The sequence below is a fragment of the Niallia circulans genome, from assembly GCF_007273535.1.
GTDB lineage: Bacteria > Bacillota > Bacilli > Bacillales > Cytobacillaceae > Niallia > Niallia circulans_B.
In genome coordinates, this window is sequence record NZ_RIBP01000004.1 from 1,318,357 (window position 1) to 1,374,204 (window position 55,848).

General features: G+C 39.0%; 62 protein-coding genes (1 of these 62 only partly in view). 51 read left to right on the top strand and 11 right to left on the bottom strand.

The window, feature by feature from the left end:
* Nucleotides 1-35 precede the first annotated feature (35 nt).
* Complete coding sequence (locus CEQ21_RS14505; protein WP_185765133.1) at nucleotides 36-1,451, top strand: SpoVR family protein; 1,416 nt, start codon at nucleotides 36-38, stop codon at nucleotides 1,449-1,451.
* 138 nt (nucleotides 1,452-1,589) lie between these two features.
* The gene (locus CEQ21_RS14510) at nucleotides 1,590-2,618 is read left to right on the top strand and encodes a homoserine dehydrogenase (RefSeq protein WP_185765134.1); all 1,029 of its coding nucleotides are present in this window, start codon (nucleotides 1,590-1,592) and stop codon (nucleotides 2,616-2,618) included.
* Between the two features lie 169 nt (nucleotides 2,619-2,787).
* Here CEQ21_RS14510 and CEQ21_RS14515 read toward each other — a convergent pair whose 3' ends face one another.
* The gene (locus tag CEQ21_RS14515; RefSeq protein ID WP_185765135.1) at nucleotides 2,788-2,979 is read right to left on the bottom strand and encodes an aspartyl-phosphate phosphatase Spo0E family protein; all 192 of its coding nucleotides are present in this window, start codon (nucleotides 2,977-2,979) and stop codon (nucleotides 2,788-2,790) included.
* A 356-nt stretch (nucleotides 2,980-3,335) separates the two neighbouring features.
* Between CEQ21_RS14515 and CEQ21_RS14520 the strand changes: the two genes are divergently transcribed.
* The 4 genes from CEQ21_RS14520 (at nucleotide 3,336) to CEQ21_RS14535 (ending at nucleotide 6,752) form a co-directional block, all read left to right on the top strand.
* Nucleotides 3,336-3,641 carry a PTS sugar transporter subunit IIB gene (locus CEQ21_RS14520; protein ID WP_185765136.1) on the top strand — a complete coding sequence of 102 codons (306 nt, stop codon included), beginning with the start codon at nucleotides 3,336-3,338 and terminating at the stop codon, nucleotides 3,639-3,641.
* 20 nt (nucleotides 3,642-3,661) lie between these two features.
* The gene (gene celB / locus CEQ21_RS14525; protein WP_185765137.1) at nucleotides 3,662-4,990 is read left to right on the top strand and encodes a PTS cellobiose transporter subunit IIC; all 1,329 of its coding nucleotides are present in this window, start codon (nucleotides 3,662-3,664) and stop codon (nucleotides 4,988-4,990) included.
* Nucleotides 4,991-5,097: 107 nt separating this feature from the next.
* A complete protein-coding gene (locus tag CEQ21_RS14530; RefSeq protein ID WP_127739042.1) occupies nucleotides 5,098-5,427 on the top strand; it encodes a PTS lactose/cellobiose transporter subunit IIA in 330 nt (109 codons plus the stop codon).
* Entirely contained in the window at nucleotides 5,424-6,752 is a 1,329-nt protein-coding gene (locus tag CEQ21_RS14535; RefSeq protein ID WP_144454190.1) for a 6-phospho-beta-glucosidase, read from the top strand. Before CEQ21_RS14530 ends, CEQ21_RS14535 begins: the two co-directional genes overlap by 4 nt.
* A 778-nt stretch (nucleotides 6,753-7,530) precedes the next feature.
* On the opposite strand, the gene CEQ21_RS14540 is transcribed toward CEQ21_RS14535, so the two are convergent.
* A complete protein-coding gene (locus tag CEQ21_RS14540; RefSeq protein ID WP_185765138.1) occupies nucleotides 7,531-8,478 on the bottom strand; it encodes an exonuclease domain-containing protein in 948 nt (315 codons plus the stop codon).
* Between the two features lie 407 nt (nucleotides 8,479-8,885).
* On the opposite strand from CEQ21_RS14540, the gene CEQ21_RS14545 reads away from it, so the two are divergent.
* The 8 genes from CEQ21_RS14545 to CEQ21_RS14580 all read left to right on the top strand — a co-directional run bounded on the left by CEQ21_RS14545 (nucleotide 8,886) and on the right by CEQ21_RS14580 (nucleotide 14,813).
* The gene (locus CEQ21_RS14545) at nucleotides 8,886-9,731 is read left to right on the top strand and encodes a tyrosine-protein phosphatase (protein WP_185765139.1); all 846 of its coding nucleotides are present in this window, start codon (nucleotides 8,886-8,888) and stop codon (nucleotides 9,729-9,731) included.
* Nucleotides 9,709-10,590 (top strand): GNAT family N-acetyltransferase, encoded by an 882-nt coding sequence (locus CEQ21_RS14550; protein ID WP_185765140.1) that lies wholly within the window; start codon nucleotides 9,709-9,711, stop codon nucleotides 10,588-10,590. The genes CEQ21_RS14545 and CEQ21_RS14550 overlap by 23 nt, the downstream gene beginning before the upstream one ends.
* A gap of 29 nt (nucleotides 10,591-10,619) precedes the next feature.
* Nucleotides 10,620-11,348 (top strand): class I SAM-dependent methyltransferase, encoded by a 729-nt coding sequence (locus CEQ21_RS14555; protein ID WP_185765141.1) that lies wholly within the window; start codon nucleotides 10,620-10,622, stop codon nucleotides 11,346-11,348.
* A 41-nt stretch (nucleotides 11,349-11,389) separates the two neighbouring features.
* Nucleotides 11,390-11,854, top strand: a complete 465-nt coding sequence (locus CEQ21_RS14560; protein ID WP_235907257.1) for a GNAT family N-acetyltransferase — start codon at nucleotides 11,390-11,392, stop codon at nucleotides 11,852-11,854.
* A gap of 132 nt (nucleotides 11,855-11,986) precedes the next feature.
* On the top strand, nucleotides 11,987-12,739 hold the full coding sequence (locus tag CEQ21_RS14565; RefSeq protein ID WP_185765142.1) for a hypothetical protein: 753 nt from the start codon (nucleotides 11,987-11,989) through the stop codon (nucleotides 12,737-12,739).
* Nucleotides 12,739-13,572 carry a metallophosphoesterase gene (locus tag CEQ21_RS14570; RefSeq protein WP_185765143.1) on the top strand — a complete coding sequence of 278 codons (834 nt, stop codon included), beginning with the start codon at nucleotides 12,739-12,741 and terminating at the stop codon, nucleotides 13,570-13,572. Before CEQ21_RS14565 ends, CEQ21_RS14570 begins: the two co-directional genes overlap by 1 nt.
* A gap of 129 nt (nucleotides 13,573-13,701) precedes the next feature.
* A complete protein-coding gene (locus tag CEQ21_RS14575; RefSeq protein WP_185765144.1) occupies nucleotides 13,702-14,454 on the top strand; it encodes a DUF2087 domain-containing protein in 753 nt (250 codons plus the stop codon).
* Between the two features lie 17 nt (nucleotides 14,455-14,471).
* Nucleotides 14,472-14,813, top strand: a complete 342-nt coding sequence (locus CEQ21_RS14580; protein ID WP_185765145.1) for a GIY-YIG nuclease family protein — start codon at nucleotides 14,472-14,474, stop codon at nucleotides 14,811-14,813.
* Nucleotides 14,814-14,840: 27 nt separating this feature from the next.
* Here CEQ21_RS14580 and CEQ21_RS14585 read toward each other — a convergent pair whose 3' ends face one another.
* Nucleotides 14,841-15,266, bottom strand: coding sequence for an NUDIX hydrolase (locus CEQ21_RS14585; RefSeq protein WP_185765146.1), 426 nt, complete (start codon nucleotides 15,264-15,266; stop codon nucleotides 14,841-14,843).
* 146 nt (nucleotides 15,267-15,412) lie between these two features.
* On the opposite strand from CEQ21_RS14585, the gene CEQ21_RS14590 reads away from it, so the two are divergent.
* The 3 genes from CEQ21_RS14590 (at nucleotide 15,413) to CEQ21_RS14600 (ending at nucleotide 17,364) form a co-directional block, all read left to right on the top strand.
* Nucleotides 15,413-15,655: a hypothetical protein gene (locus CEQ21_RS14590; RefSeq protein WP_185765147.1), complete on the top strand. Its 243-nt coding sequence runs from the start codon at nucleotides 15,413-15,415 to the stop codon at nucleotides 15,653-15,655.
* Between the two features lie 71 nt (nucleotides 15,656-15,726).
* Nucleotides 15,727-16,242: a DinB family protein gene (locus CEQ21_RS14595; protein ID WP_185765148.1), complete on the top strand. Its 516-nt coding sequence runs from the start codon at nucleotides 15,727-15,729 to the stop codon at nucleotides 16,240-16,242.
* A 156-nt stretch (nucleotides 16,243-16,398) separates the two neighbouring features.
* Complete coding sequence (locus CEQ21_RS14600) at nucleotides 16,399-17,364, top strand: quinone oxidoreductase family protein (RefSeq protein ID WP_185765149.1); 966 nt, start codon at nucleotides 16,399-16,401, stop codon at nucleotides 17,362-17,364.
* A gap of 24 nt (nucleotides 17,365-17,388) precedes the next feature.
* Here the strand turns inward: CEQ21_RS14600 and CEQ21_RS14605 are convergent, their stop codons facing one another.
* Entirely contained in the window at nucleotides 17,389-17,766 is a 378-nt protein-coding gene (locus CEQ21_RS14605) for a GNAT family N-acetyltransferase (protein ID WP_328593501.1), read from the bottom strand.
* Between the two features lie 156 nt (nucleotides 17,767-17,922).
* Between CEQ21_RS14605 and CEQ21_RS14610 the strand changes: the two genes are divergently transcribed.
* Genes CEQ21_RS14610 through CEQ21_RS14625 form a run of 4 tightly spaced genes read left to right on the top strand, consistent with a single transcriptional unit; the run spans nucleotide 17,923 to nucleotide 20,433 of the window.
* Nucleotides 17,923-18,306: an aminotransferase yhxA gene (locus tag CEQ21_RS14610; protein ID WP_235907258.1), complete on the top strand. Its 384-nt coding sequence runs from the start codon at nucleotides 17,923-17,925 to the stop codon at nucleotides 18,304-18,306.
* Between the two features lie 25 nt (nucleotides 18,307-18,331).
* Nucleotides 18,332-18,730 carry a DUF350 domain-containing protein gene (locus tag CEQ21_RS14615; protein ID WP_127739056.1) on the top strand — a complete coding sequence of 133 codons (399 nt, stop codon included), beginning with the start codon at nucleotides 18,332-18,334 and terminating at the stop codon, nucleotides 18,728-18,730.
* A gap of 15 nt (nucleotides 18,731-18,745) precedes the next feature.
* Complete coding sequence (locus CEQ21_RS14620; RefSeq protein WP_185765151.1) at nucleotides 18,746-19,201, top strand: RNA helicase; 456 nt, start codon at nucleotides 18,746-18,748, stop codon at nucleotides 19,199-19,201.
* A 2-nt stretch (nucleotides 19,202-19,203) separates the two neighbouring features.
* Nucleotides 19,204-20,433, top strand: coding sequence for a glutathionylspermidine synthase family protein (locus CEQ21_RS14625; protein ID WP_185765152.1), 1,230 nt, complete (start codon nucleotides 19,204-19,206; stop codon nucleotides 20,431-20,433).
* 344 nt (nucleotides 20,434-20,777) lie between these two features.
* Here the strand turns inward: CEQ21_RS14625 and CEQ21_RS14630 are convergent, their stop codons facing one another.
* Nucleotides 20,778-21,683: a gluzincin family metallopeptidase gene (locus CEQ21_RS14630; RefSeq protein ID WP_185765153.1), complete on the bottom strand. Its 906-nt coding sequence runs from the start codon at nucleotides 21,681-21,683 to the stop codon at nucleotides 20,778-20,780.
* An 8-nt stretch (nucleotides 21,684-21,691) separates the two neighbouring features.
* Nucleotides 21,692-21,886: a hypothetical protein gene (locus tag CEQ21_RS14635; protein WP_127739061.1), complete on the bottom strand. Its 195-nt coding sequence runs from the start codon at nucleotides 21,884-21,886 to the stop codon at nucleotides 21,692-21,694.
* A gap of 687 nt (nucleotides 21,887-22,573) precedes the next feature.
* Here CEQ21_RS14635 and CEQ21_RS14640 point away from each other — a divergent pair.
* The 14 genes from CEQ21_RS14640 (at nucleotide 22,574) to CEQ21_RS14705 (ending at nucleotide 35,798) form a co-directional block, all read left to right on the top strand.
* Nucleotides 22,574-23,443 (top strand): hypothetical protein, encoded by an 870-nt coding sequence (locus CEQ21_RS14640; protein WP_185765154.1) that lies wholly within the window; start codon nucleotides 22,574-22,576, stop codon nucleotides 23,441-23,443.
* An 870-nt stretch (nucleotides 23,444-24,313) separates the two neighbouring features.
* Complete coding sequence (locus CEQ21_RS14645; RefSeq protein ID WP_185765155.1) at nucleotides 24,314-25,147, top strand: transketolase; 834 nt, start codon at nucleotides 24,314-24,316, stop codon at nucleotides 25,145-25,147.
* The gene (locus tag CEQ21_RS14650) at nucleotides 25,147-26,091 is read left to right on the top strand and encodes a transketolase family protein (protein ID WP_144454172.1); all 945 of its coding nucleotides are present in this window, start codon (nucleotides 25,147-25,149) and stop codon (nucleotides 26,089-26,091) included. Before CEQ21_RS14645 ends, CEQ21_RS14650 begins: the two co-directional genes overlap by 1 nt.
* A gap of 29 nt (nucleotides 26,092-26,120) precedes the next feature.
* Nucleotides 26,121-26,879, top strand: coding sequence for an SDR family NAD(P)-dependent oxidoreductase (locus CEQ21_RS14655; RefSeq protein ID WP_185765156.1), 759 nt, complete (start codon nucleotides 26,121-26,123; stop codon nucleotides 26,877-26,879).
* 183 nt (nucleotides 26,880-27,062) lie between these two features.
* Nucleotides 27,063-27,725 carry a FadR/GntR family transcriptional regulator gene (locus tag CEQ21_RS14660; protein WP_144454170.1) on the top strand — a complete coding sequence of 221 codons (663 nt, stop codon included), beginning with the start codon at nucleotides 27,063-27,065 and terminating at the stop codon, nucleotides 27,723-27,725.
* Between the two features lie 231 nt (nucleotides 27,726-27,956).
* Entirely contained in the window at nucleotides 27,957-29,306 is a 1,350-nt protein-coding gene (locus CEQ21_RS14665; protein ID WP_144454169.1) for a gluconate:H+ symporter, read from the top strand.
* A gap of 21 nt (nucleotides 29,307-29,327) precedes the next feature.
* The gene (gene rpiB / locus CEQ21_RS14670) at nucleotides 29,328-29,777 is read left to right on the top strand and encodes a ribose 5-phosphate isomerase B (RefSeq protein WP_144454168.1); all 450 of its coding nucleotides are present in this window, start codon (nucleotides 29,328-29,330) and stop codon (nucleotides 29,775-29,777) included.
* Between the two features lie 21 nt (nucleotides 29,778-29,798).
* Entirely contained in the window at nucleotides 29,799-30,725 is a 927-nt protein-coding gene (locus CEQ21_RS14675; protein ID WP_185765157.1) for an ATP-dependent 6-phosphofructokinase, read from the top strand.
* A gap of 173 nt (nucleotides 30,726-30,898) precedes the next feature.
* Nucleotides 30,899-31,816, top strand: a complete 918-nt coding sequence (locus CEQ21_RS14680) for an ATP-binding cassette domain-containing protein (RefSeq protein WP_185765158.1) — start codon at nucleotides 30,899-30,901, stop codon at nucleotides 31,814-31,816.
* Entirely contained in the window at nucleotides 31,809-32,588 is a 780-nt protein-coding gene (locus tag CEQ21_RS14685) for an ABC transporter permease (protein WP_185765159.1), read from the top strand. Before CEQ21_RS14680 ends, CEQ21_RS14685 begins: the two co-directional genes overlap by 8 nt.
* A gap of 10 nt (nucleotides 32,589-32,598) precedes the next feature.
* Nucleotides 32,599-33,270, top strand: coding sequence for a response regulator transcription factor (locus tag CEQ21_RS14690; RefSeq protein WP_185765160.1), 672 nt, complete (start codon nucleotides 32,599-32,601; stop codon nucleotides 33,268-33,270).
* Nucleotides 33,271-33,290: 20 nt separating this feature from the next.
* Nucleotides 33,291-34,196: a sensor histidine kinase gene (locus CEQ21_RS14695; protein ID WP_185765161.1), complete on the top strand. Its 906-nt coding sequence runs from the start codon at nucleotides 33,291-33,293 to the stop codon at nucleotides 34,194-34,196.
* Nucleotides 34,197-34,623: 427 nt separating this feature from the next.
* Nucleotides 34,624-34,956 (top strand): PadR family transcriptional regulator, encoded by a 333-nt coding sequence (locus tag CEQ21_RS14700; protein ID WP_185765162.1) that lies wholly within the window; start codon nucleotides 34,624-34,626, stop codon nucleotides 34,954-34,956.
* Nucleotides 34,957-34,958: 2 nt separating this feature from the next.
* The gene (locus CEQ21_RS14705) at nucleotides 34,959-35,798 is read left to right on the top strand and encodes a permease prefix domain 1-containing protein (RefSeq protein WP_185765163.1); all 840 of its coding nucleotides are present in this window, start codon (nucleotides 34,959-34,961) and stop codon (nucleotides 35,796-35,798) included.
* Nucleotides 35,799-35,836: 38 nt separating this feature from the next.
* On the opposite strand, the gene CEQ21_RS14710 is transcribed toward CEQ21_RS14705, so the two are convergent.
* Entirely contained in the window at nucleotides 35,837-35,998 is a 162-nt protein-coding gene (locus tag CEQ21_RS14710; protein ID WP_185765164.1) for a hypothetical protein, read from the bottom strand.
* Between the two features lie 356 nt (nucleotides 35,999-36,354).
* The gene (locus CEQ21_RS14715; RefSeq protein ID WP_185765165.1) at nucleotides 36,355-36,624 is read right to left on the bottom strand and encodes a DUF3949 domain-containing protein; all 270 of its coding nucleotides are present in this window, start codon (nucleotides 36,622-36,624) and stop codon (nucleotides 36,355-36,357) included.
* A 183-nt stretch (nucleotides 36,625-36,807) separates the two neighbouring features.
* On the opposite strand from CEQ21_RS14715, the gene CEQ21_RS14720 reads away from it, so the two are divergent.
* The 5 genes from CEQ21_RS14720 to CEQ21_RS14740 all read left to right on the top strand — a co-directional run bounded on the left by CEQ21_RS14720 (nucleotide 36,808) and on the right by CEQ21_RS14740 (nucleotide 43,044).
* Entirely contained in the window at nucleotides 36,808-38,835 is a 2,028-nt protein-coding gene (locus CEQ21_RS14720; RefSeq protein WP_185765166.1) for a Na+/H+ antiporter, read from the top strand.
* Nucleotides 38,836-38,947: 112 nt separating this feature from the next.
* Nucleotides 38,948-40,879: a BglG family transcription antiterminator gene (locus CEQ21_RS14725; RefSeq protein WP_235907259.1), complete on the top strand. Its 1,932-nt coding sequence runs from the start codon at nucleotides 38,948-38,950 to the stop codon at nucleotides 40,877-40,879.
* Nucleotides 40,880-41,018: 139 nt separating this feature from the next.
* On the top strand, nucleotides 41,019-41,333 hold the full coding sequence (locus CEQ21_RS14730) for a PTS sugar transporter subunit IIB (RefSeq protein ID WP_328593481.1): 315 nt from the start codon (nucleotides 41,019-41,021) through the stop codon (nucleotides 41,331-41,333).
* Nucleotides 41,334-41,364: 31 nt separating this feature from the next.
* The gene (locus tag CEQ21_RS14735) at nucleotides 41,365-42,684 is read left to right on the top strand and encodes a PTS sugar transporter subunit IIC (RefSeq protein ID WP_185765167.1); all 1,320 of its coding nucleotides are present in this window, start codon (nucleotides 41,365-41,367) and stop codon (nucleotides 42,682-42,684) included.
* 18 nt (nucleotides 42,685-42,702) lie between these two features.
* Nucleotides 42,703-43,044 carry a PTS sugar transporter subunit IIA gene (locus CEQ21_RS14740; RefSeq protein WP_185765168.1) on the top strand — a complete coding sequence of 114 codons (342 nt, stop codon included), beginning with the start codon at nucleotides 42,703-42,705 and terminating at the stop codon, nucleotides 43,042-43,044.
* Between the two features lie 17 nt (nucleotides 43,045-43,061).
* Here CEQ21_RS14740 and CEQ21_RS14745 read toward each other — a convergent pair whose 3' ends face one another.
* Nucleotides 43,062-44,501 carry a MocR-like pyridoxine biosynthesis transcription factor PdxR gene (locus tag CEQ21_RS14745; RefSeq protein WP_185765169.1) on the bottom strand — a complete coding sequence of 480 codons (1,440 nt, stop codon included), beginning with the start codon at nucleotides 44,499-44,501 and terminating at the stop codon, nucleotides 43,062-43,064.
* A 126-nt stretch (nucleotides 44,502-44,627) separates the two neighbouring features.
* On the opposite strand from CEQ21_RS14745, the gene CEQ21_RS14750 reads away from it, so the two are divergent.
* The 5 genes from CEQ21_RS14750 (at nucleotide 44,628) to CEQ21_RS14770 (ending at nucleotide 50,458) form a co-directional block, all read left to right on the top strand.
* Nucleotides 44,628-45,230, top strand: a complete 603-nt coding sequence (locus tag CEQ21_RS14750; protein WP_185765170.1) for a LysE/ArgO family amino acid transporter — start codon at nucleotides 44,628-44,630, stop codon at nucleotides 45,228-45,230.
* Between the two features lie 72 nt (nucleotides 45,231-45,302).
* A complete protein-coding gene (locus tag CEQ21_RS14755) occupies nucleotides 45,303-45,845 on the top strand; it encodes a YdhK family protein (protein ID WP_185765171.1) in 543 nt (180 codons plus the stop codon).
* Between the two features lie 465 nt (nucleotides 45,846-46,310).
* Entirely contained in the window at nucleotides 46,311-47,708 is a 1,398-nt protein-coding gene (locus CEQ21_RS14760) for an NCS1 family transporter (protein WP_185765172.1), read from the top strand.
* A 38-nt stretch (nucleotides 47,709-47,746) separates the two neighbouring features.
* Complete coding sequence (locus tag CEQ21_RS14765; RefSeq protein WP_185765173.1) at nucleotides 47,747-49,117, top strand: allantoinase; 1,371 nt, start codon at nucleotides 47,747-47,749, stop codon at nucleotides 49,115-49,117.
* An 81-nt stretch (nucleotides 49,118-49,198) separates the two neighbouring features.
* A complete protein-coding gene (locus CEQ21_RS14770) occupies nucleotides 49,199-50,458 on the top strand; it encodes a hypothetical protein (RefSeq protein WP_185765174.1) in 1,260 nt (419 codons plus the stop codon).
* Between the two features lie 38 nt (nucleotides 50,459-50,496).
* Here the strand turns inward: CEQ21_RS14770 and CEQ21_RS14775 are convergent, their stop codons facing one another.
* Nucleotides 50,497-51,123 carry an FMN-dependent NADH-azoreductase gene (locus CEQ21_RS14775; RefSeq protein WP_185765175.1) on the bottom strand — a complete coding sequence of 209 codons (627 nt, stop codon included), beginning with the start codon at nucleotides 51,121-51,123 and terminating at the stop codon, nucleotides 50,497-50,499.
* Between the two features lie 208 nt (nucleotides 51,124-51,331).
* On the opposite strand from CEQ21_RS14775, the gene CEQ21_RS14780 reads away from it, so the two are divergent.
* The gene (locus CEQ21_RS14780) at nucleotides 51,332-51,910 is read left to right on the top strand and encodes a TetR/AcrR family transcriptional regulator (protein WP_185765176.1); all 579 of its coding nucleotides are present in this window, start codon (nucleotides 51,332-51,334) and stop codon (nucleotides 51,908-51,910) included.
* A 105-nt stretch (nucleotides 51,911-52,015) separates the two neighbouring features.
* Here CEQ21_RS14780 and CEQ21_RS14785 read toward each other — a convergent pair whose 3' ends face one another.
* Complete coding sequence (locus CEQ21_RS14785; protein ID WP_185765177.1) at nucleotides 52,016-52,909, bottom strand: helix-turn-helix domain-containing protein; 894 nt, start codon at nucleotides 52,907-52,909, stop codon at nucleotides 52,016-52,018.
* Between the two features lie 114 nt (nucleotides 52,910-53,023).
* Here CEQ21_RS14785 and CEQ21_RS14790 point away from each other — a divergent pair, with 114 nt between their 5' ends.
* From CEQ21_RS14790 to CEQ21_RS14810, 5 genes are all read left to right on the top strand, one after another.
* Nucleotides 53,024-53,185: a hypothetical protein gene (locus tag CEQ21_RS14790; protein WP_185765178.1), complete on the top strand. Its 162-nt coding sequence runs from the start codon at nucleotides 53,024-53,026 to the stop codon at nucleotides 53,183-53,185.
* A gap of 57 nt (nucleotides 53,186-53,242) precedes the next feature.
* Complete coding sequence (locus CEQ21_RS14795; RefSeq protein ID WP_164849674.1) at nucleotides 53,243-53,401, top strand: hypothetical protein; 159 nt, start codon at nucleotides 53,243-53,245, stop codon at nucleotides 53,399-53,401.
* Between the two features lie 177 nt (nucleotides 53,402-53,578).
* Nucleotides 53,579-53,842, top strand: coding sequence for a hypothetical protein (locus CEQ21_RS14800; RefSeq protein ID WP_185765179.1), 264 nt, complete (start codon nucleotides 53,579-53,581; stop codon nucleotides 53,840-53,842).
* Between the two features lie 649 nt (nucleotides 53,843-54,491).
* Nucleotides 54,492-54,923, top strand: a complete 432-nt coding sequence (locus tag CEQ21_RS14805; RefSeq protein WP_185765180.1) for a hypothetical protein — start codon at nucleotides 54,492-54,494, stop codon at nucleotides 54,921-54,923.
* A 742-nt stretch (nucleotides 54,924-55,665) separates the two neighbouring features.
* Nucleotides 55,666-55,848, top strand: the 5' portion of a protein-coding gene (locus CEQ21_RS14810) for a hypothetical protein (RefSeq protein ID WP_185765181.1). Its footprint extends 135 nt past the window's final position; 183 of the gene's 318 nt are visible here — the first part of the coding sequence; the start codon lies at nucleotides 55,666-55,668; its stop codon lies off the right edge, out of view.

The window sequence follows — 55,848 nt, forward strand, 5'->3', positions numbered from 1 at the left end:
TACATTAATTTAAGACGGTGAAGGGAGAGAACGGAATGAATGAAGTAGAGCAGAAAGAACTTCAATACGCCATCGAAGAAATCACAGAAATCGCTACTGGCTTTGGATTGGACTTCTACCCGATGAGGTATGAAATTTGTCCTGCAGATATCATTTACACATTCGGCGCCTACGGCATGCCTACACGTTATTCCCATTGGAGCTTTGGCAAGCAATTTCATAAGATGAAGCTGCATTATGATTTAGGCTTGTCTAAAATATATGAGCTTGTCATCAATTCAAATCCTTGCTATGCTTTTTTGCTCGACAGCAATTCACTTATCAACAATAAGCTGATTGTTGCCCATGTATTGGCCCATTGTGATTTTTTCAAAAATAACGTCCGCTTCCAAAATACAAAAAGAGAAATGGTAGAAAGTATGGCGGCCACTGCCGACCGTATCCGTCAATATGAGATTTTATATGGCAAGCATGAAGTGGAAACATTTCTAGATGCGGTTCTTGCCATTGACGAGCACATTGACCCGAGCTTAATGAGACCAAAGCTTGCTTGGACGATGGATGATGTGGAATATGAGGAAGTGGAAGAAACCATCGGAACACCGTATGATGATTTATGGGGCTTAGATTCCCGCAATAAACCGAAGCAGGAAAAAAAGAAAGTCATAAAAAAATTCCCGCCGCAGCCGGAAAAGGACCTGTTGCTGTTTATTGAGAGCTTCAGCAGAGAGCTGAAAGAATGGCAGCGTGATATCTTAACAATGATGAGAGAAGAAATGCTGTACTTCTGGCCGCAGCTTGAAACAAAAATCATGAACGAGGGCTGGGCATCCTATTGGCATCAGCGAATAGTCAGGGAGCTTGATTTGACGAGTTCTGAGGCAATTGAATTTGCCAAGCTGAACGCAGGTGTTGTACAGCCATCCAAAACAGGCATCAACCCTTATTATCTTGGTCTGAAGATATTTGAAGACATCGAGGACCGTTATAATAATCCGACAGATGAGATGAAAAAACGCGGCATTAAGCCAAACTCTGGCAGAGAGAAAATGTTTGAGGTCAGAGAAATCGAATCAGATATCTCCTTTTTAAGGAACTATTTGACGAAGGATTTAGTAACAAGAGAAGATATGTACTTATTCCAAAAGCAAGGCAGAGAATATAAAGTTGTCGATAAAGGCTGGGAGCAGGTAAGGGATCAGCTTGTCAGCATGAGGGTTAACGGAGGCTTCCCATATATTACTGTTAACGACGGCGACTATTTAAAAAACGGCGAGCTGTACTTAAAGCATGGCTTTGAAGGCATTGAACTTGATTTGAAGTATTTAGAGAAAGTACTTCCGTATGTTCACCAGCTTTGGGGCAGAAATGTTCATATGGAAACAGTAGTTGAAGATAAGAACATCCTGTATACGTATGACGGCAAAGCATTGCATCGTAAATATTTGTGAAAAAAAGTAAGAGGTGAGGTTCGCAAGCGCGAGCTTCTTTTTTTATGTGAAAATCATCTACAGACAAAAGGAAGGAAAAATGCTGTTTCATCAAGAATTAAGTAACAAATGCATGTATGGAGTGAGGGAGATTTGCAAATGGGTGAGACATATACAAAACGGAAAATTATGATTACAGGCTACGGAACTGTAGCAAAAGAGTTTGTGAAAATGATAATGGAACAGCAGGAGCAATATCTGGAGTCATACAGTTTTTATGGACAGATAGTTGGGATAATAGGCTCAAAGGGCATGATTTATGAAGAAAATGGCATAGATTTAGTAACATTGCTTTCCTTCGGCAAAGGGTCACTGGCTCTGCAGCAATATGCACAGCAAAAGCAAATCTCCATTCAAGCACCAGAGTTAAAGGGAGATGTGCTAATCGAATGCTCTCCAACCAACTTAGAAACAGGTGAACCGGCATTGTCCTATATGAAAGCTGCCATCACAGAGAACATGGATATTATTTCTGTCAGTAAAGGAGCGCTTGTACAGGCACTGCCAGAGCTTAAGAAGCTGGCTGATAGCAACGGCTGCCGCATTAAATACAGCGGAGCGACGGCAGCAGCACTTCCAACACTTGATATTGGTGAATATAGTTTGGCAGGCAGCCGTATAACTGGAATTGAAGGCATATTGAACGGAACCTCCAACTTCATTTTGACAAGTATGTCGGAGGATAATCTCTCCTTTGATGAAGCACTTAAGCTTGCCCAAGAACGAGGAATTGCAGAAGCCAACCCAGCACTGGATGTACAAGGATATGATAGTGCCTGCAAAATCCTGTTACTGGCAAACGGCCTGTTCCATAAAACATGGACCTTGAACGATATAAGTATTGAAGGCATTGAAAAGGTCTCGAAGGCAGATATGCAATTTGCAAAAATTAACGGGAATGACATTAAGCTTGTGGCAAGTGCAAGATCTATTAACGGCACAGTGACACTTCAAGTAAAACCTGAAATTATTACAGCAGATAATCCACTGATTAATGTGAAAGGAACAAACAAAGGAATTTTGTTTCATACAGAGGAAATGGGGACAATTTGCTGTATAGGCGGGGCATCTCACCCAAGAGGAGCTGCAGCTGCAGCGATTAAGGATATGCTGAATTTGTACCGTTAATAAGTTTACATCAAAACCGGCCCCCAAATAGGAGGCCGGTTTTATTATCGAGATAACGTAAAAGCTACAAGGAGGCATATGATTACTTTCCGCTAACATTGCAGGCGAATGCATGCCGGAAAAGTTTCAATCAGATACGTGATGCTTATATATTTTCGGCATTGCAAACTTACAGGGCGGATTTTTGGGCAGCCAATCTCTGATATCTGACAATGTAAGTATCAAGCTGTTCACTGATTTGAAGTGTACCAGGATCATTAAGACCTCTATCGCTTCCTGCTTTAATCAGTTCTAGCTTTAAAGATTCAATATCTTGCAGCAGCTCGCTCATACTCTCCTTATTATCTTTTTTCGCTATCATAATGATTACTCCTAGGTATCAATCTTTGTACTTATTCTAACAAAATAATTTGGAAAAATTAAGTGTTTTTATAAGGAAATTTACATAAATTGAAAACAATTATTAAAGATGGGAGGAAAACATGCTTTAATTTTAAGGAGGCACAATCATTTCCGTTGGGCAAAGGAAAAACATTATGTGTTCATGTAAGCGCTTTTACATTAAGATAAGGACATAAGGTAATACAGCAACAAACGGAATGCAAAAGCATATACGACAAGAAATACAAAACATAAATGACTTAATATAGTGTATGCGCTAAGCATTCTAAAAACTTTTTTCATCATACAATTTTAATTTCTAGGAGGAATTATATTATGAATATCTTATTATGCTGTGCTGCAGGAATGTCTACGAGTCTATTAGTAACAAAAATGGAAACTGCTGCAAAGGAACAAGGAATTGAATGCAAAATCTGGGCTGAAAGTGCAGATGCAGTAAAAAGCCACATCGATAACGCAGATGTATTATTGCTTGGACCACAAGTTCGCTATTTGCTTCCACAAATGAAAAAACTTGGTGCAGAAAAAGGAATTCCAGTAGATTCTATCAACATGATGCATTATGGAACTTGCAACGGTGCAGAAGTATTGAAATCAGCTATTAACCTAGTTAACAACTAAAATAGGATAAGGTGATAAATATGAATAAGTTCTTAGCCTTCTTAGAAGAAAAATTTATGCCTTTTGCAGCCAAATTGGCTGCTCAAAGGCACTTAGGCGCATTAAAAGACGGTATCATCTTGGCAATGCCGATGATCATCATCGGTTCAGTATTCTTAATTCTAGGTTATCTGCCAATTCCGGGCTATGCAGACTTTATGGCAAGAGTATTCGGAGATGCTTGGCTAACAAAAATCTCTTATCCAGTTGACGCTACATTCAATATGATGGGTCTGATTGCAGCATTCGGTATTGCTTACAGACTAGCTGAAAGATATTCACTAGACGCTATAACAGCAGGGGTTATCTCACTATGTGCTTTCCTTTTAGCAACACCATTTAATGTTCCCTTCTTAGCAGAAGGTGCAACAGAATCAGTAGCAGTAACAGGCGCTATCCCAGTAGCAATGATGGGAAGTAAAGGATTGTTCGTAGCAATCTTAATCGCATTGTTCTCAACAGAGGTTTACCGCTTTATCATCAACAAAAACATGGTAATTAAAATGCCTGACGGAGTTCCGCCAGCAGTAAGTAAATCATTTGTCGCTTTAATTCCGGGCTTTATTGTAATCGCTATCATTTGGGTAATTCGTTTAGTTGTAGAATATTTCGGTATCAACAGTATACATGATATTGTAACACTATTACTTGGCAAACCGCTTGGCTTATTAGGTGGATCACTTATCGGTTCTATCATCGCATATGGATTGGTAATGCTGTTATGGTCTGCAGGTCTTCACGGTACAAACATCGTTGGTGGGGTTATGAACCCAATCTGGCTGTCAAACACAGATGCTAACAAAGCTGCTTTCCAAGCAGGAAAAGAGCTTCCAGAGATTTTCACAGCACAATTCTTTGAAGTATTCATCAATATCGGTGGATCTGGAGCAACATTCGCATTCGTTCTTATGATGGTACTGTTTGCACGAAGCAGACAAATGAAGGATTTGGGTCGATTATCAATCGGACCGGGAGCATTTATGATTAACGAACCAGTTATTTTCGGTACACCAGTCGTAATGAACCCATTATTGATCATCCCGTTCTTCTTAACACCAATTATAACAATCACAGTGACATATTATGCAATGAAACTTGGCTTTGTGGCAAAACCAGCAGGAATCGCAATCCCTTGGACAACGCCGCCGCTAATCGGTGGATACTTGGCAACAGGCGGAAAGCTATCCGGTGCAATTATGCAGCTTGTTAACATCGGAATTGCGTTTGTACTTTACTTCCCATTCTTCAGAACTTGGGATAAGCAAAAACTAGCAGAAGAAAAAGGTACAGAATTCACAAAAGTAAGCTAATAATTAGTTGCGAATTAATGTGCGAGTATTTTTGGAAACGCTTCAAAAATACTCGCACACCATACTTAATAATTTTTACATTCTAAAATAGAAGGGTTGATTATACAATGGCTAATATGGAAGAAACAGTATTCCAGATTATCCTCCACGGGGGAAACGGAAAAAGCTGCGCAATGGAAGCAATTGCTGCTGCTAAAGAAGGAAACTTCGAGCTTGCTAAACAAAAGATGGAAGAAGCTGCAGAAGCACTTAATGATGCCCATCATATCCAAACATCCCTTATTCAAAATGAAGTAAGAGGAAACAAAATTGAGGTATCCCTGTTAATGGTGCATGCACAGGATCACTTAATGAACGCAATAACGCTTAAAGATTTAGCACAAGAAATTATTGATTTATATGAACTTGTTAAAACTCCTGGAGGTGTCCAAAAATGACAAACGGAATTAAAATTGCCACTATTGGCGGAGGATCAAGCTATACACCAGAACTAGTAGAAGGTTTCATTAAACGTTACGAGGAATTACCTATCAGAGAACTATGGCTTGTTGATATTGAAGCAGGTAAGGAAAAGCTTGAAATCGTTGGTAACCTGGCAAAACGTATGATTGAAAAAGCAGGCTTGCCAATTGAGGTGCATTTGACACTTGACCGCAGAGAAGCACTTAAGGATGCAGACTTTGTTACAACACAATTCCGTGTCGGCCTACTTGATGCTCGTGCGAAAGATGAAAGAATTCCGTTAAAATATGGCGTGCTTGGCCAAGAAACAAACGGACCTGGCGGATTGTTCAAAGGCTTGCGAACAATTCCTGTTATTTTAGATATTTGTAAGGATATCGAGGAGCTATGCCCGAACGCTTGGCTGATTAACTTCACAAACCCAGCTGGTATGGTAACAGAAGCAGTTCTGCGCTATTCAAACATCAAAAAAGTAGTCGGTCTGTGCAATGTTCCAATCGGTATGGAAATGGGTATCGCGAAGCTTCTAGATGTTGATCATTCAAGAGTCCGCATTGACTTCGCTGGATTAAACCATATGGTATACGGCTTAGATGTGTATGTCGATGGAGAAAGCGTGAAGGATAAAGTAATCAACCTTCTAACAGATCCAAATAACAGTTCATTTGTTAAAAATATCGAAGGTCTTGGCTGGGAGCCAGAATTCATTAAAGCATTAAATGTGCTTACATGTCCTTACCATATGTACTACTATAAAACGAGTGAAATGATTGCTAAAGATCAAAAGAACTCGAAAAGTGAAGGAACTCGTGCAGAAGTCGTGCAAGCACTTGAAAAAGAATTGTTTGAGCTTTACAAAGATCCAAACCTTGCTATTAAGCCACCACAATTGGAAAAACGCGGAGGAGCATACTATTCTGATGCGGCAGTACGTTTGATCAATTCTATATACAATGACAAACGCGATATTCAGCCTGTTAATACAATCAATAACGGAGCTATCGCTGGCATTCCGAATGACTCTGCAGTTGAAGTTTCCAGCATCATTACAAAGGATGGTCCAAAACCAATCGTAATGGGTGAGCTTCCAGTAGCGGTAAGAGGACTTGTACAACAAATTAAATCCTTTGAAAGAGTTGCAGCAGAAGCAGCAGTAACAGGTGACTATGACAAAGCAATCCTGGCTCTTACAATCAACCCGCTATCTCCATCAGATACGGTTGCGAAGGAAATTGTTGACGAAATGCTTGAAGCACATAAAGAGCATTTACCACAGTTCTTCAACAAGGTTGAAGCATAATATTACGAAAAGGACGGGAAACCGTCCTTTTTTTGTTGTCCTAGATTGAGATAGTAATAGAACTTGTTAGCCAGGCTAAGGCAACAAAGAAGGCAAAGGAAATTTCCTTCCCTTGCCTTTGCGATAAAAAATATATAATAGCAATTAAACAGCGGCTTCCTCTGTATTGTCTTTTTGTGTAAATAAATAAGCTAAGTAGGAGTGAAGCTCAAACTTTTCATTAATGATAAAATCCTTTACATCTAATTTCGTCATCTTATTCATCGTCAATTCCTCCTTTGTAATACCATTCTTTCCAAACTAGCAAACTGTTATACATATAAATAGAAAAAAGTTTACTAGATGATAAAAATAGAAAGGTCGAGTATGCTTCGCTCCATTTCACTAAGTTTTTAATTATTGCCTTTAGATCAATAACATAAAAAAGTGGCTGGGATAAAACAAAAGATAACCTTTCAATACGCGAATAATAAAATTATAACTAAATTTAAAAAATGAAGGTTGTGTCTAAATAGAATAGGGAGTTAAAATTAGTTCGTTTCATTGCACGCGCGTCCTCGCCTGCGGGGTCTTATCCTTTCCTCTATTTCCCTTAGTAGTCGAGTGGCCTCCGCTCCATTCCACTAAGATTTCTAATTATTGTATTAAAACTAAAAATAAAAAGACCGAACTACTTAATCTGATTAAGTAGTTCGGTCTTTGCGCTGATTCACATACTTATGTCCCAGCCTCTTGAATTAGAGTTACATATTTGTGTTGACCTCGTAAGCATCAGTTGTTATTGTAGCAAACGCAGAAACTGTTCTTCGTTAACAACCTCAATATCCTGGCCCTTTTCTTTTAGCTCGTAAGCTTTCTTTTCCTTTGTGCTGATGCCTGTGGCACCGACAAGCTGTTTGTCTTGAACACCAACGACAAGATAGTTCGTTTTCCCGCTAACACCGCTTTTGACAAGACCGCCTGCATCCACTACCTTTTGCATCGCTTCTTTTCTGTCCAATGTTGCTAAATCTCCTGTGAAAACAACATTTTTGCCAAACAATGCATGTGACTCATCAAAGGTTTCGGTAGTTGCGGCAATTTCAGAAATTGACACAGAATTGAACTTTTTCGTTGGTTTTGGTGCTGGTCTTTTTTTGCTGAAGGAAATCTGCGGCTTTAATTCTGTAAATGGCTTAACAGCAATGCGCTTATTTGTCTTAAAATAATCCGCAAGACAAGCTTCGTCCATCGCCTTAATACTTGCGATAACTAATTCAGCACAAGCTATCGCATCTGCTCCAGCATGGTGGTGATCCTCCAATTTAACACCAAATCTAGCAGTGCGAGCCTTTAAGGATTGTCGTATCCCTTCCCCTCTACAGGCTGCCGTGCTTATTGAAATGCTGTCAGCATAACGAAGCGTTGGTATTGGAAGACCGTATTTCATCAAACAGCTATGCAAGACACTCATATCAAATTGTGCATTATGTGCAATCAGGAGCTGATTTTCCAACTTGTCCTTCAGCTTTTCCCAAACTTGATCAAAGGTTGGTTCCTCCTGTACATCAGCTGCTGTTATCCCGTGAACAGCGACAAATCTTTCGTTAAATCTTAACACAGGCGGCTTAATAAGATAATAATCTGTCTTTACCACCTGATTGTTTTCAACATAAGCAAGTCCGATCGAGCAGGCACTGTCCATTTCTTCATTCGCAATCTCAAAATCTATTGCAATAAAATCCATCGTATCACTCCTCACAAAAACTTCTCTTTATAATAATATACCACGTATGTTTGATAGATTGATATTCCTGAACTGGTGCAAATAATTCCAACATGCAATATATCTTCATAAAAGAGAACTACTTATATGAATTTCCAATTTGCAATCATATATTATTATTCTTGAATAATAATATATGATTGCATGGTGGCGCTTCCAGGTGGAGTTATTACTTTTTCTGTACATTCAGTCATATAATGGATATGCTTTGTACAACCCCTTAATTTAAAGGGTGAAATTTACCTCTAAAAGGAGAATCAAGGATGACAATTTTAATAAATAGGAAAAGGTTATTTCAACTGGATTTTACTGTTACCTAGTGATGGATGCAGCGGTGGTATATGGATTATTTGGAGGAGAGAGGCAGGATGAAGCATTTACAGAATAATGGTTTGGAGCTAAAGTTCGACTGGCTTGCCAACTTTCGGGATGTTGGCGGGCGAAGCGGTTATGACGGTGAAAGGATGGGGTTTGGTCTCGTTTTTCGGTCTGAGGAATTATCTAAGCTGTCGAAGGAAGATATAAACAAAATAAAGCGTTTAGGAATAAAAACCATCTGTGACTTCAGAACGGATGCAGAGCGGAAGTCGAAGGTAAGCAGGCTTAATGAAAAGCATGGAATAAAAGTGATCGCACTTTCCATGAACGACAAAAGCAGGGAGTTTACCCGCAAAGAGTTTTTTAGATTTCTCGTTATGGGAACAAAGGAAATTAACTTTGAGGATATTATGCATGACATGTATAAATATATGGCCTTTCAATGTAATCAGGAGCTCAAGCAAATGATTGAGCTGTTAGCACATCGTGAAAACTATCCGATATTAATTCATTGCACTGGCGGAAAGGACCGTACTGGCTTTATGTCAGCAATACTGCAGCTGGCAATTGGCATAAATTATGAAGAGGTAATGGCTGATTATCTCCATTCCAATAACCTGATTGGTCCAAAGATGAAAAAACTGGAGAATGTATTACGGTGGATCAGCCTTTTTAGAGTGTCATCTGCACGCCTCAGACCAGTTCTTGAGGTGCGGCGTGAATATTTACAGCCTGTATATGAAGCAATTATTCAAGAATATGGGACAATAGAAAATTATCTGCAGACAGCATGCGGCATCTCCACACAAACGCTTAAAAGCATGAGAGCGCTGCTGTTAGTGAGTGATGATAAGATAATTAAGGAGGAGCCTTATGCAAGAATTGTTCTTCGTTAAAGATTATAAACAGAATGACAGTTTGCGGAAAAGCTTTTCAGAACTTGCGGTTAATATTTTTGGAATAAGCTTTGAAGACTGGTATGTAAAAGGCTTTTGGAATGAACGTTATATTCCCTATTCCTTTTGCGATAATGGAAAGGTCGTTGCGAATGTATCAGTTAATCTCGTTGATTTAATTGTGGCAGGACAGCTAAAAAAGGCTGTGCAAATCGGTACGGTCATGACACATCCAGACTATAGAGACAGAGGGCTTTCACGCTTTCTTTTGGAAAAGGTACTTGCTGAATTCGAGAACGAAGTAGACCTGTTTTATCTTTTTGCCAATCATGAGGTGTTGGAGTTTTATCCTAAGTTTGGATTCAATAGAGTAGAGGAGGCAGAGTACTTTATTGAAATTGATAATGCATGCGCGTTGCCTGTCGAGATGCGAAAGCTGGATGGCAAAGGCTTGGAAGATCTACAATTTATTCGGGATTTTGCAATAAAGCGTAAATCCTTGTCACAAGTCTTTTCAACAGAGCAAACGAGTGGGATTTTGCTTTTTTATTGTTTAAATGTATTTCATGACCAGATATACCTTTTAGAAGAGGAGAAAGTGATTATCATCTGTGAGAAGGATGGAAACAAGCTTCATCTGTATGATGTAATTGCAAGCTATGCTGTGGATATGGAAGAGCTCCTTGTGAAAATAACTGCTTTGGGAACGACAGAGGTTATCCTTCATTTTACTCCAGAGAATTTAAGTGGCTTATTAAGCAGGAAGGCTGTTGAAACGGAGGATGTACTTTTTGTGAAAGTGACTGGGGAAGGTATCTACCCAGAAGGTGTTAAGCATCCTGTTATGGCGAAAGCATAAATCTATTTTAATATAATGAAATGTTAAAGATGTCTGGAAGATATAATGATAGAGGTGGTGCTGTAGTGGCAAAGGAAGGACTATCCTTAGAGAGAATTATCTTTATCGGCAGAACTTTTAAAGAATACATGGATATGTTCTCATTAAAGCTAGACGATTTGAAGGGTAAAAAAATTTTAGATTGTCCTGCAGGTGCTTGTTCCTTTACAGCAGAAGGGGCAATGCATGGTCTTAATATCATGGCGGCAGACATTGCCTACTATCATCAGAATCAAGACCTGTATGAAAAAGGACTTGAAGACATAAAGCATACTGTTGATTCCCTTGAAAAGGTCAAGGACCACTATGTTTGGAACTACTTTCAAGATATTTGCGGCTTGAAAGCAAGTCGAAAAGAGGCGCTGACTGCTTGTTATAAGGACAGAGCAAATAATCCTGCAAGATATTTAGCGTGTACCTTGCCCTCACTACCATTTGCAGCAGAGGAATTTGATATTGTGCTGTCAGCTCACTTTTTATTTACCTATGCAGACAGGCTCGACAAGGATTTTCATTTTGCTGTAATTGACGAACTCCTCAGAGTCGCTAAAACAGAAATTCGCATCTTCCCGACAGTTGATTTAGATGGAAACAGATATGCCTATTTAGATGAAGTGATTAGTCGCTTAGCAGCAAAGGGTCATAAAGCAGAAGAGCGGAAGGTTGGGTATGAATTTCAGAGAAATGCTGATACGATGCTGAGAATTGTGAAGGTATGAGGCTTTTAAATAAGCGATTTAGAAGGGAATCCAGAAATAAGATGAAAGCTACTAAAATGACAAAGGCATGGGCGGAGGAAATTCTCGACTGGAATTACGAGCCACCGTATGACTTTTACAACGATAATAATAAAGAAGAATCAATGAAGGAGCTGCTTGAAGCACCTTATTTTGCCGTTTTAAATGATAGTGGAAACTTGGCCGGCTTCTATTGCATTGGTTATGCTGCACAAGTGCCTTTAGGCTATCTTTTCGGCGCTTATCAGGAGGACTGCGTAGACATTGGTTTAGGCATGAAGCCTGAGCTGACTGGTAAAGGAAATGGTGGAAGCTTTATTCGGTTTGTTTTGGAGCAGGTTAAAGGGAGTAAGTCTATCCGATTAACGGTTGCTGACTTTAATGAGCGGGCAATTACTCTTTATGAAAAGGTAGGCTTCCAAAAGACATATATGTTTGCTGGGGAAGAGCTGAATTTTATTGTTATGAAAAAAGGTCCATTTAACTGAAAATTGAACGATTGTAACGGCAGGAAGAGTTTATCCATATAAACCCAATAATAAACTAGTGAAATAGAAAAAATTGGAACAAATCCCTGCTCTTCTGTTAAAATATAGGTATTGTAGCAGAGGAGGATCATAATGGAAACCGTTCATGGTAAACGAAGAAGGGCTTTCTTGCTTAGTGATATTGCTGGTGCGGGTTTTTTAGTTGTTGTTTATATGGGGTTAATCCTGTTTTTGGACAGAAATATGTATGCGTTTACTACTAATTTAGCTTATTGGGTTGTTTTTTGGTGCTGCGGGGCTCTTTGTTCCTTGTTGATTGGTCAGGTTATTTCGAGCCGTCCGAGCTGGAAGCTGCCTGTATATATAGCTGTATTCGCTGTGTTTTTTCTGCTTCTCCAGCAAACACATTCCATTGCTCTTACGGGGCTGTATGGTGCGATTTGTACCTTGCTCCTTTATTTTGGAAAATATTTAGCTAAGAACATCAAGACTTTTAAAATAAGCTTTTGTGTTATTCCGCTGGTTTTGCTGCTTTTTCTATTCCTTCTTCCAGATACAACAGTAAAAAAAGAATGGAATGAAGTTGTTGGCCAAAATTCCTATTCTGCTTATTTTTTATATTTTAATGGAGAAAAGGAAATACCAGTTGAAGCAAAGGCAGGAGAGGAGCTGCGTGTGAAAGTACAGGTGCAAAATGAAAATGGCGGTGGCTACAGCTATTATATTGTTGATGGTCAAAACAGAACCCTTTCACAATTACAGGAAGAAAGTAGGGAGCTGAAGCTTAATATCGAGAAGACTGGAACATATACAATCGTATTGAAAGGGAACGGTTTACGCGGCGGTTTTGATGTAGAATGGCAGCAGCGCCAGCAAGATACGTAATGAACAAAAGGAAACTGTTGATCATAACTCTCCTTCTGCTTTGCGTCGTGGTATTTTCCTATTATCAAAATAACAGGCTGTCGATAAGCAGCTTTACCATTACATCAGAAGAATTAACTGGTAATGGCTTAAAAATCATTCAACTATCTGATTTGCACAGCAAGGAATTCGGAAAAAATCAGCATCGGCTAGTTACTAAAGTAAAAGCATTAAGTCCTGATATCATTGCCTTTACCGGTGATATTATTGATAAGGATAAATATGATGAAAAGACAGTGCTATCCTTGCTTAAGCAGCTTGAGGAAATAGCGCCAACCTATTATGTCACAGGCAATCATGAATATTGGTCAGGAAAATATGACCAATTGGAAAAGGTTATCAAGTCAACTGGTGTTATCATTTTACATAATCAGAAGGAGAAGCTTGAGTTGAACGGAACAACGTTTTTCCTCGCAGGTATTGATGACCCAGCCATAAGCAGTGAAGCAACGGCAGTAACTGTTGAGACAGAGCTGGCAAAAACCTTAGAGAGTGTGAAAGAGCAGGAATTTGTTGTGCTGCTGTCACATCGGCCTGAGCTTTTTTCCGTCTATGCTAAACATAATATTGATCTTGTTCTTTCAGGGCATGCTCACGGCGGCCAGATTAGAATTCCATTTGTGGGTGGTTTGGTTGCACCTGACCAAGGCTTTTTACCAGAGTTCTCAGCAGGTAAATATGAACAAGACGGTACAGCAATGATTGTCAATCGCGGACTTGGGAACAGTATTATTCCGCAGAGGGTGTTCAATACTCCAGAAATTGTTGAGATTACTATTAAAGGGAAAAAATAGACAGAAGGATGCGGATAGCCGCATTCTTTTTTTATGCCGTTGACATTTTACACATAATTACATAGAATAAAAACAAACAAATTTAAGTTTTGTTTATAAAAATACAAACTTTTAATCGGAGTGTTTGTTATGAACGAGGATATTTTTAGTAATGCATCACTTGAGGAATTGAAAAAAGGCTATAAAGAGGATACGGATGCCTTTGTGTGCCTGTTATGTGGTGAAGTAATTGAAAAAGGAATTATTTATCCTTATCAAGAGGTGTTATACGAGGCAGAAAGATATATGAAGCTTCATATGGAAAGAAACCATCAATCTGTGTTTGATTATTTAATCGGTCTTGATAAGAAAATTACTGGTTTGACCGAGCATCAAAGCAATCTGTTGGGCTTGTTTTATCAAGGGAAAAGCGATGTGGAGGTACAAAAGGAACTGGAAATTGGCAGTGCCTCGACGATTCGTCATCATCGGTTTGTGTTAAAGGAAAAGGAAAGACAGGCAAAAACGTTTCTTGCTTTAATGGAGCTGTTAAAGGAAAAGGATAATCATGCACCAAGCTTCATACCAGTCCATAAGACGGCAAAAATGGTAGATGACCGTTATAACATTACAGAGGAAGAGCAGGAGAAAACAGTCCGCAAGTATTTTGAGGACCAGCTGGAAGCCAGGCTGAAGAAATTCCCGTTAAAGGAAAAGCAGCGCCTTATTATTTTGCGAGAAATTATTAAACATATAGACAATGACAAGACCTACAGCGAAAAGGCATTAAATGATATTTTGAAGCCAATTTATGAAGATTATGTTCTAATCCGCAGATTAATGATCGAGTACGGTTTTATCGACAGAAAAGATGACGGAAGCGAGTATTGGGTTAAAAAATAAATAAGCAGGTGAATGAAATGGACAGAAAAAAGGAATTGAAGCAGCTTTATAAGGAAACGCCGATTGAGGCAGGTATTTACCTTATTAAAAATACTGTAAACGGCAAGCTGTTTGTCGGCAGCACCCGGAATCTCAAAACATTAAATGGGGTGAAATTCAGCTTGGAAAACGGTGGGCACATGAACAAAGAGCTCATTGCAGAGTGGAAGCAGTTTGGAAAGGACATATTCACTTTTGAGGTATTGGAGGTTTTAAAGAAAAAGGACGATCCTTATTTTAATGAAAAAGAAGAATTAGGAAAGCTTGAGGAAAAGTGGCTCGAGGAGCTGCAGCCATTTGGTGAACGAGGCTATAATTAAGAAGGATAGGTATCAAATCTATCCTTCTTAATGTTGCGATAGTATGTAGGGAACAGAATGTTGTACTGGCAATGCTCCCCGCTGTTCCGCAGTCATAAATAGATATTGCTCTGCTGCTTGAACATCCATCCAAGTAATTGCGTCGATTTCATCAGGCTGCTGAATCTCCATTTTTCCACCGATGATGTTGCCGTTAAAGGTGAAAAAGACTGTATGATGGCCTCTGTCTGGAAAGAATTTCTCTGTTATGGTGGTGATGCCACAAGTCTCTATTTCTAATCCTGTTTCTTCCTTCACCTCACGGATTGCTGCAGCGGCAAGTGTTTCGCCCTGTTCAACCGCCCCTCCAGGCAGTGTCCAATAGGAACCATTACTGCCAATGTTTCGAACCATAACAATACGCTTCTTCTCTTCATCAAACAGCTGCACATACACAACATCGACTCGCTTCATTTATAAAAACCTCCTTAACTAATTTATTATCACTCTTTCAGATTACGATACATACGGCAAAAGAGAAAGGTGGAATGATACAATATATGGTAACGGAGCTGTTGTATTTGTCCCCAGAAATATCTATCAAACGATAGGAGCATTTTTTGTACTTTGTTTCTATCACATTAATCCTTCGTTTGCTGCCCTTAGTGGAGAGCTTTATTGCTAATATTCTCGCTAAAATAATAATTGGACTGCTGCTCGTTTTTATTATTTTGCAAGTATTAGCTAGAAATCAAAACTGGACGATAAAGCTCAAAGCATGGTGTGAAAGGTATAAAATCAGCTTGCCAGTTTTATATATTGTTTATATTGGCATCTATTTTGTAATTAGTGTCTTTATTTAAACGATAGTCAGGAAGGGAAAAACGGAAAAAAGCAGAATCAAATAAGAGAGATGAAAAAAGGAGTGACAGGAATGAAACCAGCAATTACCGATTACCCAGAGTACTATCAAAATTACGTTAGTCTAGTGCCTAAAGGAGATATTATTCAAATCATAGAAAGTCAGCTTGAGGAAACAAAGAGTCTACTTGCCGGCATAACCAAAGAGCAGGCTGACTTTCGATATGCGGAAGGGAAATGGAGTGTTTTAGAGGTTGTCGGCCATGTGATGGATACGGAAAGAATTATGAACTATCGCATTTTACGAATGGCAAGAGGCGATCAAACACCGCTTTCCGGGTATGATGATGAAATGTATGTGGAAGCGTCCCTCTTTTCAAGCAGAACAATTGCAGACCTTTTGGCAGAATGGACGATTGTGAGAGCTGCAACTGTTGCCTTGCTTAAAGGGTTACCTAAGGATGCTTGGGAAAGAACAGGATTTGCCAATAATGGTGAATTTACCGTCAACTCTATCGCCTATATTATTGCAGGCCATGAGCGCCACCATGCAGGGCTATTGAAGTCGAGATATTTGCTTGAAGCTTAAATAATGGGTTATTGAAACAGCACAGGGACTGGAGTCAATTCAGTCCTTTTTTAATTTCTAAATCGAAGCTGCCGATGATTGCCATAGAAATATTCCGCTTTTGTGATGGATGTGGACATAATAAAATAAAAGGAGCAAGAGAAGGAGGTTTTTATAATGAAGGCATTATGCTTTATGCAATTTGGACCGAAGGAAGTGTTAAAGCTGATGGAGGTGCCAGATCCAATCGTCCAAGAACACGAGATAATAGTTCGAACAAAAGCAATAGGCGTTAATTATGCAGATATATACAGAAGGAAAGGCAATTATCATCTTGAAGGAGAGCCGCCGTACATTCTTGGTTATGAAGGGGCCGGAGTTGTGGAAGCAGTTGGTGCTGGAGTAAAGGATATTAGCGTTGGTGACCGGATTGCTTTTGCAGATGTTCCTTATGCCAATGCTGAATTAGTAGCAGTTCCTGCCGATAAAGCGATTCCTGTTCCTGCTGATATTACTTTTGAAGAAGCGGCAGCAGTTTTGCTCCAAGGGTTAACAGCACAGTATTTGTCTGCAGACAGCTTTACTGTGAAACAAGGAGACTTCGTGGTTGTTCATTCAGCCGCTGGCGGTGTTGGACAGCTGCTTGTGCAATTGGCAAAGCTTAAAGGCGCGGTAGTTATTGCGATTGCTTCGACATCAGAGAAGGCGGCAGCAGCAAAAGCGGCAGGAGCAGACCACACATTAACATATGAAGGAGACTGGATTGCTGCAGTTAAGAAGCTGACAGAAAAAACAGGCGCAGATGTTGTTTATGATGCTGTTGGGGCAACATTAATGCAGAGCTTTGAGGCAGCAAAAACAGGCGGGACGGTCGTATTTTACGGGATGGCTGGAGGAGATCCGCCATTGATTGATCCGCGTATGCTCATGGATACAAGCAAAACGCTAACAGGTGGAGATTTGTGGAATGTTCTTCAAACAAGAGCAGACAGAATCAGCCGTTCTGGCGAACTGTTTCAGCTAATGGCAGCAAATCGGCTCCTGCTCCCGCATATAACTACTTTTCCGTTAAGCGAGGGACAAGCTGCTCATGGTCTATTGGAAAGCAGACAAAACATCGGAAAAATAATCCTCCTGCCGTAAGGGCTGGAGGATAACGATTAGCTATTAATCCAAATAAAGCACACCACCAGCTGACACAGTAAATCCAGTTGTTCTGTAAAAGTTGGCATTATGCTCATCAAAGGAAACAGTCAAAATACCTAATCCAAAGCTTTTTGCCTCTTCAATCAAAGTCTTCACGAGCTCTACGCCAATTCCTTGTTTTTGCCTGCTTGGGTGAACGATAATATCCTCTAAATATCCATGCTCAAGTCCCATTCCACAAACATAGCCGAAAGCGATTAGCTTGCCAGCTTCATCCCTGGCTCCTGCCCAGAAATTACATCTTTCAAACAGGGCAGGGTAATCCTTGTCCCGTCTGCCCCAGCCGACAGCCTCCCGTAAATCTGGGACTTCATTATCTTGAATCGGAAGATTGACCATTATTCGCACGAGCAATTCCCTCCATAATGTTTATAAATAACTGCTATAAAGCTATTATAAAGGAATAAATATAGGCAACCGACTATTTTTTTGCAAAAAAAGAATCTTTATGAAGGTACATTCGTATAGTTACATCATGAGAGTGGGGTGATAAGTATGGGAAAAACAAAAACAGTTATGACAGGCATTTTATCAACGGCTGTCCTAATTGGGATTACAGGCTGCAGCAGCAGCGGGACAGCGACAGGCAATTCAAACAGCAATAGTGATATCCCGCCAGTTCCAGATGATACGAACTGTACAAATTGGGAATGGGATGATGATGATGGCGTTTGGGAATGTGAGGACAGCAATTCCCGCTACTACGGCCATTATTTTTATGGCGGCAAATATTATAATTCCAAGTCCTCCTTGTTGAAGAATACAAGCTACAAGAAGCAACAGCAATCAAGCAGCCCCAGTTCGAGTGTGAGCGGCGGCAGTGACTCAACAAACAAAAGCAGCGGCTTCGGCAGCGGGAAGAAGAGCTACGGAGGCTAATAAATGTTAGGAAGGAAGTGTAAAAGTGAACTTATATCTTAATTTCGGTTCTTATTTAGGAGTAGCAATCTTGCTGCTTGTCATCGGTATTCTGTTATTTATGTTAAGTACGCCAAAAATAAACGAAATGAGGCTTATCGCTGAAAAAAACGTCAGTGCAGCACTTTTGCTTGGCGGTAAGGTGATTGGACTTGCGATTGTATTAGGAGCGGCAGCTGAATATTCTGTTTCACTTATAGATATGGCAATCTGGGGAGCAATCGGAATTGTTTCGCAAATTATCGTATTTGTGTTGGCAGAGGTGGTGACAATCCGCTTTAGCATCAGCAATGCTATTAAAGAAGATAACCGGGCAGTTGGTGTGATGCTGTTTTCGTTGTCACTTGCGATCGGCTGGATTGTGGCAAAATGTCTGTCCTATTAATGAGGGAGATGTAGAATGAAGAAACTGACGTATTTTATAGACAAAGGGAATGGCCAATATGATCCATTTTATGAATATGATGTTCGGGATGTCGGTGTTGATGAGCTGTATGCACGGCAATTATGCACATACCTCATCCTAAGAGGACAGCAATATGAGCTTGTTTCCAATGAGATGGATGGCAATGAAGAGATACTCGTTATCGAGGATAGAGGCAGAAATGTATCGGTTCTTGATGAAAAGAGCTACAGAGGCCAAGGTATTCATATAGAGTTCAGGAACCATCGTGAAACAGATAACTACAAGCTATTATCTCATATCCCGATTGCAAGCCACTTTGAGGTAATCCGCTATTTATTGAAGGATATCATTGATGTGCCTGCTGTTGGCCAAATGGAGGTAACATCAACAGAAATTGATGAGGACAGAGGCGTTTATGTCCTGTACGTAAAGGACTTGGAGGAGGAGTAAGGATGGATCGCCATATAATAGACAGAAGGCGCTTCTATTCACAGATAGACAGCTTTTGGGCAGACCTTTACGGGGAGGAGTATGCCCTTTACGATGTGCACTTGTTAGAAAGAGGAGAGGTCGAAAAGATTCGTCTTATCAGTGAAAGGGTTGGCTATATTTTCTTCAAGGCTTGGAGGCTTTTGAAGGAGGTACCAGACAGGACATTCCGGGAAATGGGCTTCCCAGAAGAGGTGTTTTCCTTCCTGCGCCTTGACACGATGGAACAGGCCAGCGTCATTTCAAGGCTGGATTTAATTCCTTATAACGGCAGCTATAAATGCATTGAAATCAATGCAGATACGCCAACCTTTATCAAGGAGCTGTTTTCCATTAATGCCAAGGTTTGTGCTGAGTTCAAGGTGGAAAATCCAAATGCAGGTATGGAGGAGGCGCTAAGGAATGCTGTGCGCACTGCGATAAAAGCAGCAGCGAAAATAAGTGGCAAGGCAAGCCCGACTGTTGCCTTTACTGCTCATGATGACAATATTGAAGACAAGGAAACGATTCTTTATTTACAGGAATTATCAGAGACGCTTGGAACATACATACCGCTGCATATGCTGCAAATTGAAAGAGGCAAAGGGCTGTTTGATGTGGCTGGAAATCAGATTGATATACTGTACAGACAAACCTTTCCGATTGAAAACCTTATCCTTGATGAGGATGAGGAGGAAAATAAAATCGGTATGTGGCTGTTAGAGTTAGTTGAGGAAGGAAAGCTGTCCATTATCAATCCTCCGTCTGCATTTCTCCTGCAAAACAAGGCAGTTCAAGCAGTGATTTGGAGCCTTCATGAGCAACAGCACGCCTTCTTTACAGAAGCTGAGCATCAGTGGATAGAAAATTACTTGTTACCAACCTATTTAGAACCTGATCCATTTATAGAACAAAACACAGCTTATGTGAAAAAACCGGCATTTGGCAGAGAAGGAGACACTGTTGAAATCTACAAAGGAAGCGGCAAGCTATCAGCCGCAGACCCGCAGCAATCATATACCGACTTCCTGCCAGTCTACCAACAATACGTCGAGCATCCAAAAGCACCAATCCAAACAGAAAAAGGCAAGCAAGAAGCAAATCTCCTCGTCGGCAGCTTCCTACTCAATGGAAAACCATCAGCCATCGGACTCCGAGCTGGAGGGACAATAACGAATAACTTGTCTTATTATTTGCCTGTTGGAGTACGTTGATTAAGTGGAATACTGGATAATAAGGAAAGAGAATGTGACATAAATTTATAACATTGATTGAAACCAAACTATTTAGTGTTTATGGATTAATAGTTTGGTTTTTGTGTTTTTACGGTTTATATACAATAATTAAAAACCTTAGTGGAATGGAGCGGAGAACACTCGACTCCAGCTTCCTCCCCGCGGAAAGCGCGAGGACGAGCGCGCAATGAAACGAACTAATTTTGTAACCATATTCTATTTATATCCCGAAGCTCCATTGTTTCAAAGTTAGCTGTAATTATTATTTATTATTCGGATTTATAAAAACTATCATTTGTTTTGTCCCATTGTCATTACTAATGTTATTTTAAATAAAAAATAATATTATCCTTATCTTGTTGGCTAAGATCAGAAACTGTATCTATATAGGACAGCCATTCCTCCTCCAGCTCTGTCAAAGACTTATGTAACACAGAAGATACAGAAGCTTCCAAGTCCTCCGTATTATAAATTTTGAACAGCTCTTCAAAAGAGTATTGATTAATGATGAATTGTACAAAGGAACCTGCTTCTACATAACTAATCCAAGTTTTATAACTCGTTTGAGTGTTACCTTCAATACTGAAATAATTCATGGCCGTTTCGGGATTACCCAGTTTACTTAGACTAATGACCTCTTGTTTCCCCATAAGATATTTGACAATTTTATCAGGATTAACAGAGTTATTGGGAAAAACACTTTTATCTGGTTCTAAATAAAACTGCAAAAAAACAGCCAAACCCTCTTGTGTAAGAAAACCATAATTACCATAAAACTCATTGTTATTGCTGTTTCCAAACCCAAATAACGTATGTGAAAGCTCATGTACTAATAAATAATTATCACTATACATGTTGTATAATACAACTTTGTTCTTTTGAGCATAGCTAATTAAATTACTTTTATTAAGCTCAATCAGTATTTTCTTTGGTGGAGTATAAGTCGGGGAGTCATTTAACTCCATCATTTTTTTATAGACTATTTTTAATTCATCTGTAAGTTTATTGATTTTATTAGAGCTTAATCCACTGTTAATGATTACAAACTTCCTGTTTTCATCATTCACGCTTATGTTCAGCTCTCTTTGTTCAATTAGTCCATCTTCATTATATGTATCGCTTACAGCTTCCGTTTGTCTATTAACAAGTAATAAGGCGGTCATTATTAATGAAATAAGTAATATAATGACTAAACTTCTTTTAAATATGCTGTTCTTCATCTTCAACAATTTAATCCTTACCTCTTATGTTTATTTTGATATATATAATCATTTGATTTTGCAGAATAATAGTTAGTTATTCCTCCAATAATTAATATGGCAAAAGACCCTATTCCAAAACCAATTTGATATTTACCAACAATAATAAATCCAACCGTACTAATGATTAATAATGTAATCAAAATAATGAAAAAAACCTTAAGTTTATTCAAGCGAATTCCCTCTCAACAAGTTATTTTGACAATCAATATATATAATATTAACATAAATGTCAAAAAATTAGAAATTAACGAAAAATAATCTCTGCTGATAATGATTGAATAATTAATATTTTGAAATAGTAAATAGGTAGAATGCTTTATTTTGTGATTTTGAATACTATTATTAGAAATCTAAGTGGAATGGAGCGGATATTTCTTTATAGTTGACTTAATACTTTTACTTGAAATAGTTTTTCATCTACAGGTAATTGTTAGTGAAACTACCACTCTTTATTAATAATAATATTGTCCTATATTGTTGTGGAAAATTAGAAATTGATATCTATATAGTATAACCAATCCTATCTAACTCTGATAAAAACTTGTTTAGTATATAGTAAATAGAAAATTTCAATTTTAAATGAATTAGGTGAATATGTTTAGGTTATGAAACAATGTGACTTTTTCTACATTTATGACACACAATTGTACCATTGTCTAAATTTGTCGAAATAACTAAATAATTGACTAAATATTGTATAGTAGGAATTAAACAAATATGTAAGGGGTGGTTATAAAAAAGTTACAAAGTATGAATTAGAAACACAAGAGATGAATGTTGTTCAGTCTGTGTATGTTGTTGAAAAAAATAATATTAAGCACAATTTCTTACCCTAAATATTACAAGGAAGTGATATTTTGAAAAGAACGAGTTTCTTAAAGAAAGTGACAATATTAACCGTGTCTACATTAATCTTCACCTCAATATCTCCAATTAGCAGTTTAGCAAGTACCCCATCCTATGTTGAATCAGAACTAACAGACGTAAAATTTAACACTGAGTTAAATCAAGATATGCTGAATGAACAAGAGAAAAAAGAGATTGTAGAAGAAAATCCTTTAGATAATAAAGTTTTATCTGATGAGTTTGATCTTGTAAAAGAAACTGAAAATACTCCGTCTTTACAAGAAATGACCAGTGAAGAAGAGAAATTGTTTTATGAAATAGTAGATGAGCAAGTTCAACTAGCAGGAATAACTAATCCAAATGATCAAACAATATTTAAAGATACTTTGATTAACTTTTTTAATGAAGACTCCGAAAGCTATAATAATTTGGAGAAAGCTCAGTTGCAATTAGAAGAGAGTATTATAAAAAGTGTTGATGAAAATGAGAAATCTAATCTGGTTTCTTTCTTACAAAATGCTACAATTTCAACTTTTGGAGTAGAAACAGCAAGTGCTTTATCTAATCCTTTTAAAGGAAAAATTAAAGTAAGTGTCAAACTTGCAGGAGCTACCTTTAATACTATTCTTGGGATTGCTATCGGAGGAGGCGCGGGGCTTATACAATCATATATTATTAAAAAGGGGAAAAATGAGGCTAAGAAGCTGTTTACCAAAACAGTTGTTAGCCGATTAAAAGCTTGGGGTGCACCTAAACTAGCGACTGTAGTAGGTGTTTCTGTAATAACTGCTTTAAATTATTTAGATGTTGGGACTGCTATTGCTAAGGAAATAGATAAAAGAGATTCTAAGAAGAAAAGTGGATATATCGAAATTTATTAATATATATGGAGGTGTAATTTACTAATGAAAAAAATGATTGGTGTATTCATTGTAATAGTATGGATTACAATATTCTATTACCTTTTCAACATGATAATGCCTAAAGGTATATTATACGTTATTATTGCATTTCCGACTGTATTATTCACCTCCATCTATATACTAAGAAAATTTCAAATAAAAATTTAGAACCAAGTCTAATACTTTTTACTAAAGGTTACTGCATTTACTTAAGAGTTTTATAGATATGGAATAGAACTAAGAGGAAAAGACTCAAATGATTAATTACAACAGGAGATTAGGACAACATTTAAGTGTAGGTTAAAACTGAACTATTTTATCGATTATCGATTAATAGTTCAGTTTTTTTGTGTTCGACTTTAATACATTAATTAAAAACCTTAGTGGAATGGAGCGGAGAACACTCGACTCCAGCGGGAAATAGAGGAAAGGATGAGACCCCGCAGGCGAAGACGGGGAGGCTCATCTTCCTTCCCGCGGAAAGCGAGTGGGCGAGCGCAATGAAACCGAACTAATTTAAAGCCATACCTATGAATAATTCCAAGGTCCACTGTTATAAAGTTAGATAAAATCATTTAAAGTTCATATCTAGATAGATTATATTTTGTCTCAGCCTTTTAGTACTTACTTAACAGACCAATTATTTCCATACTAATTAATACTTAATTAGCTTTTAGAAAATTAGCTCCCTTACTAAAGATTCAAGAGAATAAATACAAAAAACTCCAAATAAATCGTTTACATTTTTGTTGACAAACAGTGAAAACGTTTTATAATGGTAAACAAAGGTAACTTAGTATACAAGTAGACAAGTGTACAGGTTAAATTCAATTCCATGGGGTGATTAATATGAATGGGAACATTATTGAAGAGTTAAAGCAAAACGCAGTTGATCTTAGAAAAACAGCACTAACAATGATTCATAAGGCACAATCTGGTCATCCTGGAGGTTCGTTTTCGGCAGCGGATATTATTGCAGCACTGTACTTTAAGGAAATGAACATCGATCCACAAAATCCTAACTGGGAGGATAGAGACCGTTTCGTTTTATCCAAAGGGCATGTTTGTCCGATTCAATACTCTGCCTTAGCGTTAAGAGGGTTCGTTGAGTATGAAACCATTTATACACTTCGCCAATTTGGCTCTCCATTTCAAGGACATCCTGATATGAAGAAGTGTCCAGGAATTGATATTTCGACAGGCTCTTTAGGTCAAGGTCTTTCCTGTGCAGTCGGCATGGCGTTGGCTGGGAAAAGAGACGAAAAAGACTACAGAGTATTTGCGATGGTTGGAGATGGCGAATGTCAGGAAGGGCAAATCTGGGAAGCTGCTCAAAGCGCTGTTAAATATGAATTAGATAACTTAGTAGTTTTTGTCGATGATAACGGCCTGCAAATTGATGGTCCGACAGAAGAAATTATGCCGAACCAAGATTTAGAGATAAAGTTTAAGTCCTTTGGATTTGAAACAACAAGAATAGACGGACACTCAATGGAGGAAATCGTTGCAGCACTCGACAGCACAAGAAATTCTAAAAATAACAAACCAAAATGTATTGTTTGTAACACAGTAAAGGGAAAAGGTGTTTCCTTTATGGAACATTCAGTTACTTGGCACGGAATTGCTCCTAATGATGAAGAATACCGAAAAGCATTGGCAGAATTAGAGGGAGGGCTAAACTAATGGGTGAAAACAAGGTGTTACAAAAGAAGGCAACAAGAGAAGCATTTGGTGATGAAATTGTCCGTCTTGGTGGATTAAATAAAGATATATATGTTGTAGATATTGATATCGGTAAGTCTTGTAAAACAACAGAATTTGCTAATAAATTTCCAAAACAGCATGTTAATGTCGGGATCGCCGAACAAAATGCCGCAGGTCTAGCAGCAGGTCTTGCGACAACAGGCAAAATTCCTTTTGTAAGCACTTACGCTGTGTTTGGCTCGATGAGAATGGCAGAACAAATTAGACAGGAAATTTGTTACCCGAACTTGAACGTGAAGATAGCTTGTTCACATGGCGGTCTGACACCAGCAAACGACGGTGCGAGCCATCAAGCAATTGAAGATATGGGTGTGTTGCGAACAATCCCTAACATGACAGTTGTGATGGGTGCCGATTATCATTCGACAAGAAAATTGGTGGCGCAGGCTGCTGAGAAATATGGTCCTGTGTATCTTCGTTTTACAAGAGATACAATGCCGTTTATTTATGATGAGAATGAAGAGTTTATAATCGGCAAGGCGAAGAAATTAAAAGAAGGCAATGACATCGCCATTATTGCTAATGGAGATACTGTCTATCTTGCATTGGAGGCTGCGAAGCAATTAGAAAATAAAGGTGTGTCTGTAAAACTACTAGATATGCATACTATCAAGCCCTTAGACAGAGAGGCAGTCGTTGAATGCTTGGATACTGGCAAGATAATCACTGTGGAAGATCACAATATCCTCAATGGTTTGGGCAGCGCTGTATGTGAAGTCGTTGCAGAAGAAGGACGAGGAAAGGTGCGCAGAATCGGTGTTCAAGATCAGTTTGGACAGTCAGCTCCATACGAAAAGCTATTAGAGCTTAACGGTATTACGATTGAAAATATTGTAAACACAGCTAATGAAATGCTTCAGTAATCTATAACTAATAAAGGGGAGAAATCACTATGTTTAAGTTAGATAATAGAGTTGCCATTGTAACAGGAAGCGGTTCAAAAAAAGGAATTGGCCGTACTATTGCATTAACGCTTGCAAAGCAAGGTGCGATTATTGTAGTGGCAGATTTAAATGAAGAAGGTATTGAAGACACTGTTCATGCGATTAAATCAGAAGGTGGAGAGGCATTTGGCGTTCTGTTGAATGTCACAAGCCAGCAATCTAATGATGAAATGGTACAAAAAATCCTTGATAAATATGGCAGAATTGATATTCTAGTAAACAATGCAGGTATCTCTCAAAAAGTATCTGTTCAAGATATGACAATTGAGGATATTACGAAAGTATTTAACGTAAATATGTTCGGACTGTTCCTATGTACACAAGCAGTATTGGAAACAATGAAAAAACAAAACTTCGGCAGAGTAATCAGCCTGTCCTCTGTTTCTGCAAAGCGTGGCGGCGGTGTTTTCGGTGGAGCCCATTATTCGGCATCAAAAGCAGCAGTTCTTGGCTTCTCTAAAAATCTAGCTCGTGAGGTAGCGCAAAATGGGATTACGGTTAACTGTGTAGCTCCTGGACTTGTGAATACAGATATTTGGAAGTCTTTACCTAAGGAACAAGCAGCTAAAGTTATTGATGGCATTCCAATGGGAAGACCTGGGGAAACAGAGGAAGTAGCAGCAGCGATTGCATTTTTAGCATCTGAAGAGGCTTCTTATATTACTGGAGAAGAAATAGACATTAATGGCGGATCACATATGGATTAATAGTAAAAGCAAATCATAGCCAAAGCACTTGTGGCTTTGGCTATGATTTAAATTAGTTTTATTGCGCTTACATATTTTAATTTTATATAATAACCTTATAGTATATTAGGTTGTCTAATAATATTAACGCAGAGAGAAGTGGTTATTATTAATTTTAATCCTGTATCCAGCAAGAAATTGTATATGCAAATATATCAGCAAATACTATCGCAAATTGAGTCAGGTACATTTAAAGTGGGCGATAAGCTGCCTGCAGAAAGAGAATTATGTGAGCAATTCGGTGTTAGCCGTGCTCCAATTCGTCAGGCACTAAGCGCGCTTGAATTAAATGGATTTATTTATTCCCGTCAAGGTGAGGGCGTATATGTAAAAAGCAATCAAAGTCTTGCAAGCAGTACTCAAGATCCCATTTCCTTTGATTCTGTCTCACCAGAGGAAATAGTGGAAGTGAGAATGAATATTGAACCGTTAATTATTAAGTTTGCTGTACAGCGTGCTACAGATGAAGAAATAGCCGTGCTACGAGCAACAATTGATAAAATGGAACAAGAAACAAAGTCAGGTGTTTATGTTCCAGAAACGGATGAAGCACTTCATTATAATATTGCGAAGGCTTCGCACAATGAATTGTTTATCAATATTATGTCAGCCATTATTAATGCCATGAAAAAACAAGAGATGTGGCAGTTCATTCGAGATCGTACTGTGACAAGACCAGATTATTTGGAAGTTAATTTAAATGAACATAAACAAATTATCGAGGCTATAGAAAAACGAGATGAGAAAAAAGCAACGGACATCATGAGTAAGCATATGCAAAATTTATATGACCGCTATTGGAAATGATGAACTGCTTTTTATTACATAATTTGTTGAGATAGCCTAAAGACGATAGAGAAAATGCTTAGGCGCTCTCAACATATTATTTAATAACGGCTTTTATTTTTTAGTATACTTAGAATACAAGATGATAAGTATACAACTATCATCAGAAAAGTAAGCGTATACAAGTTTGATGGATTACTAGATTCATCACTAAATGATTTTCGTACCAATAAAAAGGCTGGGGTGAATAATATGCCATTACTTTACGTTTCTGTTGGGGTATTAATATTAATCTTTTTAATTATGAAGCTAAAGTTAAATACTTTCTTCTCATTGATTATTGTTTCATTTATCGTCGCTCTTCTTTTAGGTATACCGTTAGAGGATATCGGACTTATTGTTGAAAATGGATTGGGCAGTACATTAGGACATATAGCTCTGATTTTTGGACTTGGTGCTATGTTAGGAAAATTAATCGCCGATGCTGGCGGGGCAAACCGAATTGCGATGACACTTATTAATAAATTTGGTAAAGAAAAGATTCATTGGGCAGTCGTAATTGCGTCCTTTATTGTCGGAATCGCTTTGTTTTATGAAGTAGCATTTGTATTGATAGTACCTATCATTTTCACCATTGCAAAAGAAGTGAAAATCTCGATTGTTAAATTGATTTTGCATATGAGTGCAGCTTTGCTGATTACGCATAGCTTCCTTCCACCACACCCAGGGATTACAACAGTGGCCAACGGACTTGGTGCAGATGTTGGAACAGTTCTTTTATACGGACTTATTATTTCCATTCCTTGTGTCATTATCGCTGGTGTTATTTATCCGAATATTGCTAAAAGAATCGTGCCAAGTGCCTTTGAAAAGGTTACACCAGATGGGGTTTTTAAAGAGGAAAAGACATTTAAAATAGAGGAAACACCAGGCTTTGGTATCAGTGTTTTTACAGCAATGCTGCCTGTGATTTTGCTGGCAATAGCTGCTGTTATAAAAATTATTGAGGAAGCCTTAAATTATCACGATGGCTTTATTTTCATGGTATTGCGATTTATTGGCGAGCCTTCGACGGCAATGATTATTTCGCTGTTAGTCGCAATTTATACAATGGGTATAAAAAGAAATATTGCCATGGTAGATTTAATGAAATCCTGTACGAAATCAATCAATTCAATTGGTATGATGCTGCTTATTATCGGTGGAGGTGGCGCCTTTAAACAAGTAATCATTGAAGGTGGTGTCGGCGAATATATCGCCGAGCTATTTGAAGGATCTGCTTTATCACCAGTTTTATTTGCTTGGATTTTGGCTGCTATATTAAGAATAGCGTTAGGGTCGGGAACAGTTGCCGCTATTTCAACTGTAGGTTTAGTAACACCAATGCTTGCGATGAATCCAGATGTGAATTTGGCACTAGTTACGTTAGCAATAGGCTGCGGCAGTACAATATGCTCTCATGTAAATGACGCTGCATTTTGGATTGTAAAGGAATATTCTGGCATGACATTAAAAGAAACATTCGGAACATATACCGTTCTTTCGACGATTTCTTCTGTCATTGGTCTGGTTTGCACACTGATATTAGACTTATTTGTATAACATATTATTGGAGGGATTACGATGAAAATAGCAATTGGATGTGACCATGGCGGAGATAATTTAAGACCAAGCATTGCGGAATATTTACAGGAATTAGGGCATGATGTAATAGAGTATTTACCTAAGTCAGGGGAAAGTACAGACTATCCTCAATATGGAAAAATGGTAGCAGAAGATGTTGTTGCAAACAAAGTAGACGCAGGTATCTTAATTTGTGGAACTGGTGTCGGCATATCAATCGCTGCTAATAAGGTTAAAGGAATCCGAGCAGTTGTCTGCAGTGAGCCTGCAACAGCAAGACTATCGAAACAGCATAATAATACGAATATTTTAGCCTTTGGCGGCAGAATAGTCGGCAGTGTATTAGCAAAGGAAATCGTGAAGGCATGGTTAGATGCTGAGTTCGAGGGAGGCAGGCATGCAAGAAGAATTAGCATGATTGCAGATATGGAAGAAGAATCTCTATGCTAACAAGGATCGGAGGAATAGAGAATGAAGAAGCTCGCAGTCATTACGAGCGGTGGTGACGCACCGGGAATGAATGCTGCCCTTTTTGGAGTCGTGAAGGCAGCAGCCAGACATGATATGGAGGTTTACGGTTGTGTAAATGGCTATATTGGCATTATTAAAGAAGAATTTATACTGTTAACAGAAGCAGAGCTATTTAAGGTCATTGATGTTGGCGGAACCATTCTCGGCACCCAACGATTTCCCGAATTTGCAGAAAAGGAAATCCAGATAAAAGCAGTAGATATCTTAAAGAAGCATGAAATAGAGGGCTTAGCTGTAATCGGCGGGGACGGCAGTTATCACGGAGCAAGAGCTTTATCGCAATTAGGCTTTCCTGTTGCCGCCATTCCTGGCACGATAGATAATGATATCGCCTTGACTGATATCACACTCGGCTTTCACACAGCCGTAGAAAATGCAGTGGATGCCATTGATAAAATAAAAACATCAGCAGCAAGCCATAAACATATTTTCGGGATAGAAGTGATGGGGCGGCAAGCCTCTGATATTGCGATCTGGGCAGGACTGGCAACAACCGCTGACGGCATTATCGGAACGAACAACGACTGGAATTTAGAGAAAGTGCTAGAGGGAATAAAAATGTCTGCTGGAAAAAGCCAAATATATATATTAGCAGAGGGAGCCATTAGCGCGGAGCAATTTAAAGCCGAAATTGAAAGTCACTCTGAATATAAAGTCCACCCATTAGTACTTGGTCATATTCAACGAGGCGGCAAACCATCTGTTACAGACCGGATTATGGGGATAAAATTTGGAGAGCAAAGTGTAAAAACGCTGCTTGAAGGCAGGACGGGTGTTTGCCTTGCTGTTCAAAACAATCAGATTGTGGAGTTAGAATTGGATAAGGTGCTTAAAACTTCTAATAACGAACCGTTTCTTCCTTATTAAATGAACAGAGATAATAGTATCTGAGGGAAAGCTGCTGATGGCAGCTTTTTTTATTTACGCACATTTTGGCAATCAACCCTTCCTTTCTTTATACTTTCTTTATACTTTTCTAGATAAATTATTTAAACCTGTCATTTATTCTAAGTTCATTATAGCGGAAAGGGCGATTAACAATGGCAGAAACAATTCTTAAAGCCACGAATATTACAAAATTATATGGCAAGCATAAAGCGCTTGATAAGGTTTCAATTGAAATTAAACGTGGGATGATTTATGGGCTTATCGGGGAGAACGGTGCTGGTAAATCGACATTTATGCGGATTATTATGGGGTTAATCACGATTAACGAGGGCGACATGGAGCTGTTTGGTGAAACTGGGATGAAGGGCTTGCAGCGGGCAAGACGGAAAATGGGGCAATCCATTGAAACGCCTGCACTTTATCCGGAATTAACGGCTCGTGATAATTTGAAGGTACAAGCGGCAAATGGTGGTGTCAGTGAACGGGAGGTCGAGGATTTACTGCGGTTAATGAACTTAAGTCATACTGGCAAAAAGAAGGCGAAGAATTTCTCTTTAGGCATGCGCCAGCGGTTAGCCATTGCGTCTACACTTATAACAAATCCAGAATTTCTTATTTTAGATGAGCCAACAAACGGGCTTGATCCGTCGGGTATAGTGGAAATGCGTGAAATTATTCAGCGTTTAGTGACAGAACGGGGCATTACTGTGTTACTTTCAAGTCACTTGCTTGATGAACTCTCCCAAATCGCAACACATTATGGTATTTTGCATGACGGCAAGCTTATCAGTGAGTTTTCCCGTGAGGAGCTTGCAGCGAAAACCCGCCAATATATTGAGCTTGAAACTACAGAGGTTCACAAGGCTGTTGTCGTATTAGACGAATCAGGAATAAACGATTATGAAGTCATTAATGGAACTGAAATTAATATTTATGAACAATTAGAGAAGGTTGCGAGCATTAATCGCTCATTAGTATTAGCTGATATAAATGTTTTGCGCATTGGTGTGACTAGACAAAAACTCGAGGATTATTTCTTGCAATTAACAGGAGGTGGCACGAATGCTTAATCTTTTAACAGCGGAAAGAATCAAGCTGCTTCACAGTAAAAAGTTATGGGTGGTTTTAGCTATTTTCACGGCACTTCCAATCCTGCAAGTTATAAATACGAATTGGAATGTTAGTAATGGGGCGAAGCTTGTTCAAGCTATTGATACAGTCGTTAATGGAGCAACAAGCATTTTGATGATGGAGAAAAATGCCTTGACGATTTTACTCATCCTTAGCGCCTTTATTAGCTTTTTTATTGGCGAAGAATTCCAAAATGGAACGGTTCGCAACGCCTTATCACTTGGCCGCAGCCGCACACATTATTATCTGTCGAAATTGATCATTGCCGCAGTTCTTTCTCTTATTGGTATGATCATCATGACCTGTCTTGGCATGGCAGGCTTCTCAACTATTTTTGGCTTTGGTAACATTGCACATATCAGTGATTACACTTCGTTCGCGATGAAATCATTTAGTACCTTATATCTGCTTATATTGGCGAACGTTTCTATTTATATTTTGATTACCTTTTTAACAAAAAGCATAGGAATTTCCCTTATTTGGAGCTTTCTTTATACGATGGGAACAGGCTTTGGCGCAGGCATCTTTCAGCAAACCGAGCATTTTCAGCAGCTTACATTTTGGTTCACGGAATCGTTCTTGTTCTATTCTGATTTTGCCGCACCAATAGATATTGCAAAATATCCTAATATGGTATTAGTAAGTGTGATTACAATCGTGGTATCATCAACGTTAGGAATCCTTCTGTTTAAACGAACAGACATAAAGTAGGGTGATAGAGATGGCAGCGATATTAATCATGGAAGATGATTTGGCGATTCATTCACTTATAAAAGAAGCATTAGCTTTGCATAAGCTTGAAACACTCAGTGCCTATTCTGGTACGGAGGGGAAACTGCTTTTTGAACAAAAGCAAATAGATTTAGTACTGCTTGACTTAATGCTTCCGGGGATGAATGGACAAGAATTTCTGCAAGGAATCCGCCAGAGCTCAAGCGTTCCCGTCATTGTCATCACCGCCATAAATGAGCAGCATACAAAACTAGATTTATTAACGAGCGGGGCAGATGATTATATCACAAAGCCTTTTGACATAACGGAGCTGCTTGCACGGATTCACATTCAATTACGACATGCGGCGCAGGCTTCTGTCAGCACTAGGAAGGACATTCATTACGAGGAAATCAGCTTGAATTTAGACACTCGCGAAGTGAAGATAAAGGAGCAAGCCATTCACCTCACTGGCCGGGAATATGCAATCCTGCTGCTTTTTTTAGAAAATCCGCAGAAAGTATTCAGCCGTGCCAATATATACGAAAGTGTGTGGAATGAACCGTTTTTTGACAGTGATAAAACGATAAATATGCATATCAGCAATTTACGCAATAAGTTAAATAGAGAAGATACAAATTATATAAAGACAGTATGGGGCATTGGCTTCAAATTTGATTAACAGAAGGGCTTGTTGGGGCGATGTGGGAATGGGTATTAGTATTCCTGGTTTTGGCACTTATCCTCTATCTTTATTTCTTAAAGCGAGAGCTGCGAAAACTGAAAGTTAGTGTTAAAGGGCTTTCTGCGCGGGCCAAGTTTGGCAGCAGATTATTTCTTGATTTTCGTGACAGAACATTGCTCAATTTAGTGGACGAGTTAAATCAGATGATTGCGGAGTTTGAGGGGAATAATCACCAAGCAAAACAAATGGAAGAGAATGTGAAGCTGACAATTGCTGGACTATCTCATGATTTGCGAACACCGCTCACCTCCATCCATGGCTATGTCCAACTTTTAAACACAACAGAGGATGAAGCAAAGCGGACCCATTACTTAACTATTATCGAACAATCTGTCAGAAACCTGATTGAAATGACCGATAACTTCTATGATTTAACCCGAGTTGAAACAAATCAGAAGGAAATAAACTTATCTTCGCTTTCCCTTGCTAACCTGGTGGAAGAAGTCTTCCTGTCCTTTTATGAGCAATTTGCGGAAAATAAAATTGACCTGCAATTTCCTGAACAAATAAAGGACAGTCAAATTATTGCAGATCGTTTACTGCTGATGCGAGTTATCCAAAATATCGTTCAGAATATCCTGCGCTATGCAAACAGCAATGCGATTATCAGCTATGAAGCTGACAGCAGCTATGTTATTTTTACTGTAAGAAATGATATTAAACCAGAAAGTAAAGTAGCGATAGAGAAGGTTTTTACCCTTTTTTATACAGAAGTCACCAGCAGAACGAACACAGAAACAAGCGGCTTAGGATTATATCTTTCCAAAAAGCTAATAGAGAAGATGAATGGGAAAATGCATGCAGAGCTTGAAGAAAATTGGTTTGTCCTAAAAATTTATCTCCCGAAAATACAATTGCAGTGATTTTGAGGTTTTCACTAAACAAAGAGGTAGAAAAATTGAATGAATTTCAACATGAAGTCAGAAGAACAGCCAAAATCCACAACATATATATAGTGCTATTTATCATTGCTGGTATTGTAAACAGCAGCCTGATATTAATAGAAGGGCAGATTGCACGTGGTTTATTTAGTCTGATATTCTTTTTGGTTCTTCTGCATTTCGGCAGAAGGAAGAAAATATGGGCGCTATTTATTATTAAATTTATGTGTGGTTGCATATCATACTGCTTTTTATTTTTGCGATTACTATTTTTATGTAGAATTTGAGCTAAGCTGCGTATTGCAGCTTTTTTTATTTGTGTTAAGTGAGTCGATATAAACATTCTGAAAAAATAATACCTTGCATTATAAGGTATTCTAATTTACTATTATTCACAGAGGTGAAAAAAATGGAAATTAATAAAGAGGTTCTTAAAGGCCATATAGATACATTAATCCTCTCACTCCTTAATAATCGAGATATGTATGGATATGAAATAGCAAAGATCGTACGAGAAACAAGTAAGGAACAATTTGAACTAAAGGAAGCGACTCTTTACCTTTCTTTAAAAAGATTAGCAAAGCAGGAATGGATCACTTCTTATTGGGGTGATGAGCAAGGGCCTGGGGGCAGACGGAAATATTATAAGATTACAACATTAGGCGAGGATGGCTATGCAGAAAAGCGGTTAGAGTGGCAGCTTGTTAAAACAATCATGGATTCATTTTTGAAAGGAGAATAAATATGAAACAAATTGAAGCTTTCGTTAATGAAGCCTATCACAGTGTTGGTGGGAATAAACAAGAGATAGCAGAATTAAAGGCAGAAATGAAAAATCACTTACTAGAGGCTGTTTATGAATTAAAAGAGGAAGGCAAAAGTGAAGAGGAAGCAATCGAGATTGCTATTACCCGGTTTGGCGGCGAAAAGGAAATGCGTTCGATTGTAAGACAGTTATTTCAGGCCCAAAAAACATTCGCAAAATGGGTGCTTTGGCTAGCCGTAATTGTCCTTTTTAGTAGTTTCGCTTTATTTGAAGCTAGTAAGCTTTATCAACAAAAAAACGATACCCAAAATACTAATGCAGCCACAAATATGTATACGATTTTACAAAAGGATAAAACCATCTCTGAAGCTACAAAACAGAAAATCGTTGCAATTGTTCAGAGCACAGACCATATTGCACAGGTGAAAATCTTTAATGTTCATGATTTAGAAGCGGAATATGGTTCCCCGTCCATATGGGCAAATGGAAAAAAAGCTGATCCGAATTATACAATAGAAAGACATGTTTGGGCTCCTCAATGGTTAATGAATGACGATTATATGTATGTGACATCTGATTGGTACATAAAAATGGAAACGATCCATATGGAGAGCTTTATGTATATAGCATTATTTGCTGGATTAGCAGTTTATATTGTTCTATTCACGATCTGGGCAACTGTTAATGCATATCATCATAGAAGACTACATATCGGTTGGGTAATAGCATTTGCTTTATTTAATGTTATCGGTTATCTAGCATACTTCATAACAGATAAAGCATTTCACAAAAAAACAACACAAAATGCTCTAACATAAAAAAGGAAGGAAGAACCTATGCGTCTTCCTTCCTTTTTTTATGTGGGGTTCTTCCTCATTAGCGCCATAACATTCATACAAATAAATACTGCTGCAATCAATACCCCTGCCATACTAAACGCTTGATGGTCGATGAGTTTGTACATAATTGCTGCTAAGAATAGTAGTAGGGAAATAACATTTAACCATTTTATATTCATTATTCGCTCCTCATTTATCGTAAAACACAAGGTTTACATTTTTATCCATAAATGTATATTAACATAAATGTGTATTTATGTATGTTAATATATGTAAAGTTTGCTTATAAATGGGGGGCCTCACCTCTTTCGATATCAAAATGCTGACGTTAAGGGAAAGGGGTTACTGGGGTAATAAGTTAATCGAAGAATTTTTTTGGAATGTGTTTTGAGTTGGACATTATATGGCTATAAACATATACAGACCAAAAAACTATTGGAGCAAAATAGGGAAGAAAGTCTGCATAAATCTTTTGTTTTCATAAGACCTACCGTGTAATGTATAAAAGCAGCCATTAGGGCTGCTCAAGTTGTTATTATACGCTTGTCTTTTGGTGCTTTAGCTTGTAAACGATGGATGCCATTATATTAGCAAGGAAAAACAACGCACTTCCTTGGATATTGCTGTGCAGCGCTTGTTCTCCTGCATTCATTTCGTCATACATATCTCCCTGTGTTTTGCCTTTTGCTTTGAATTGGGCTTCTTCTTGCTTCAATGCTACTAAAAAGCGGTATTGGAATGGAAGCATTACAATAGAAAGCATTATATACAGGCTGATCACTGTTATGAAAATGGTAGAATACATTCTATTCACCTTCCTTTGACAAAAATTATAAGTATTCTGTCATTTTATATTAATTATACCACTTATTGTCATTAATTTCCTCGTGTAAGCTGATTATTCATTTCACAATAGTTTGTTGTGCTAACATAAAAGTGACATACATGACAAAAACTATGCCAAATTTCATTTTTAAGGGAGAATGCCATGGATTTACTGATTACGATTATATTGCTGTTATTATCCTTACTGATATCAAATATCATTAGTCATTACATACCCTCCATACCAACGGCGCTGACGCAAATTGCTTTTGGAATGCTGTTAGCCTTTGTCTTTGAAGACATCTCCTTTGAGATTGATACAGAATGGTTCCTTCTATTGTTTGTAGCACCGCTTTTGTATAATGACGGTCGCTATTTTCCACGAGAGGAGCTATGGAAGATGAGGGCGCCTATATTCGGGAACGCAATCGTTCTTGTTATTTTGACGGCAATTGGCGGCGGTTATTTCATCAATTGGATGATTCCAGCTGTGCCGCTGGCTGCGGCTTTCGCGCTGGCAGCGATTCTGTCACCGACAGATCCTGTTGCTGTTAACGGGATTGCAAAACGCATTCATATTCCTGCAGGTGTGCTTCACCTTGTCAGAGGGGAATCGCTTATCAATGATGCTTCTGGTTTAGTTGCCTTTAACTATGCTGTTGCCGCAGTAGTGACAGGTTATTTCTCATTATCGGAGGCATCTCTTGATTTTGTGTACAAGTTCATATTGGGAGCATTGCTTGGTGCGGTGCTGGCATTACTGATAACGTGGGCGAGGTTTATTCTCCGCAAACAAGGTATCAATGATGTTACGTTCCACACCTTACTACATATTATTACTCCCTTCATTATTTTTATTGTGACAGAGGACTTGCTTCATGCTTCAGGGGTAATCGCTGTTGTTGTCGGCGGAATTGTTCATTCACTAGTTAGGGAAAGACGAGAATTTGCAAGTGCAGAAGAACAGGTGCTGACAGAAAATATTTGGTCACTAATTCTCTTTATCTTAAATGGGGTTGTGTTCTTACTGTTAGGCTTAAATATCCCATCTTCAATGAGAGATACAGTCTCAGATCCGAGCATCGGTAACTGGCTTGTGATTGGCTATGTGCTTGCGATTGGTGTGATAATACTTGGAATCCGCTTCGTGTGGTCATATGTGTTTGCTCATTTCGAATATCGGTATTTGCCTGGCGGAGCTAAACCAAATTTAAAAAATGCCTTGTTTGTGTCCTTAACAGGTGTGCGCGGTGCTGTGACAATGGCGGGGATATTGTCTATCCCTTACTTTTTAGACAGTGGCGATGCATTTCCGGCAAGATCGCTGCTCCTGTTCTTAGCAGCGGGTGTCATTTTATTCACCTTAATTGTGGCAACCGTATTTCTGCCGATGTTAAGCAAGGGAGAGGAAGCGGAGAATGCAGAGGGAGACAGGGATTTGGCGCCATTTAAGCAGCGGCTTCTTTATAAGGCTGTTGAACAAATCAAGGAACAAATCAAGGATGAAAATAAACCAGCTGCCTACGAGCTTATTGGCGAATATCGACGCAGAATTCACGATATAGGCAAAGAACAGAACGGTAAGATGAAAGCACTCGATGTGGAAATGGATGTGAGAACAGAAATCCGCATAAAAGCAGTAAAGGCTGAAAGGCGCTATATCCAAGGCTTAATGGATGAAAATAAAATAGACGAAAAACTGTTTCATACATTTGAGCAATCCCTTGAATACAGGGAAGAAGCTTTAGCGGGCAGCTTGCAGTCAGGAACGCTTTATCTTGTCGGCAAAATGTTCAGAAGGTGGAGAAAGCTGCGGAAGTTTTCCCGCAAGGAAAAGGAGCTGGTTATTGCCAAAATGGGAAAAGGCAAGGATGTGCAAATCCAGGCAATGAAGGCAGCTATCGAATTCCTCAAGAACTACGCTGTTGAAATGGAGGAGCTTCGTGATCAAATCCAAGCGGTCATCCTCGATTACAAGATGATAATCGAAAGGCTGAGTGCCTCTGCCGTTAAGTACGATGAGAAGCAAGAGGAGCAGAAAGAAGAGCTTCGTATAAAGGTGCTTGATGTGGAAAGAGCGGAAATTCAGAGTATGTACGAGAGCGGCGAAATTAACAGAGACGAGGTAAAAGAGCTCAGAAGATTTATTAATTACGTGGAAAGTGCGGCATTATATGAACATACAGAATAAATAAGTGATAAGAGCAGCAGTCCAGTTTTTATTGGCTGCTGTTTATTTTTTGTCAAAATAAGAAAGCGGTTTCTGATATAATAGAGGAAACGAAAACGAGGGGAGGATTGACATGCTGTCTGGACGACAAAAGGAGATTCTGCTGCTGCTGAGCAAGCATACAGACCCGTTGACTGCTGAATGGATGGCAAAAGAGCTGAGTGTGAGCGACAGGACGATTCGGAAGGAATTGAAAACCATCCAGGAAGACAGTGATAACTTTGGAATCAGTATCAGCCCAATGAAGGGAAAGGGATATCATCTGAAAGTGCTGGATGCTAACGTTTTTCAGCAGGAAATCGAACCAGTTCAGAAGGCTTCCCCTCAAGTCGGATATGATTTTTCTGAGCAAAAGGGAAGAGTCTACTTTTTATTGAAGCGCCTTTTATTACAGGAAGGGTATGTTAAGCTGGAGCAGTTTGAGGGAGAAATGTATGTTTCTAAATCAACGATTCAAAAGGACCTTCGCTTTGTCAGGGAAATGCTTGGGAAATATAAGCTGTCACTTGTCGTCAAGCCTCATTATGGTGTATATGTTGCAGGCAGTGAATATAGAAAGCGATTATGCTTTTCCAACTATCGGCTTTTGGAGGAGGAGCTCACTCCTCAAATGACGAGTTCATGGCAGTCAGACGAAAATTTTGCAGAACAAATTAAAAAAATTATTATCAGCAAAGTGAATGTCCACAATATCGAAATTTCTGATGTAGCCTTAGGGAATCTGACAAACCATATTGTCATTGCCTGCAGACGAATGGAAAAGGGGTTCGCAATGGAGGATCTTGAGCACCCGATTGGCGAGGAGCATCCTTTCGAAAAAAAGGTAGCAGGCGAAATAATCGCAGAGGTGGAGGCATTGGCAGGATTTTCGTTTCCGAGTGCAGAGCTGGATTATATTATCATCCATTTGATGGGGACAAAGCTTTTACATGAAAATGCGCTGACAGAATACAGGGAATTCGATGAGACGAGAGAAATAATTGTCTGTATGCTTGCAAGATTAAAGGCTGAGCTTGCTTGGGATTTTACGGGGGATAAGGAGTTCTCCCATGCCCTTGCCCTTCATATCAGGCCAGCACTTAACCGCTTGCGCTTTGAAATGAATATTCGCAACCCATTAGTGAACGAAATTAAGCTGAAATACCCAAGTGCCTTTGAAGGGGCGATTATTGCAAGCAAATGTCTGGAGGAGCGGCTGTCTATCAAGATTGAGGAGGATGAAATCGGCTATATTGCCCTTCATATCGGGGTTGCTTTAGAACGGATTAAGCGAAAGGCAAGAAGACGGAAACGGGTCATCCTTGTTTGCGCATCAGGAGTTGGCAGTGCCAAGCTATTATCCTACAGACTGCAGGAGCAATTTAACAGGGAGCTGGAAATCGTCGAATGCATTAATTACTACAGACTGGCAGACTATGATTTATCATCAATAGATTTAGTAATCAGCACAATTCCGATTGCGGAAAGGATAATCGCACCTGTTCAAGTTGTCAGCAATTTCCTTGAGGCAGAGGATATTAAGGGAATTAAGAAGCAGCTTATCTCAACAGACAAAGAAAATAAAGACAGCTATCTTGCCGAATCCCACGTGTTTATTCAAAAAAGGCTCGACACAAAAGAGGCTGTTATTGAGTTTTTGAGTAATCGACTATATGAACAGGGACTTGTCTCAAAGGATTATGCCAATTTAGTGCTTGAGCGAGAAGCGATTGCTGCGACGAGCTTCGGTAATCTCGTCGCAATTCCCCACCCGACTTCACCAGACACAGCAGAAACGTTTTGGACGGTTTGTACATTAGCCAAACCGATTAACTGGAATGAAAATCAAATGGTTCAAGTCGTCTGCTTATTGAATATCAGTAAGGACGCAAAGGGCGATTTAGAGGATATGTATGAGCAGCTCATCTCCATTATTGAGGATAAAAAGGTAATCCAGCAAGTAATGAAGGCGAAGTCAAAGCAGGAAGTAATCCGCTTGTTTCAATATGATAAAGTCCGGAGCTAATTGTTAACAGCAATTAGCTTTTTTTGTATTTCATGTAAAGATTTCCGCTCCTTAGCGGAAAATGCAGATATGATAAATTAAGCGCTTTCATTATACAATGGAAATGTAGCGAAATCCTAACAATTAGGAGGGACTTAAAGTGAAAACAGTCATGCTCGTTTGTGCAGCGGGAATGAGCACGAGCTTGCTTGTGACAAAAATGCGCAGAGCAGCCCTGGCAAAAGGCTTGGACATTAACATATTTGCAGTATCCGCAACAGAGATTGACGATGTTCTTGAGACAAGAAAGGTCGATTGTTTGCTGCTCGGCCCGCAAGTGAAGTTCAGAAGGGAAGAGATAGCAGAAAGACTTAAGGGGGAGAATATTCTTCTTGATGAAATCCATATCCAGCATTACGGAATGATGGATGGAGAAAAGGTGCTAGATCAAGCACTCAGTCTTGTAGGAAGCTGAAAGATCAATAAAGGAGAAACGAGGGGAGATCATGCAGAAATTTATTGAAAGCCTGGAAAGCAAGATGGGTCCAATAGCAATGAAGCTTGATGGCAACAGATATATAACAGCAATCAAGGACGGGTTTTTTGGTGTTATGTCCTTATTGATTATCGGTTCAATCTTTTTACTTCTTGGCAATATCCCGATTGGCGGCTATGCCGAGTTCATGAGTTCCTTATTAGGAAGTGACTGGGCAAGCTACTTCACCGTTCCTTATGATGTAACAATGAACGTGATGACAGTGTACGTTATCATTGCGATGGCACGCAGCCTGTCCCGCACATATAAGCTTGATGGCATTGCCTGTATCAGCATTGTTGTGGTTGCATTCCTTATTCTTACGCCAATGCTTGAGCTTAAAGATGGCGGATTAGGAATTCCGGTCACAAATCTTGGGGCAAGCGGTTTATTCCTAGGTATGATTGTAGCGATAGCCGCAGTGGAAATTGTCCGTTTTATTGATAAAAAGGGCTGGAAGATAAAAATGCCTGACTCTGTGCCGGAAAATGTGGCCAGATCCTTCTCTGCACTTATTCCAGCTTTGTTCGTTATCATCGTCTTTAATCTTGTTCGCATCCTCTTTACACTAACACCGTTTGGGACAGTTCAAGCTTTCATCTATCATTATCTTCAAGTCCCATTGCTATATTTAGGAGACACATTACCAGCAACATTAATCGTTACTGTATTTGAAGGCGTACTTTGGAGCTTCGGTATCCACGGCTCCAATGTTATCAGTGGTATTATGAAGCCAATCTGGCTGGCGTTGACAGCAGATAATGCAGCAGCATTCAGTGCAGGTGAAGCAATCCCGCATATCATCAACTTCCAATTTTACGCGAACTTCATGAAGGTCGGCGGCTTTGGAGGAACATTAGGACTTGCTATTATCCTGTTATTCTTTGCAAAGTCAAAGCAATATAAAACATTAGGCAAGCTTGCAATTGGCCCTGGAATCTTTGGCATAAATGAACCGCTTATTTTCGGGATTCCAATCGTGCTTAATCCAATCATGATGATTCCGTTTATTTTAAACCCGCTGATTTTGGCGACTGTTGCCTATTTTGCGATGTCATCAGGGCTTGTCCCGCTGACAAATGGAACGAATATTCCATGGACGACACCGCCAGTTATCGCCGGCTTTCTAGTCAGTGGCTGGAAAGGCGCTTTGTTGAACGTTGTCCAAATTGGAATTTCCATTCTCCTTTATTATCCGTTCTTCAAGTCTGTTGACAAAATCGCAGTGAAGAACGAAAAGGAGCAAGAGCAAGCAGAAATCTCCGATGGGGGAGTTATCTTTAATTCTTGATAAGGACGTGATATAGAAATGGCAGAGAATGCAATGGAGATGACAGGCTTTACAATCATCAGCAATGTTGGAATGGCAAAAAGCCTTGTCATGGAAGCACTCTATGCAGCGAAAAAGGGAGAATACGAGCTGGCAGAACAAAAACTGAAAGAATCGCAAGACTTTTTCCTTATCAGCCACAAGACACATAGCGCATTAATTCAAAGGGAAGCAAACGGTGAAAGCCTGCCGTTTTCCCTTCTCTTCATGCATGCAGAAGACCAGCTAATGAGTGCTGAGACAACCTATGAGCTCGTAAAGGAAATGATTACGATGTATAAGCGTATTGATGTAATGGAAAAAGGCAGTGTCAGCAGATGACATTGCCTTTTTTATGGTTAAAATGCTTTTATTAATGCAGCAAGTGCAATTAGCCCTTCTTCCAGCTCCTCATAGGAAGCATAAGAATAGGACAAGCGGATATGGCGGTGATAGTTTCCGTAAAGAGAGCCGGGATTGATAAGGATGCCCTGATGAAGTGCTCTTTTGAACAATAGCTGCAGCGGAATTTCTTTATTTAGTGTAAGCCAAACATAAAAACCGCCTGCAGGCTTCTCCCAAACAGCCAGATCAGCAAAATACTGGGCGAGCAGTTTCAAAACGAAATTTCGTCTATTTTGTAGTTCATGCCGCAGCTTTTCGATATGCACTTCGTACTGACCAGTTGTCAGCAGCTTGGCGACAGCAAACTGGGAGAGTGTACTTGAGCCGTAATCTGTCTGCATTTTTATATCTGCAAGCCTGTCAATGACAGGCTCTGGTGCTGCGATATAGCCGATGCGAAGGCCAGGCCCTAACACCTTGGACATGCTGCCGACATACAAGACATTGCCTTGTTTATCGAGCGCCTTAAGTGGAGGAGGAGGTGGTTCATCAAGCCATAAATCTCCATAAACATCGTCTTCCAGAATCGGAATTCTTTCCTTTGAACATGCCTCAAGCAGCTCCATCCGTTTTGCTTCTGAAAGCACAGAGCCTGTTGGATTATGAAAGGTTGGGATTGTATACAGCAATGCTGTGTTATGCTGCCGTTTCGCCCGGCTGATTGCCGAGTAGGAAAGCTCACCATTGTTTATAGGAATCGGAATCATTTGAATGCCGGCCGACTGAAAGACCATGATCGAATTTAAATAGGATGGTGATTCATTTAATATGGCAGAATTTTTATCGAGAAGGCCGATGGAAATCAGCTGTAAAGCTTGAATAGCGCCAGAAACAATCATAATCGAATTAGGAGATGCGGCAACTCCTTTTTCGCGCAAATATTGGCTGATTGCCTGTCTTAATTCAAAGCTTCCTCTTCCTTCTGGATAGCTTAAAGATAAATTGCTGATTTCCTGGAAGGCTTGCTGGATTATCTGTGTTGGCAGGAGGCTTGGGGACAGCTCCCCTGTACCGAGTCTAATGACGTTAGCGGAGAATTCAGCCTTGTTTATCTCCTGAATCATTTGGATATTCGGAAGATGTGTCCCTGATTGCACATAGGTTTTCCAATCAGCCGGCTTGTTTGCAGTAAGCGAATTCCATGTGCTTTTACCAACAACTGTTCCGCGCCCAATGGTGGATTCAATCCATCCATCTGCTTTAAGCTCCTCTAATGCATACACAACAGTACTTCGGTTAACAGCAAGTGTGTCTGCTAATTGGCGCTGGGAGGGAAGCTTGTAGCCGACAGGCCAAGTGCCTGAAATAATCTGTTCGCGAATATATTCATAAATTTGCTGATAAAGAGGTACCGCAATGTGCTTGCTTGGCTGCCAGTGATTTTCTGTAGTCATTTCCGTCTCCTTTTTTCTTTATTATATAAAATGGTTGGGTATATTACCATCCAATTGGTTGGAGACAAAGGTGGAGAGTTGCCGTAAACTGATGTTTATTAAACGATTAAAGGAGCAGAAATACGGATGATAGAAGCAGTAATTCATGGTTTTTTATTAGCACTTGGGCTTATTTTGCCTCTAGGTGTACAGAATATATTTATTTTTAATCAAGGTGCAGGGCATGCGAAGTTTCGCAGCAGCTTGCCTGCTGTTGTAACAGCAAGTATATGTGATACATTGCTGATACTCCTTGCAGTATTAGGAGTATCCTTGTTTTTATTTCATGTTGTGTGGCTGAAAACCCTGCTTCTGATTGCAGGTACTTGTTTTCTTGTATATATGGGCTATGTGACATGGAAAAGCAAGCCGAATCCAGAAGGCGGCGAAACGCTGACAGCAGGTAAACAAATCGGCTTTGCGATGTCCGTTTCCCTGCTGAATCCCCATGCCCTTATGGACACAGTTGGAGTAATCGGCACAAGCTCTCTGCTCTACAGCGGGACGGAAAAGCAACTTTTTGCGCTCGCTTGTATCGTAGTCTCGTGGCTTTGGTTTATTGGTCTTGCAATAACAGGGAGAATGCTCGGCAAAGTAGATAAAACAGGGAATCTGCTTGTACTGCTCAACAAAGCTTCAGCGCTTGTGATGTGGGTCATGGCAATAGTGATGGCAAAACAGCTGCTGTAGCAAAGCTTCATGTTTAAAAAGCCTCTATTAGTGATAACAATATTACTAATACATAAAGGAGGACAAATACATATGAAGTGGAAGCTGCTTAGTTTACCAATATTATCAGCTGCCTTAATAATGGGCGGCTGTGCGACAACTGACGATAAAGAGACAGAGGATTCATCTGCTGAAAGTCACACTCATACAGGAACAAGTGAAATTCCTGCCGGCCTGGAGCTTGCTACTAATCCGAAATTTATCGAGGGCAGTCAGGTTACCATTCTTGCTGACCATATGGAGGGCATGGATGGGGCAGAAGGAACTGTGCTGAGCGCCTATGATACGACTGCGTATGAAGTTTCCTATACGCCTGTTGATGGCGGCGAAAAGGTGAATAACCATAAATGGGTTGTTCAAGAGGAAATCAAGGACGCAGGTAATGAGAAGCTTGCTCCTGGAACGGAAGTAACCTTAGAAGCAGATCATATGGAAGGCATGAAAGGTGCAGAGGCTGTCATTGATGCCGCAGAGGAAACAACTGTTTACATGGTCGACTATACACCGACAAATGGCGGCAAAAAAGTAACGGATCATAAGTGGCTGACAGAGGATGAGTTGGAGGCTAGAGAGTGATGGAAGGAAGCTTGCATTTGGCAAGCTTCTTTTTTTATTTTTTAAGTCAAATCTAGCAACCGTTAAAGTAGTTTGCTTCCCTTTTAACCAAAAATTTTTATAATTATATATTTGAACCTGAAAATAATTGTAGGAAGCTTGGTTTTTGTTAACCAATAGTTTACTAACCGAGTTTTTTTCCATAAAATGTGCAAATAAACCAGAAAATCTCCGCAAAATTAACATTTTCTCCAATGCTTTTCAAAAACAACTTATATATTATTAACACATATTAAATTATGTAAGGTTTTTTAACATTAATTGTTATTACACTTAACAATTAAAATATTTCCTTGAAAGAAAATGATTTGTTAAATAAATAGAAGGAGAATTGGTCAACTGCATTAGCTGGCAAGCTGTATCTCAAATTTTCTTAATACTCTTAATTTTCAGCTTTAACATTTGATAAAAAGGAGTTGGATGTCCATGTCTACAAACTTAGCAAGTCAATCATTAGCAGAGGTAAAGGTCCCTAATGGGGGCAAAGTCGATGAATCATTAATGCCGAAATCGGGTGCAGAGAGAACAGTTGGTTCGCTTTCCTATATGTTTATGTGGATTGGAGATGGCGTCAATTTAGGCAATATGACCTTAGGCGCAAGCTTAATTGTTGCGGGAGCTGCAACATTAAACCTTGTGCAAACATTCGTGGCTGCAATTATTGCAATTGGTATCATTTCGTTATTTTTCACTTTGAATGATCGGCTTGGCTATCGGACGGGAATACCTTATGTTATGCAGCTGAGGATGTCATTTGGAATTAAAGGAAGCTTCATTACTGCCTTGTTACGGGGCATTCCAGCAATTATTTGGTTTGGCTTTCAAAGCTGGATTGGCGGTACTGCCTTAAATGAGATTGCCAAGATTGTAACAGGTGGGTCCTTCGATAATACGGTGATTTGTTTTGTGGTGATACAGCTTGTGCAGATCGTTCTTTCCCTTTACGGATTCCATGCCATTAAGTGGGTGGAAATTCTAGCTTCTGTTGTTATTATGCTTGGCTTAGTGTATGTATTCTATCTGCTTATGGCTTCACACAGAGAAATCATCGCAGAAAGATGGGTTCATTCTGAAGGTACATGGGGGCTGCCGTTCTTTGCCTTTATCATGGTATTCCTAGGCAACTATGCAGCTATTTTCTTAAGTGCGGCTGATTATTCTCGTGAGCTGAAGACAGGCGTCAGCACTAAAAAACGTGGCATCTTGTATTTTTCTCCGATTTTTATCGCATATGGATTTGTGCTTACGATTGGCGCAATGCTTGCATCTGCAACAGGCATTTCCAATCCTGTTAAGGCGTTTGCAATTGTTGTGGATAATCCGTATATTACAGCAGCAGTTTCGGCATTCATCGTTATTGGCGCAGTCGCAGTTAACATGGTCGCAAATATTATTCCACCGACATATGTAATCACGATGCTGACAAAGTTGAAGTATAAGGTAGCTGTTGTTATAACAGGTCTGCTGGCATTTTGCTCATTTCCTTGGGTGCTTGTTCAAGATGATTCTGCTGCTGGTTTGAATACATTTGTATTAATCTACTCTGCCTTTTTAGGTCCGATTGTAGCTATCCTGCTCGTAGAATACTATCTTCTGAGAAAACAAACTGTAAATGTTGCTGATTTATATAACGAAAATGGCCCATTTGCCGGCTTTAATCCATGTGCCCTTATTGCGATGCTGCTTGGAGCAGGCGCTGCCTTTATTGAAGTAGACTTAGGCTGGATTGTCGGCGTTATTGTTGGCGGATTGTCTTATTTCTTACTGATGAAATACACGTTTAAAGACTCTGTGTTCAAAAAAGGGACTATTTTTGAGAGATAAAATGATTAACTATAGGTATTTAAAAAGGAGAGAGATTTATGTTTGATATGCTTATAAAAAATGGCACGGTTGTTTTTCCTAATAAAGTCCAGACGACAAATATCGGTGTAAAAGATGGGAAAATAACCGCAATTGGAGATGACTTCGTTTCAGGGGCAGAGCGTATTATTGATGCATCTGGTCAGTATGTGTTCCCAGGCATGATAGATGTACATGTTCACTTCAGCGATCCAGGCCGTGATTATTGGGAGGGCTTCCGCACAGGCTCACAAATGATGGCCGCAGGCGGTGTGACGACATTTTTTGATATGCCGCTTAATGGTATTCCGTCGACTGTCAACAAGGAAGCTCTTTACTTGAAAAGCGACAGAGGGCAGGCTGAATCTTATACAGACTTTGCGCTGTGGGGCGGCTTAGTTCCGGGGAATGAAGCCGATTTAGCTGAACTTGCTGAAGAGGGAGTTATTGGCTTTAAAGCATTTCTGTCGACAACAGGCAATAAAGAATTCGAAAATGTCGATGACGTGACATTGCTTAATGGCATGAAAATTATCGCTGGCTTAAACAAGGTGCTCGCCCTGCACTCGGAAAGCGGTCCGATAACAGACTGGCTTGCAGCACGCAAAATAGAAGCAGGGCAAGTGTCGGCAGATGACTATCTGGAAACACGTCCCATTGCCGCAGAAGCAGAGGCGGTGCAGCGTGCTTTATATTATGCCGAGGTAACTGGCTGCCCACTGCATTTTGTTCATATCAGTTCATATGAGGCAATTGAGAAGATTGAAGCAGCCAAAAAAAAAGGCATGGATGTTACTGTTGAAACATGCCCGCACTACTTGTTATTTAACCATGACGCATTGCGCGAGTTTGGACCTGTCGCCAAATGTGCTCCGCCTTTGCGTCAACAAGAGGAACAAGAAAAGCTTATTAAACTGTTAATCGAGCAAAAGTTTGATATGATTTCCTCCGATCATTCGCCATGTACAAGTGATTTAAAGGACTCTGCTGTATACAATATTTTTCAGGCATGGGGCGGCATCAGCGGTGGACAGTTTTCGTTCCTGTCAATGATGGAATTGGCGCTAAAATACGAAATTCCATTTGAACAGATTGCTAATATAACTGCTTTAAATCCAGCAGAACGATTTGGGCTGAAAGCAAAAGGCAGAATAGCAGAAGGCTATGACGCAGACTTCGTCCTTGTTTCAACAGATGAAGCATATACTGTCAGTGAGGAAAACTTCTTTGCCAAAAATAAAATCAGCTTATATATTGGCCATACTTTTCCTTGCAAAATAAACAGCACCATTAATCGAGGCAAACTCATTTTTAACGATGGCAGCATGGAGGCAGACGGTCCTGAAGGAGAATGGATAAAACCAGTTCAACAAATAGAAATCAAATCCTAAACCAAAGCGGTTTAGGGTTTTTTTATGTTAAATAATGGTATAATTCACCTTAATAACTTAGATAAGAGGAGGCGGAAAAAAGTGGATGCGAGATTACGAGAATTAGTGGACTATACGAAAGAGACGCTCGGTTTAGAAAACTATTATCTTCATTCCCATGATTTAGACAGAAGCGTATCGAATCAGAACAAAACGATGTACACACTGGAAATGGAATGGCTGCCAGAGCATATTACTGCATATGATGAGGAAGACGAGGTTCCAAGTGGAACAGCTGCTATCAGCCTTTACATTGATTCAAGAAAGTTTAACAGTATCATCTTTGTTGGCGGGAAATCTTATTTAAACAAGCCTATTTTGCAGGTAACGGATAAAGCGGGCATCATCAGGTGGATAGAGACGGAAACAGGTTTAACTTATGAGCAGGATTTTGTCTTTTGGAAGGAAGAGGATGCTAGACTTTCATTTAAAAGAATCATCAATGGTTTGGAAATATCACCAATTGAGTGGATAGATATCGAGTTTGATGAAGAGGGCAACCTTGTGTTTTTCAATATGTATGGTGATTTTATGAACAAGCTTCCTGTAAAAGAGGAGATATATACACTTGACCTTCACAAAGCAGAGCAAATAACGAAACAACAATTCCAGCATTGGGATTTTCCTTTCGATGAGCAAAAGCGGATAGTTACCGCATACGCAATAGAAGAGGTTTATATCCGCAATGACCTCAGCGGAACATTCTCTTTTGAGCAAACACACAATACAAAGGAAATCGATTATGTAATGGAATGGGATGCACCAATATCTAAAAGGTTTAAACGAAAGCCAGTTGAACATACGAGGGATATAACACCAAAGCAAGCCTTTGCATGTGAACCACATCCAGAAACCTTCCCGCTTACGGATGAAGACATCCAAATGTGCGTGAAAGAGGTTAGAAGTTTTCTGCAGAAAGTGTATTCAAATGATACAGGCAAATGGAGAATGACTAGCATTCACCGTCATTATGACTTTATTGACGTGAAGCTTGTCCAAACAAGCAAATCTAAAAATATCTATAAAAGAAAACTGCTAGTCATGCTGGACGGCAGCAGCTTCAAAGCATTTAATTATATGGATAATGAGCCTATGCTTGAAATATTCTCAGCGTATAAAATGCCGGGGGAAAGCAAAATGTCAAAAGAAGCAGCATACGAAGCAGTAAAGAGGCATTTCATCCTAAAGCCACGCTATGTTTACGATAAAGAAACGAAAGAATACACTTTATGCGGCTACCTTGACTGCCACCACTATGTAGATGCCGAAACAGGCAAAGTCGGACTCTTAAACGACCTTTAAAGCATAAAAAAAAGGGCTGCAATGCAGCCCTTGTAATATTAGAATGATGCAGCAGCAGTTGCAGCTTTAGTAACACCAGCAGCAATGATTTCTGCAGCTTGGTCTGGGTTTTGGTTGTGTCCTTCAATGATGATTGTTTCAGGATTTTGTACGCCCCAGAAGCCAAGGATTGTTTTTACATAACGAACTGCTAATTCAACAGAAGCAGCAGGTCCTTCAGAGTAAACGCCGCCAGCAGCATTCAATAGCATAACTTTTTTGTCGCCAACAAGTCCTTCTGGACCTTCAGCAGTGTAACGGAAAGTTTTGCCTGCTTGGCTCAAGTAGTCAAGGTATGTGTGCAATACTGCAGGCACAGTGAAGTTCCATAATGGGAAACCGAATACTACTTTATCAGCAGCAAGGAATTGATCCAAGTATTTAGTTACAAGGTCAGTTGCAGCTTTTTCGCCTTCAGTTAGTTCCATACCTCTAGCAAGCTTGAACATACCGTTGATTTTGTCGTTGTCCAAGTAAGGTAGGTTTGCTTCGAAAAGATCCAATTCAGTGATTGTGTCTTCTTTGTGATTTTCTTTGTAGCTTTGCAAGAAAGCATCATACAATTGAACGCTCACTGCTTGATCAGCAGGACGAGAGTTTGCTTTTACGAATAATACGTTTGCCATTCTTAATACACCCCTATTTTTATAATTTATATATTTCTACAGTTAAACTCTTATTGTTTAAACAACATGTGTTGCTTACTTTATGATAGAATATAATTATACTAGTAGCAATCGTCATTATTATTGATATGTAGTCTAAACAACAAATGTCGAGAAATGTCGTTTAGTTCAATCTATAGAACATTACTTTACATATGGAGATGAAAAAATGGAAACGACCACAACAAAAAGCGATCCAAGAGTACTTAGGACGAGACAGCTGATTTTAGATGCTTTTACTGTTTTGATACAGGAGAAGGACTTCAAAGACATAACGGTCAAGGATATCACGGAAAAAGCAACCATCAACAGAGCAACCTTCTATGCGCATTTCCTTGATAAATATGAGCTGTTGGATTTGACTTTATTGGATGGTTTTAGAGAAACGCTGCACCAGCGTCTGTCTTGTCATGCCGTGTTCAATGAAAATTCACTGAGCAGTTTATTTTACGTTATGTGCCAATACCATCAAGAATTAAGCGGACAATGTGCCAAAAACTATGAATCTCTCGGCGATCACTTTCAGAACAAAATGATTGAAGCAGTTCATGATGTGATTCTCCATCTGTTGGAGCATGAAACAAATCCTAAGGAGGAGCATATTGCGATTGCGACCACATTGAGCTGGGGCATATATGGAGCAAGCTATTCCTGGAACAAGGAAGGCAGAAAGATATCAGCAGAAGAGCTTGTCGAAACAATGGTGCCAATATGGGTCAACGGATTGTACCATTATTTTAAAGGATAATAAAATGCCCTTCCTGATTGCTCATAATGGAGCAGTCGGAAGGGCATTTCTTGTGTAGCCCAATAAAAAAAAACCGACTTCACAAGAAGACGGTACTTTATCGCTTTATACAGGTGCGAAAATTTCTCTTTTCTGCTCCTTCACCATCTGCACATATTGCTCGTTTCCGAGCAGCTCGAAGATGAACATGGACCGTCTGTATGCTTCGATTGCTTTCATTATATCTTCTGATAATACTTCAAGGCATTCTCCCCGCTGGAAATAAAGCTGTCCTGTCATTGATATGTCTTCCTTCTGCTTGCCGAGGGCGATACCGAAATCAGCATGCTCTAAAGACAGTGTATATTCTTTCTGTAGAAAGAATAATTTCGATATATTATAATGAAGCTTGATTTGGAATTTATGCTGTTGTTTTAAGAATTCCTTATAGGTAAGAATTTTTTTGTATTGCCGTAAGCTTTTCTGGAACAGATTGTTTTCAGCATAGATGATCGCGATGCTGTTTTGAATGCGGAAATCGATAAAGTCTTGTCCGAAGAGGGGATGATCATCATCGAGAAGATTTTCGAGCTCCTTGATAGCAGTGTGATAATCGTATTTTTCTAGATAATAGCCAGAAACGATATGTACCCATGCAATGAGCTGCTCGAATTTATAGCCGAGCTGCCTGCTTACTTGCTTTCGTTCACTTTGACAAATTTCGAATGCTTCTTGATAATTTTTTTGTTTCATTAGATTTTCTAAAAGCTCTTCTGTTTCCTTTATATAATCCTCGGCATCATTCAAAAGAATCTTGTATAAATATTCTAGTGATACCTTCAGGCGAATAGAAATAATATAAAGAATATCCACCCCTGGATAGCCCCTGCCAGCTTCAATTCCGCTGATTGTCGCCTGTGTGCAGATTCCGTCTGCCAGCTGTGCCTGTGAAATCTTATTCATTTTCCTCAGTCTTTTAATTTCTGCCCCAAGTGCTTTAGCGTTTAACTCTACCATCATTCTCACCATTTTATAAAAAATTTTATATTTTTTGAGGGAAATCTAGCTTTTCTATCTCTAATTATAGCATATCGATGGATAAGTCCTCTCATCGGAAACGCAAGTATATGGAGAGTGACGTATACTGTGAAAAAAGCGAAAGATGAGGGTGATTTTATGAAAAAACTATTTGCAGCCATTTTGTTGTTTGGTCTATTGATCTCACCACTTGGAAACGTATCTCAATCCTTAGACAATCCGATCGTCAAGGCAGCAGGACTGCCGTTTGAGCATTGATAAGTTTGTAGAATTTTCATGATTCGCTAGTCTCATTTTAAGTAGGAGGTTCACCATATGCTGTTGGGAAAAAAGGTCAAATATAAAGGGAGAAAATACCGAATCATACATATATATAACTCCGGTTTCCTGGAAATAAAGGATCTTCAGCAGTACAGCTATACGGTAGAGCTTGTCAGACGCTCGGAGATTGAACTGCTGGGTGGAACAGAATAGTAGAAGGTAGAAGGCTTGAGCTGCTCGTGGTAGCTCTTTTTTTATGGAAAATATTGTTTGATTTTCAGCTATACTATAATCATAATCTTGTATTCGTATATTCCTTGTAGTTTTAACAGATTTGTATACATTCTTTTTCACCTTATATTATTAATAATAGATAGAAGGGTGGTTATCATGTTAAGTAACTTTAGATTAAAGATAGGTATCTGTTTTTTATTGATTATTTCATCTGTACTCTCTGCCTGTGGGACTTCACAAGATGAGGGAATAAGTTCAGAATCAAATAACCCAACAACAACGGAAACCCATTCAAGGAAAAAAAATCTTGATAGCGAAGACCCTGTTTATGAGGAAACTGGTGGTTTGTACACAGAAGAGGATATTGAAAATGTTAAACCACAGGAAATGCCAACACAAAATGTAAATCCTTCACAATAGCCCCTAATTAAAGAAGAAAAAAATATGAAAGTTCAACAGGATGAACCCTCAGCACAAACTAATAAAACCAACTAGCTGTTTTGTACACCTCCTATGATAAAAAAGAAAATAAACCATAATATAAAAATACCTCTATATTTTATTATCGTTTATTGTTTTGTTAGTTTTTCTTTTTCTTTAATCTCACAATTAACAATATTCATGTGCAATGAAAGAAAGAAATTGAGAGGATGGTGACTTTTTCTTATTACGTATTAATAGAATATCATTGCTTTAAAAAATCTGTTTATAAAATAAAAAATAACAAAATAATTGAAAATTAAAACCGAAATTTACAAGTTGAGTATTGAATTAACAGAGGATGAAAGGATAGTAGCTGTTCATAACACTCCCTTTGGTAATACAAAACCATTGTGGGTTCAAAAGTATAAATTACAGGTAAACCGACTATGATAAAAGTTAAAGAAGGAAGGACGGAAGAATTAGTGTTGGGACTATTGAATCTTTAGATTTATTGAAGTAATAGACTCATATTTATTACCAATTTTTCCAATATCATGACTATTGATTGAAATTTTCTGTTAATTTAATTAATTCGAAAGCGATATTGATATACTTTGTTAGAAGCCAAATATAAGGAGGTATATCAATGAAAAAGACCATTTCTTTTCTAGTAGCGATAGTTTTAATATTTGCAGCTATATCACCTGTTTATGCTAGTGGAAACGAATCTACTGTCAAAGAGAATACTAATATTACTGAACAGGATATTGTGAATGCTGGTATTTTGGTAGATGCTATTAAAGAATTAGATGAAAAGTTAGATATGAATAATCTGTCTTCGATTAGTGAGAATGAGGTAAGTCTATTAAGTGAAAATGCAAGAAACTTTTATGATTACATCAAAGAATATGAAAATAGTCAAGACTTTATAGAAAACCCCCAAATGGTATTGGCAAACTATATGAATGAGATTGAAAAGGAAAATCCAAGAAGCAAAAAGGAGGGGCGTATTGGCGGAATTACTTATAAAGAATACAAAATTAGTAATTCCAAATTAAAGGAATTTAAAAAAATGTAGCTTATAATGCTGGGTTTTGGGGCATTGCAGCTGCTGTAGCTAAAGTCTGGAGTAAAAGTCCTACAGTATTGACAGCATTTTTAGTTGCTATCCCTGCATTAGGTATAGCTATTCTTGATAAATGTAATAAGAAAAGTAAAGGGATTATAATTATCAAAGCAGGAACGGGTGCTACTAATACTTATTCTTGTAAGTCCCAATGATAAAAAAGGAAGGTTCATTTAGTGAACCTTCCTTTTTCTAATAAGTTTAGTTACTTTTTCACTAATAAACAAAAGCATTACACCGGATAAAAGTATGAACAAGGAACTTATTGTACTTTTCTCATTTCCTTCTAAAATTACATTAATAAATAAAAGCAATGCCCAATATATAAAGGTAGTATAACATGCGATGTTAAAACTAGGTCTGTCGAAATTTTTGTCTTCTTTAAAAAACATATAGCTCAACTCCTTCGGATAGAATCGACCTAACTTATTCTAATTAATTAAGTATAGTCTTTATATTATCACATATTGAAATAGGGAATTGGGAATTTTCAGGTTAAGGTGAAAAGCTCCAATTAATTGAAGGGAAATTAAACTGACCAAGGTACCGATGATGTAATAAATAGTATACTTGGAGTGGTTTAATACTTCTCTCTATGTCGATATGGTGAGGTATTAGACTTATGAAAATAAAACAGAAATCGTTACTTTATGCGCGCTTGGCTGGGACTAACTGTGCTTGAAATGTAAAGAGAGTGTGCAGAGGCTATTATCATGTTGGAGCTGAAATTCACGGAAACTGGCAAGGCGAAAATGTTCAGGTTATCAGTAACACAGAAGGGATATCCGTAACAGAAAACGGGATAACAGACCAGTTTGAATGGGGAAATATTGTTCAATTTGGCACACTTGCCGTTGTGCTGACAAAGGATGATCAA

What these genes read in the sequence shown, in the direction of transcription:
- CEQ21_RS14565 (WP_185765142.1), top strand. Translation starts at nt 11,987, where the DNA reads ATGGAAACCGTTCATGGTAAACGAAGAAGGGCTTTCTTGCTTAGTGAT.
- CEQ21_RS14625 (WP_185765152.1), top strand. Translation starts at nt 19,204, where the DNA reads ATGGATCGCCATATAATAGACAGAAGGCGCTTCTATTCACAGATAGAC.
- CEQ21_RS14775 (WP_185765175.1), bottom strand. Translation starts at nt 51,123, where the DNA reads ATGGCAAACGTATTATTCGTAAAAGCAAACTCTCGTCCTGCTGATCAA.
- CEQ21_RS14740 (WP_185765168.1), top strand. Translation starts at nt 42,703, where the DNA reads ATGGCAGAGAATGCAATGGAGATGACAGGCTTTACAATCATCAGCAAT.
- CEQ21_RS14800 (WP_185765179.1), top strand. Translation starts at nt 53,579, where the DNA reads ATGTTAAGTAACTTTAGATTAAAGATAGGTATCTGTTTTTTATTGATT.
- CEQ21_RS14655 (WP_185765156.1), top strand. Translation starts at nt 26,121, where the DNA reads ATGTTTAAGTTAGATAATAGAGTTGCCATTGTAACAGGAAGCGGTTCA.
- CEQ21_RS14750 (WP_185765170.1), top strand. Translation starts at nt 44,628, where the DNA reads ATGATAGAAGCAGTAATTCATGGTTTTTTATTAGCACTTGGGCTTATT.
- celB (WP_185765137.1), top strand. Translation starts at nt 3,662, where the DNA reads ATGAATAAGTTCTTAGCCTTCTTAGAAGAAAAATTTATGCCTTTTGCA.
- CEQ21_RS14680 (WP_185765158.1), top strand. Translation starts at nt 30,899, where the DNA reads ATGGCAGAAACAATTCTTAAAGCCACGAATATTACAAAATTATATGGC.
- CEQ21_RS14780 (WP_185765176.1), top strand. Translation starts at nt 51,332, where the DNA reads ATGGAAACGACCACAACAAAAAGCGATCCAAGAGTACTTAGGACGAGA.
- CEQ21_RS14715 (WP_185765165.1), bottom strand. Translation starts at nt 36,624, where the DNA reads ATGTATTCTACCATTTTCATAACAGTGATCAGCCTGTATATAATGCTT.
- CEQ21_RS14725 (WP_235907259.1), top strand. Translation starts at nt 38,948, where the DNA reads ATGCTGTCTGGACGACAAAAGGAGATTCTGCTGCTGCTGAGCAAGCAT.
- CEQ21_RS14805 (WP_185765180.1), top strand. Translation starts at nt 54,492, where the DNA reads ATGAAAAAGACCATTTCTTTTCTAGTAGCGATAGTTTTAATATTTGCA.
- CEQ21_RS14720 (WP_185765166.1), top strand. Translation starts at nt 36,808, where the DNA reads ATGGATTTACTGATTACGATTATATTGCTGTTATTATCCTTACTGATA.
- CEQ21_RS14660 (WP_144454170.1), top strand. Translation starts at nt 27,063, where the DNA reads ATGCAAATATATCAGCAAATACTATCGCAAATTGAGTCAGGTACATTT.
- CEQ21_RS14705 (WP_185765163.1), top strand. Translation starts at nt 34,959, where the DNA reads ATGAAACAAATTGAAGCTTTCGTTAATGAAGCCTATCACAGTGTTGGT.
- CEQ21_RS14545 (WP_185765139.1), top strand. Translation starts at nt 8,886, where the DNA reads ATGAAGCATTTACAGAATAATGGTTTGGAGCTAAAGTTCGACTGGCTT.
- CEQ21_RS14600 (WP_185765149.1), top strand. Translation starts at nt 16,399, where the DNA reads ATGAAGGCATTATGCTTTATGCAATTTGGACCGAAGGAAGTGTTAAAG.
- CEQ21_RS14735 (WP_185765167.1), top strand. Translation starts at nt 41,365, where the DNA reads ATGCAGAAATTTATTGAAAGCCTGGAAAGCAAGATGGGTCCAATAGCA.
- CEQ21_RS14695 (WP_185765161.1), top strand. Translation starts at nt 33,291, where the DNA reads ATGTGGGAATGGGTATTAGTATTCCTGGTTTTGGCACTTATCCTCTAT.
- CEQ21_RS14685 (WP_185765159.1), top strand. Translation starts at nt 31,809, where the DNA reads ATGCTTAATCTTTTAACAGCGGAAAGAATCAAGCTGCTTCACAGTAAA.
- CEQ21_RS14700 (WP_185765162.1), top strand. Translation starts at nt 34,624, where the DNA reads ATGGAAATTAATAAAGAGGTTCTTAAAGGCCATATAGATACATTAATC.
- CEQ21_RS14585 (WP_185765146.1), bottom strand. Translation starts at nt 15,266, where the DNA reads ATGAAGCGAGTCGATGTTGTGTATGTGCAGCTGTTTGATGAAGAGAAG.
- CEQ21_RS14580 (WP_185765145.1), top strand. Translation starts at nt 14,472, where the DNA reads ATGGACAGAAAAAAGGAATTGAAGCAGCTTTATAAGGAAACGCCGATT.
- CEQ21_RS14665 (WP_144454169.1), top strand. Translation starts at nt 27,957, where the DNA reads ATGCCATTACTTTACGTTTCTGTTGGGGTATTAATATTAATCTTTTTA.
- CEQ21_RS14610 (WP_235907258.1), top strand. Translation starts at nt 17,923, where the DNA reads ATGGGAAAAACAAAAACAGTTATGACAGGCATTTTATCAACGGCTGTC.
- CEQ21_RS14550 (WP_185765140.1), top strand. Translation starts at nt 9,709, where the DNA reads ATGCAAGAATTGTTCTTCGTTAAAGATTATAAACAGAATGACAGTTTG.
- CEQ21_RS14510 (WP_185765134.1), top strand. Translation starts at nt 1,590, where the DNA reads ATGGGTGAGACATATACAAAACGGAAAATTATGATTACAGGCTACGGA.
- CEQ21_RS14605 (WP_328593501.1), bottom strand. Translation starts at nt 17,766, where the DNA reads ATGGTCAATCTTCCGATTCAAGATAATGAAGTCCCAGATTTACGGGAG.
- CEQ21_RS14760 (WP_185765172.1), top strand. Translation starts at nt 46,311, where the DNA reads ATGTCTACAAACTTAGCAAGTCAATCATTAGCAGAGGTAAAGGTCCCT.
- CEQ21_RS14690 (WP_185765160.1), top strand. Translation starts at nt 32,599, where the DNA reads ATGGCAGCGATATTAATCATGGAAGATGATTTGGCGATTCATTCACTT.
- CEQ21_RS14595 (WP_185765148.1), top strand. Translation starts at nt 15,727, where the DNA reads ATGAAACCAGCAATTACCGATTACCCAGAGTACTATCAAAATTACGTT.
- CEQ21_RS14535 (WP_144454190.1), top strand. Translation starts at nt 5,424, where the DNA reads ATGACAAACGGAATTAAAATTGCCACTATTGGCGGAGGATCAAGCTAT.
- CEQ21_RS14765 (WP_185765173.1), top strand. Translation starts at nt 47,747, where the DNA reads ATGTTTGATATGCTTATAAAAAATGGCACGGTTGTTTTTCCTAATAAA.
- CEQ21_RS14570 (WP_185765143.1), top strand. Translation starts at nt 12,739, where the DNA reads ATGAACAAAAGGAAACTGTTGATCATAACTCTCCTTCTGCTTTGCGTC.
- CEQ21_RS14755 (WP_185765171.1), top strand. Translation starts at nt 45,303, where the DNA reads ATGAAGTGGAAGCTGCTTAGTTTACCAATATTATCAGCTGCCTTAATA.
- rpiB (WP_144454168.1), top strand. Translation starts at nt 29,328, where the DNA reads ATGAAAATAGCAATTGGATGTGACCATGGCGGAGATAATTTAAGACCA.
- CEQ21_RS14675 (WP_185765157.1), top strand. Translation starts at nt 29,799, where the DNA reads ATGAAGAAGCTCGCAGTCATTACGAGCGGTGGTGACGCACCGGGAATG.
- CEQ21_RS14650 (WP_144454172.1), top strand. Translation starts at nt 25,147, where the DNA reads ATGGGTGAAAACAAGGTGTTACAAAAGAAGGCAACAAGAGAAGCATTT.
- CEQ21_RS14560 (WP_235907257.1), top strand. Translation starts at nt 11,390, where the DNA reads ATGAAAGCTACTAAAATGACAAAGGCATGGGCGGAGGAAATTCTCGAC.
- CEQ21_RS14785 (WP_185765177.1), bottom strand. Translation starts at nt 52,909, where the DNA reads ATGATGGTAGAGTTAAACGCTAAAGCACTTGGGGCAGAAATTAAAAGA.
- CEQ21_RS14795 (WP_164849674.1), top strand. Translation starts at nt 53,243, where the DNA reads ATGCTGTTGGGAAAAAAGGTCAAATATAAAGGGAGAAAATACCGAATC.
- CEQ21_RS14620 (WP_185765151.1), top strand. Translation starts at nt 18,746, where the DNA reads ATGAAGAAACTGACGTATTTTATAGACAAAGGGAATGGCCAATATGAT.
- CEQ21_RS14710 (WP_185765164.1), bottom strand. Translation starts at nt 35,998, where the DNA reads ATGAATATAAAATGGTTAAATGTTATTTCCCTACTACTATTCTTAGCA.
- CEQ21_RS14555 (WP_185765141.1), top strand. Translation starts at nt 10,620, where the DNA reads ATGTCTGGAAGATATAATGATAGAGGTGGTGCTGTAGTGGCAAAGGAA.
- CEQ21_RS14505 (WP_185765133.1), top strand. Translation starts at nt 36, where the DNA reads ATGAATGAAGTAGAGCAGAAAGAACTTCAATACGCCATCGAAGAAATC.
- CEQ21_RS14520 (WP_185765136.1), top strand. Translation starts at nt 3,336, where the DNA reads ATGAATATCTTATTATGCTGTGCTGCAGGAATGTCTACGAGTCTATTA.
- CEQ21_RS14645 (WP_185765155.1), top strand. Translation starts at nt 24,314, where the DNA reads ATGAATGGGAACATTATTGAAGAGTTAAAGCAAAACGCAGTTGATCTT.
- CEQ21_RS14745 (WP_185765169.1), bottom strand. Translation starts at nt 44,501, where the DNA reads ATGACTACAGAAAATCACTGGCAGCCAAGCAAGCACATTGCGGTACCT.
- CEQ21_RS14515 (WP_185765135.1), bottom strand. Translation starts at nt 2,979, where the DNA reads ATGATAGCGAAAAAAGATAATAAGGAGAGTATGAGCGAGCTGCTGCAA.
- CEQ21_RS14530 (WP_127739042.1), top strand. Translation starts at nt 5,098, where the DNA reads ATGGCTAATATGGAAGAAACAGTATTCCAGATTATCCTCCACGGGGGA.
- CEQ21_RS14575 (WP_185765144.1), top strand. Translation starts at nt 13,702, where the DNA reads ATGAACGAGGATATTTTTAGTAATGCATCACTTGAGGAATTGAAAAAA.
- CEQ21_RS14540 (WP_185765138.1), bottom strand. Translation starts at nt 8,478, where the DNA reads ATGGATTTTATTGCAATAGATTTTGAGATTGCGAATGAAGAAATGGAC.